We start from the raw sequence: 55,188 nt of genomic DNA, 5'->3' as shown, positions 1-55,188 counted from the left end.
ACCTCGCCGAGCATGTCGCGGGTCTGGGTCATGCCCTCGCTCATCCGCCCGCGCAGCGCGGGGACCTGCCGGATCAGCGTCAGCCTGATCTCCAACTCCCCGCGGGCGTCCTCGGCGTACTGGCGGATCAGATCGACGAGGGCGCGGCGCAGGGAGGCCACCGGCGGCTCGTCGAGGGGCCGGGCGCGCAGCGCCTCCAGGATGAGCGGGTCGTACTCGTCCGTGAGGACGATGTCCTCCTTGGTGGGGAAGTAGCGGAAGACCGTGCTCGGGGAGACGTCCGCGGCCTCCGCGATCTGGTCGACCGGGGTGGCGTCGTACCCCTGTTCCTGGAAGAGCCGGTATGCGGCGCGCCGGATCGCCTGCCGGGTCTGGATCTTCTTGCGCTCACGCAGTCCGAGCTTGGGCGGGGCCGTGGGGGTGGTACGTGCCATGAAACTCATTGTCGGGCATCAGTGCGCTCCTGGGCCATGGCCGGTGCCTCGGTGTCCGGCCCGTCCTGCGTCTCTTGTGCGTTCCGCGCGCCCCGGCCCGGCATGAAGAGCGCCGTCAGGACGGCCGCGGCGAGCGAGACGGCGGCGGTGACCAGCAGGGTGAGGTCCATGCCGTGGACGAAGGCGCGGTCGGCGGAGGACGCGAGCTCGGGGCTGTGCAGGCGCTCGGCCAGCAGCCGGGCGGCGATGACCGAGTCGCCGGCGACATCCGCCGCGCCCGGCGGCAGTCCGGTGGTGTCCAGCCGGTCGTCGTACGCGTCCGCGAGCAGGCTGCCGAGCAGGGCGATCCCGAGGGCGCCGCCGACCTGCCGCAGCGTCATGAGGAGCCCCGAGCCGGTGCCCTCGCGGTCCTTGGGCAGCGAGCCGAGGGCCGCGTCCATGGCCGGGACGATGCCGAAGCCGAAGCCCAGGCCGGTGAGTGACAGCCAGAGCGCGGTCATGCCGTAGCCGTCGTCCACTTGGGTGCGCGAGCCGAGGAACGCGGCCGCGGCGATCACCAGCAGCCCGCCGGCGATGATGGGCCGGGCCCCGAAGCGCGCGGCGAGCGGGGCGGCCGTGCGGGCGGAGACCAGCAGCCCGCCCATCATGGGCAGCAGCCGCAGCCCGGTGCCGAAGGCGTCGTAGCCGACTACGGCCTGGAGGTACTGCGGCAGGACGAACAGCAGGCCCAGCAGGCAGAAGCTCACCAGTGTGGCGGTGACGGCGCTCCACAGGAAGGCGGGGCGGCGCAGCAGCGGCAGGTCGAGCATGGGGCGTACGGCTTGCCGCTCGCGCAGTACGAGGCCGGTCAGCAGCGCCGCAGACGCGGCGAACATGGTGCAGATGAGCGGGTCGGACCAGCCCCGGTGCGGGGCCTCGATGAAGCCGTAGACGAGTGTGGAGAGCCCGCCGGCGCTCAGCGCGGTGCTGACGACGTCGACCTTGGGGGCGGCCGGGTCGCGGGACTCGGGGAGCAGGAACAGGCAGACGACCATGGCGATCGCGGCCATGGGGATGTTGATCAGGAAGACCGAGCCCCACCAGAAGTGGTCCAGGAGCCAGCCGCCGACCAGCGGTCCCAGCGGCATGCCGAGCGCCGCGGCCGCGCTGAGGGCCCCGATGGCCTTGGCGCGCTCCTCGGGGCCGAAGAAGGTGGGTACGACGGCCAGGGACAGCGGCGAGACCAGCGCGGCGCCCAGGCCCATGATCACGCGGGCGGCGATGACGAGGGCCGCTGAGTCCACGAGGGTGCCGACGACCGAGCCGACCAGGAAGATCCCCAACCCCGCCACCAGCATCGTGCGGCGGCCAAACCGGTCGCCGAGGAGACCGGCCGGGAGCATTCCGGCGGCGAAGACGAGGGTGTACGAGTCGGCGATCCACTGCTGTTCGCCGGTGTCGGCGCCGAGCGCCGTGGCCATCTGTGGCAGGGCGATGTTGAGGATCGTCGTATCGAAGCCGAGTACGAGCAGGGCCGCGACGAGGGCCCCGAGCGCCCACCAGCGACGCGGATTCAGCGCGTCCGGAGCATCCGGAGCATTCGGGATGCCCGGGGCGTTTGGGGCATGGGAGACAGCAGACAAGGCACACCTCCGAGAGTTACCGTCAAGTGACAGTAACTCTCAAAAGATGTGGGCTGTCAATCGATAGTGGATGGAGGGGGTCAGGCGTGCTGATAGGCCACCAGGGAAATGCCCACGTAGTGGACGACGAAGGCGGCCAGCGTGAAGGAGTGGAACACCTCGTGGAAGCCGAACCAGTGCGGTGAGGGGTTGGGGCGCTTGGTGCCGTAGACCACCGCGCCCACGCTGTAGAGCAGTCCGCCGACGACGATCAGCGTCATCACGGCGATACCGCCGGTGCGCAGGAAGTCGGGCAGGAAGAAGACCGCGGCCCAGCCCAGGGCGATATAGCAGGGGGTGTAGAGCCAGCGCGGGGCGCCGACCCAGAAGACCCGGAAGGCGATCCCGGCGAGCGCCCCCGCCCACACCAGCCACAGCAGCAACTCCTGCTTGCCGTCGGGCAGAAGCAGCAGGGTGAAGGGCGTATAGGTGCCCGCGATGATCAGGAAGATATTGGCGTGGTCCAGCCGGCGCAGCACGGCCGCGGCGCGCGGCCCCCAGTTGCCCCGGTGGTAGAGGGCGCTCACGCCGAACAGCGCGCAGGCGGTGAGGGTGTAGATGCCGCAGGCCAGCCGTCCGCGCGGGCTGTCCGCGAGGGCGGTGAGGACCACGCCGGCGACGAGCGCGGCGGGGAACATGCCCGCGTGCAGCCACCCACGCAGCCGTGGCTTGACCGGGACCGGCGGAGCTGCCGGGGGCCCTGTCGTGGTGTCAACCGGAGCGTCAGCGGCGGGATCGGGCACGGCGGCAGTCATGGCGGACATGCTACCTACGCCACCGTAGGTTACCCCCCTGTTTCGAGTGGTGATGGTCACCCTGCGCCCACTGGACAGATTGCCCGAGCCGTCGGATGATCAAATGAGCGCGGTCGGCACCGGATGAGCTGAGCATCCGGGTCGCAGCCCCCAAGGGGTAGCTGTCTCCATAACTCCCAAAACTCCCGAACGTCAAAAAACGCATAGGGCGGGTATGAGTGCACATATCCGGCCAAACCCTCAATCAGTGACGCCGGACCGGAGCGGTCCCGGCGGAATGGAGCGATCGTGGCGCCCAGCAATGTGGCTTCCTCAACCACCGCAGCCCCCACCAGCCACCAGGAGCTGATCTCCTGGGTCGGCGAGATCGCCGAGCTCACCCAGCCCGACCGGGTGGTGTGGTGCGACGGCTCGGAGGCGGAGTACGAGCGACTGTGCGCGGAGCTCGTGGAGAAGGGAACGTTCCAGCGGCTCGATCCGATCAAGCGGCCGAACTCGTACTACGCCGCCTCCGACCCCACGGACGTGGCGCGCGTCGAGGACCGCACCTTCATATGCTCCGAGCGCGAGCAGGACGCGGGCCCGACCAACCACTGGAAACACCCGGACGAGATGCGGGAGATCTTCGCCGGGGAGCAGGGCGTCTTCCGGGGTTCGATGCGCGGCCGGACCATGTACGTGGTGCCCTTCTGCATGGGCCCGCTCGGCTCGCCGCTGTCCGCGATCGGCGTGGAGATCACCGACTCCGCGTACGTCGCCGTCTCCATGCGCACCATGACCCGCATGGGCCAGGACGTCCTCGACGTCCTCGGTGACCAGGGCTTCTTCGTCAAGGCCGTGCACACCCTCGGCGCCCCGCTGGAGCCCGGCCAGGCCGACGTCCCGTGGCCGTGCAACAGCACCAAGTACATCTCCCACTTCCCCGAGGCCCGGGAGATCTGGTCGTACGGCTCCGGCTACGGCGGCAACGCGCTGCTCGGCAAGAAGTGCTACGCGCTGCGTATCGCCTCCGTCATGGCCCGCGACGAGGGCTGGCTCGCCGAGCACATGCTGATCCTCAAGCTCACCCCGCCGCGCGGCGAGGCCAAGTACGTCGCGGCGGCCTTCCCCAGCGCCTGCGGCAAGACCAACCTCGCCATGCTGGAGCCGACCATCCACGGCTGGACGGTCGAGACCATCGGCGACGACATCGCCTGGATGCGGTTCGGCGAGGACGGCCGGCTGTACGCGATCAACCCCGAGGCGGGCTTCTTCGGCGTCGCGCCCGGCACCGGTGAGCACACCAACGCCAACGCCATGAAGACCCTGTGGGGCAACTCGGTCTTCACCAACGTCGCGCTCACCGACGACGGCGATGTGTGGTGGGAGGGCATGACCGAGGACGCGCCCGCGCACCTCACCGACTGGAAGGGCAACGACTGGACGCCCGAGTCCGGCACCCCCGCCGCCCACCCCAACGCCCGCTTCACCGTGCCCGCCGGGCAGTGCCCGATCATCGCGCCCGAGTGGGAGGACCCCAAGGGCGTGCCGATCTCGGCGATCCTGTTCGGCGGCCGGCGCGCCAGCGCGGTGCCGCTGGTCACCGAGTCCTTCGACTGGCAGCACGGCGTCTTCCTCGGCGCCAACGTGGCCAGCGAGAAGACCGCCGCGGCCGAGGGCAAGGTCGGCGAGCTGCGCCGCGACCCGTTCGCCATGCTGCCGTTCTGCGGCTACAACATGGGCGACTACATGGCCCACTGGGTGAAGGTCGGCAAGACCGCCGACCAGGCCAAGCTGCCGAAGATCTACTACGTGAACTGGTTCCGCAAGGACGCCGAGGGCCGGTTCGTATGGCCGGGCTTCGGTGAGAACAGCCGTGTGCTCAAGTGGATCGTCGACCGCCTCGACGGCAAGGCCGAGGGCGTGGAGACCGCGATCGGCGTGCTGCCGACCCGTGAGGCGCTGGACACCGAGGGCCTGGACATCCCCGACGCCGACCTCGACCTGCTGCTGACCGTCGACAAGGACGTATGGCGCGAGGAGGCGGCGCTGGTCCCCGACCACCTGCGCACCTTCGGCGACCACACGCCGCAGGAGATGTGGGACGAGCACCGCGCGCTCGTCGAGCGTCTGGGCTGAGCGACAGCTCCGCCGCGTCGTTCAAGGCGGGGCCCCGCACCCAGGTGCGGGGCCCCGCCTCGTTGTTCGCGTGTCAGCCGCCGTTGGAGACCAGCTTCTTGACGCCGCGCTGGTCCGCGGCCGTGAACTTGCCGCCGTTGGTGTTCAGATAGCCGCCGTTCGGCGAGGCCATGACCGGCCGGTTCTCGTTCGGGCTGAACTTGGACGGGTCCGGGTGATCCAGACCCATCATGTGGCCCAGCTCATGGGTGACCGCGTTGAGGGTCATCGCATGGGCCTTGGCCTTGTTCGAGCCGAACCAGGTGTTTTCCTTGCCCGTACTGGTCCAGTACTCGGTGTCCATCTCGACATATCCGCCCCAGGCGGAATGGTTCCGGGTGTTGTAGCAGGGAAGGGCGTGCGACATTCCCGCCTTCCCCATCGGCCGGTACTTCAGCAGAAACATGATGTGGTTCTGCGGCCCGGCGCAGTACTTCTTGTTGTTGTAATTCGTCCCGCCCTCGATCTTGGTGGACAGCACGAACTTGATTCCCGCGTTCTTCACCTCCGGCATGGCGTTGAGCTGCTGGACCGGAACCTTCAGATACGCAGTGAGCCAGCTCTGCGACTTCTGCGTCACGAAGGAGAGGGTGTACGTGCTGTTGTGCTGCAGATTTGTGATGTAGTACGGCGAGCCGGACTCCAGCTTCCAGCCCACGCCCTCGTTCGCGGCGCTCGCCGTCGAGGCCGTGGCGAATACCGTCCCGATGGCGGCGGCCAGGGCGATTCCGCCGATTCTTTTCTTCATATGGTGCTCCCCGTTGTACCGAGGCCCGCCGTGCACGCCGGGCCGATCGGATCCTAATGGCCGTCCGTTCGCCCGCCGGCACCCCCTCCGGCAGCTTTAGTTGTTGCGCCCCCGGTCCTCCAGGTACTGCGTATGCGTCTGCTGCCGGCGGGCCTCCGCCTCCCGCAGGGCCGAGGCCATCGCGTTCGCCTCGTCGAACAGCAGCGTCAACTGGCGCTCCAGATGGCGCTCGGGCGGGTCCGTGCCCGGGGTGAGCCGGGTCCACCAGCGGGTGCGGGCGTACGTGTCGACGGCTTCGGGGACGTCGTGGCGGATGATCCGCGACAGCGCGTACGTCCCCTCCGGGTCGAGCATCAGCGCCTCGCCCGCCAGCTCCGGGTCGAGCAGCGCCGCCAGCAGCCCGTCCAGCTCGGTGAGCCGGCCGGAGGCCGCGGGCGGCAGTTCGACCTCGCCGAGATAGTCCCGCAGCCGCGTGAAGTCCTCCCGCAGGGCGTCCAGTTCCCGGGCGGGGTCGGCGAAGTACGGCGCCGCGGGCCGCTCGGGCGGGGCGATCAGCGCGCCCGCGCCGTACAGGCCGACCACCACCACCGGCCAGTAGGCGCCCGCGAGGCCGGTGAAGGTGAGGGCCAGGCCCGCGATCCCCGCGGCGCTGCCGGTGATGTTCTTACGGGACTCCAGATAGCGCAGGACCTTATTGGCCCCACTGGCCCCACTGGCCTTATTGGTAGCCACGGATCTCCTCGAAGGCCTGGTCCAGCGAGCTCTTGGTCGCGTCGAAGAGCCGGCCACCGGTGAGGGAGGCGATGTTCTCCAGCTCGCCGCGGTCGGAGTCGCCGAAGAGGATCGGGAAGACGGGGGTCGTCCGCTGTGCCCCGGGCAGGCGCCGGTAGAAGGACTCGAAGTCGTCGGCGGAGTCCCCGGCCGTGTTCTCCCCGTCCGTCATCAGCACGATCGAGGTGAAGCGGTCGTCCCCGAGGGCCGAGGCGCGCTCGGCGAGACGGCGGTACGCCTCCCGCAGACTGCTGAAGATCGCGGTCTCCCCGTCGGCGGTCAGCGCCTTGGCGTCCGCGCGGATCGCGGCGAGCGCCTTGCCCGGGTCGTCCTCGGGCACCGTATGCGTACGGACCGCCTTCACCTCGGAGCCGAAGGGCATCAGCGTCACCTCCTCCCGGTCCCGGAACCGCTCCCCGGTGGCCGCGCCGTCCGCGCCGGCCAGCTGGGTCAGCGCCGCCTTGAGCCGGTCGAGCCGGTCGCCCTCCATCGAGCCGGAGGTGTCCAGTACGTACACCGTCCGCGAGGGCCGCCGCAGCTCGTTCTCGTATGCGGCGAGCAGCCCGTCGGCCACCGACCGGGTGCCAGGGAAGGGCAGTTCGCGCCGCTTGGCGGCGGACAGCGGGGCCGCGGGCCGTACGGAGGTGACGACGGGCCGCCGGAAGGTCCGCTCGGTCAGCGTCCGCTGGGCCTCGGCGGACCGCAGATACTCGGTGAGCGCGCGGACCGAGTCCCGCGCGTCCTGGGGCGCGGAGGCGAGCGCGGTGAGCGGGTAGTCGGCGGTCACCACGCCGTCCTGAGGGCGGATCACCGTCAGGCCGGTGTGGTGGTCGCGGTTCAGGGACAGCAGGACGGACTCGTAGTTGATCAGGGCGTCCACATCGCCGCGCCGGGTGTACGCCTGGGCCAGCCACCCGGACGAACCGGACGTCAGCTTCTGCCCCGCGAAGAACTCCTTGAGCTTCGGCGTGACCTTCCGTACGTCCGCGTCGCGCAGCGCCGACTGGGCGCCGGACAGCCCCGAGGCGATCGAGATGAGCGCCGAGAAGCCGGAGTTGGAACGCACCGGGTCGGTCATCCCGTACGTCAGCTTCCCGTCGGCCACCGCCTGGTGGATCCGGGCCCAGGTGACCTGGTCCGGATGCCGGCCCAGCCGCCGCACCACGTCCGCCTTGACGCCGAGGGCGACCGGCGACGTCATCACCGGCGTCTCCGAGGTGACCTTCTTGGCGGTCTCCGGGCGCAGCCGCAGATAGTCGTTGGACGACAGCCAGATCGCCTCGTACGCCCCGTCCGCCTTCCCGGAAGCCACCTGCTCGACCGCGTCCAGGGTGCCGGACCAGGTGGCCTCGACGGTGACGCCGGTCGCCTCGCGCGCCGCGTCCAGCACCGGCTTCATATCCGTCAGCTCGCTGCTGGCCAGGATCCGCAGGGTGCCGGGGGCGCGCTTGCCGCCCTCCTTCTTGTCCTCATCTTCCGAATCTTCCGAAGTGCAGGCGCTCACCGGCAGGACGGCGGCCAGGCCGAGGGCCATGAAGGCACGCCGGGGCACGCCCCGAGACGGGTCCTGAGGTCCGCTCACTGCAGGCTCCCCTCGGCCGCGCTCGCCGAGCGGGTGCGCTCCAGATACGCGCTCGCCTGCTGCAACTCGTCCGTCAGGGCCTCCACCGTCGTCGCCATCGACTCGGTCGCCCGCGCCTTGTAGGTGTCGATCGCGTCCAGCGTCCGGTAGATCTGCTGGAACGCGCCGCGCAGCGTCTCCACGCCCACCGCCGGGTCGGCCGCGATCCGCTGGATCTCGCCGCTCTGGGTGGCCAGCATCTCCGCATTGCCCCGGATCAGGTCCTCGGTCGTTCCGCGCAGGGCGTTGACCTGCTCGGTCACCTTGCGCTGGCTCTCCAGCGCGGAGGACAGCATCACTGCGATGCGCAGCGCCGAGACGGTGGTGGTCGCGGCCCGGTCGACGCCTTTGATCAGCTCCTCGTTGTTACGGCGTACGACATCCATCGCCAGATACCCCTGTGCGCACACCGCGAGCTGCGTCAGCAGGTCCTGGTGCTTCTGCCGTACGGGGAAGAGGACATCGGCGCGCAGCGCGTCCGCCTGGGTCGGGTCGGTGGCCTCGACGGCCGTGATCTGCCGCTCGACCGCCGTGTCCAGGGCGTCGGCCAGCACCGCGTACTCCTGGAGCTTGCCCATGCTCTCCCAGAGCCGGACGCGCTCGGTGTGCAGGGCGGCGTTGTCGCGGCGCAACTCGTCCTGGCCGCCGCGCAGCGAGCCCACGATCTTGTTGAGGGTGCCCTGGGCGGAGGCGTACTTGGCGACGTGGTCGCGCAGCTTGTTGCCGCCCGGCAGCTTGGACAGCAGCTTGCGCGCGCCCTTGAGCTGGGTGTCGCGCGGGTCCAGGTCCTCGACGGTGCGGCGCAGTTCGACCAGCGAGGACGACACCCGGGTCTGCGCGTCGCCGTCGCCCTGCGCGAGGGAGCGCACGGTGCGGTCCAGCATCCGGTTGGACTGCTGGGCGGCGCCGCGCATCTCACCCGCGCCGAGCGCGGTGATCTCGCCGATCCGGGTGGCGAACTCGGGGGAGCGGGCGTCCAGGCCGGCCAGCGTGGACACGTACTCGGAGGCGCGGCGCTCCATCTCCTCCCGTACGGAGTCCTCGACCGGCACCAGACCGGCCGCCTTCTCCTTGGGCACCGGGGCGACGGGCTCGGGCGGGGTGAGGACCAGGTCGTCGGTGTTGTCAGTGGCCATGATGGTCTCCCTAGGTCCTAGCTCGTCGCTCGTCGCGCGAGGTCCCGCAGCACCTCGGCCTTGGGCACGGGCGCCTGCCGGACTCCGGTCAGCCGCTGGTTGAGATACGCGGTGTGGGGCGCGGTGGCGGCGATGAACTCGGACGCCGCGCCCTGCGGCCGGAAGCCGTGCCGCACGGCCAGTTCGCGCAGCTTCTTGTCGCCGCTCAGCAGCTCCCCGAGCTTGCGGCCCTCGGGGGTCAGCGGCACCAGGGTGTGGTCGCTGTTGACCGTGACGTCCGGGTAGAGGACGACCATGTCGCCGACGTCCTGCTTCTGCATCAGCAGCGAGGCGACCTGCGATTCGTAGACCAGGACCAGCGGATTGGCCGCGCCGCTGATGAAGTCCCGGAACGGGGCGTCGGAGCTGGACTGCTGGGCGCCCTGGACGCTGATGAGCTTCTTCAGCAGCGGGGCGGTCCGGGCGACGTCCGCGCCACCCGCGACGATACGGCCGCCGTTGGCCACGTACGAGGCGGCGGCCAGATACAGCGCGCCCGAGTTGGACTGGGCGGGGTCGGTGCTGGTGATGGACACCACACCGTTCAGCTCGCTGTACTTCCGCGAGCCCTTGAGCTGCTGCCAGGTGCGGTCCTCCTTGGCGGCCTTGAGGTACGCGGCCATCTTCAGCGTGCCGGTGTTCTTGCCGGTCAGCGTCGCGAGCCCGTTGTCGGCCAGCACCCCGGCCGCGTTGCGGTGCGCGACGACGACCAGCGGCGAGTAGAACGGCCGCAGCGGCGTACCGTTCACCCCGGCCTTCCGGGCCAGTTCGGCGGCGGGCGACTCGCTGCTCGGGAAGGCGAAGTCGTACCCCCTGAGCGGAAGGTTCTCCATCGCCCAGGAGCCGGACGTCTCCGTCTTGACGGTGACCCCCTTGTCCGCGAGGGCCTTCACCACATCGGGGTCGGCGAAGAACTCGGCCTTCTCCGACCCGATCACTCCGCGCACGGTCGTCGTTGCCGTGCCCTTGTCCTTATCGCGTCCCGCGACGACGGCGACAATCACGCCGCCGATCAACAGAACCGCCAGGACGATTCCGAATATGCGTCTCACGGCGGCAGCGTGCTCGCGGAAACCCACATTCCGGGCTTGATCAGATGACGGGAAGGTGAACTGCTGATCGCAGTCCGAAACGGGAATCGGCCATTCTGGAAGGGGAGTTGATGCCGTTCGGCGCCCTTGCGCGGCGGCTGTGGCAGGGCCGCTGTCGGACCGGTATGTCACCCTGTGCACCATGACCGGCCACCTGACCGACACCCCGCCCCACGAGCCGACGGACGACCCGAGCGACGACCTGATCGGCACCCAGACCCCGGCGCGCCGCCTCACCGACCCGGACGAGGCGATCGCCGCGCTGGAGCGCGCCGTGCCCGGCCTGGCGGCTCACCGCAGGCCGGAGCCCGTCGCGCTCGACTGGGCGGTGCTGGAGGAGGGCCTGGGCACCACGCTGCCCGCCGACTACAAGCGCCTCGCCGAGTGGTACCCCAACTTCGTCCTCGGCGACTTCCTCCTCGCCGGCCTCCCCGCGCCGGGACAGGAGCGGTACCAGCTCGCCGGCATCCGCGAGACGCTGACCGAGGACCTCCAGGACTGGTGGGAACACGACATGACAGCCGGCCTCCGCCTCCATCCGGCACCGGGCGGGCTGCTCCCGTGGGCGGAGTCGAACCAGGGCGACATGTTCCTGTGGAGCACGACCGGGGACGGCCCGCAGGACTGGCTGGTCACCGTCGCCTCCCACAACGGCGGCTGGTGGCACTACGCGGGCGGTGCCGTCCAGTTCCTGGCGGAGCTGTGCGACGGCACGCTCGAACCCTGGGAGCTGCCCCCGATCGACCGCGACGTCATCGCGTTGTGACCGCTACGCCGTCGAGCGGCTTACGGAAGCACACCCGGGCCTGCCCCAGCCCGTCGTAGTCGCTGTGCACGGGCACCCCGTCGACCTCGCGGTCGCCCGCCTCGCACTCGAACCCCATGGCCCGGTGAAACGCGATGGACCCGGTGTTCCCCGGCGAGGTGATCGCGCGCACCTCCGTCCGGCCCGCCTCGGCGGCCTGCCGGAAGAAGGCCTCGTAGAGCCCGCGCGCCACGCCCTGCCCGCGCAGCCGGGGGTCCACCCCCACGAAGTGGATATACGCCTCGTGGCCGTTGTCCCCGGAGTAGAAGCCGACCAGGAACGCCTCGACCGTCCCCGCCTCGTCCTCCCGTACCAGGCTGGTGCCGGAGAAGAACTGCAGAAACAGCTTCGGCAGCAACAGCGACAGCTCGCGGGCCTGCTGGGGCGTGCGGGAGTCACCCCACCACGTCTGTACGCACTCCACCAGCACGGGATGGTCGGACACGCGGGCCTGGCGCAGATCTGGCATTCATGTCTCCTTCGGGTGTTCCGTCCCACTGCCACTCGGCGCGCCGCGGACGGCCGGGAAGCGGGATACGTCCGGTGCACCACAACAGGGTGTCAAACGGGCTGTTGCCCGCCGGGGCACCGGGGAAGAGACGGGCGAGCGCGGCACCGACCGGGCCGTCGGGCGGCGCCCAGGGAAGCCCGAGGGCACGGGTGATGTCGTAGGTGTGGACGAGCAGCTCGATGATGCCCATGGCGGCGAACCCGGCGGCGTCTGAGTGTCCCCAAGGGTGCCAGGCGCGCACCTGGCCGGCCGTGTCCCGGACGGTGGAGGTGAGAAGGGACGCGGCGATCCGGATCCCCTCCAGACAGGCGGGGACCGGGGCCGCGGGATCGAGCGAGGCGAAGAGCGTGATGTAGCGGTCCTGGGGCCGGGCGATGAGCAGACCGGCGTAGCCGGTCAGGCCGAGGGCGAGGTGGTCGAGGGTCGCCCGGCAGGTCCAGTCGAGGCCGTGGGCCGGGCGTGACCAGTCCTGGTCGGCGGTGGTGAGAAGAGCAGTCAGGCAGTCGTCGGCGGCGGCCGACAGCAGCTCCGGCCAGGGCGCGGCGGTGGCGAGGGGCATCGGTTCCGGGGCGGGATCAGGGATGGCCGTGGACGTCGTGGTCACTGGGCGGCCGCCGGCTTCCTCAGGACCTCGATCACACCCGCGAAGCTGTCCGAGCCGTGGCCCGCGGCCCTGGCCCGCTCCATGGTGGACTTCAGCAGCTCGGGCAGGGCGTTGTCGACGCCCCGGGACGCCGCCGCGTGGAGCAGATGCTCGATGGCCGCGATCTGTACGTCGATGGTCGCGTCGTCGCCCGGGTAGCGGCCGGCGTCCACCTGCGGTGCGTAGGTGGTGAGGAAACCGGCCACGGCGGTCAGCCAGCGGAGCGCGACCGGGGTGAAGGCCGTGGCCGGCGTCTTCTCGGCGCCGACCAGCGCGGTGCCGTGCAGCCAGCCGGCCATGGTGGACCACATCAGGCCGAGCAGGGCCGCGTCGTAGAGGGAGGCCAGGCCGGGGTCGTCGGACAGGTGCAGGGGGTCGCCCAGGGCCGTCAGGGTCGGCCGGTGGGCTTCGAAGACGGCCTGCGGGCCGCTGTAGAGGAACATCATCTCGGGGCTGCCGACCCCGGGCGGGGTGGTCATGATCGCGCCGTCGAGGTAGTCGGCGCCATGGGACCGGGCCCATACGGCCATCTCCTGGGCCTGCTCCGGTGCGCCGGAGGTGAGGTTGACCAGGACCTTGCCCGCGAGGGTGTCGGCGACGGGGCCGAGGACGGTGTGCAGCGCCTCGTAGTCCAGGACGCAGGCGACGATGAGCGGGCTCGCCGCGACCGCCTCCCCGGGCGTCGCGGCCGGTCGGGCGCCCCGGTCGGCCAGCGGCCGGGCCTTGTCCGCCGAGCGGTTCCACACGGTGGTCGGGTGGCCGCGGTCCAGCAGCGCGGCGGCCAGCGCCGAGCCCATCGAGCCCAGTCCGATGACCGTGACGGCCTGGTGGTCAGCGTTCAACTCACAACTCCTCGTACGTCCGCACACAGCGGTTGATCACTCACCTCCCACGCTCGCAGCGCCCGGCGGCCGCGGACAGTGACACCGATGACGGCCATCACCAAATTCCTGCCATACGCTGCGAGGCATGAGTGCTGGTTCCGTGGCCGTGGTCGTGACCGAGGAGATCGGGCTCCCCTCCTGGGACCTCTACGAGCTGAGCATCCCCTGCACCGTCTTCGGGAAGGCGCAGTCCGACCTGGCCGACCCCTGGTACGAGCTGATGCTGTGCGGCACGGGAGCGGGTGAGCGGCCCGAGGACGCCGCGGGCACCGGGCTCGTGCTGCGGACCGGCTACGGGCTCGACGACCTCGTCGGCGCCGACACGGTCATCGTGCCCTCGGTGCCCGACCCCTGCGTCGAGGAGGGCGAACCCCTGCCGCGGGAACTGATCCGGGCCCTGCGCCGGGCCTACGACGCGGGCGCCCGTATGGTCTCCCTGTGCACCGGCGCCTTCGCGCTCGCCGAGGCCGGGCTGCTCGACGGGCGGCGCGCCACGGCTCACTGGCTGCACACCGCCCAACTCGCCGAGCGCTACCCGAAGGTGCGGGTCGACGACTCGGTGCTGTACGTGGACGACGGCGACGTGCTCACCAGCGCGGGCCTGACCGCCGGGCTCGACCTCTGCCTCCATCTCGTACGCCGCGACCTCGGCGCCCATGTCGCGAACCAGCTGGCCCGCCGCATGGTGGTGCCCGCCCACCGGCCCGGCGGCCAGGCCCAGTTCATCGACCTGTCCGTGCCCACGACCGACGACGACGCCCTGGCCCCCGTACTCGACTGGGCCCGGTCCCACCTCGACCGGCCGCTGACGGTGCGGGACTTGGCGCTGCGGGCCGCGATGAGCCCCCGTACCTTCTACCGTCGGCTCCAGGCGGCCACGGGGACGACGCCCTTGCAGTGGCTGCTCACCCAGCGCCTCGGGCGGGCCCAGTCCCTGCTGGAGTCGACCGACCTCCCCGTCGAGAAGATCGGCGAACTCAGCGGCCTGGGCACGGCCAACAACCTCCGCCACCACTTCCTCCGGCACATCGGAGTGTCGCCGAGCGAGTACCGGCGGGCCTGGCGTCAGACGGTGTGCTGATACGCCGAGTAGGTCAGATAACCCGCGTCGCCGCCCTGGTAGTACGTGGCCTCGTCGGCCGGGGCGATCGGGAGCCCGGTGCGCAGCCGCTCGACCAGGTCGGGGTTGGCGATGAAGGCGCGCCCGAAGCTGATGAGGTCGGCCCCCAGCCCGAGCCAGTGGTCGGCCTCGGTCCGCCCGGTCTGCTTCGGGCCCATCGGAAGCACCGGGTTCATGATCAGGGTGTTCGGCCACGCACGGCGCAGGCCCAGCAACACCTCCTCGTCGACGGTGGCTTCGAGATGCACGTAGGCCACCTGAAGGCGGGCCAGCTCGGTCAGCAGCGCGGTGTAGAGCTCGGGTACGTCGGCTTCCGTCACGCCCCAGAACGTCCCGCCCGGGGAGAGCCGGATACCGGTCCTGGCCCCGCCGACGGCCTCGACGGTCGCCGACGCCGCCTCGACGGCGAACCGGATCCGGCCCGCGATCGAGCCTCCGTAGCGGTCCGTGCGCAGATTGGCGTTCGAGGAGAGGAACTGCGAGATCAGATAGCCATTGGCGCCGTGCAGCTCGACACCGTCGAAGCCGGCGTCGATGGCGCGGCGTGCGGCCTGCGCGTACGACTGGGCGTGCTCGGGCACCTCGGCGGCCTCCAGGGCGCGCGGTGTCGGCGCGGGCTGGGGCCCGGTCGGGGTGAACACCTCGCCGACGGCGGCGACGGCCGAGGGCCCGACCGGGCGCATACCGGTGGTGTCCGGATGTGAGACCCGCCCGCCGTGCATCAACTGGGCGAAGATCCGGCCGCCGTTGGCGTGCACGGCGGCGGTCACCGGGCGCCACGCGGCGACCTGCTCATCGGTGTGCAGCCCCGGCGTGCCCGGATTGGACTGACCGATCAGACTCGGCTGCACGCCTTCGGTCACGATCAGCCCGGCGGTGGCCCGCTGCGCGTAGTACGTCGCCATCGACGGCGTCGCCAGACCGCCGCCGGCGGCCCGGATCCGCGACATCGGGGCCATCACCACCCGGTTGGGCAGCGTCAGGTCGCCGAGCCGGTAGCTGTCGAAAAGGGTCGTCGTCGTCACGTCGGCTTTCCTCCGCGATCCGCGGCGCCCGCTTCTCGGGCGCTCGGCGGCTACGCTAAAACCTCACATGGATGTCAGAGGCAAGGCTCTGTGTCGCGGGTCACAGTCAGCGGGTCACGGTCAGGAGGACGACATGCGCATCGGGGAGCTCGCTGCACGAGCCGGGGTCAGCGTCAGATCCCTGCGCTATTACGAGGAGCAGGGGCTGCTCAGCAGCATCCGCAGCGCCAGCGGGCAGCGGCATTACACGGACGACGATGTCGAGCGGGTCACGTTCATCCAGCGGCTGTATGCCGCGGGTCTGTCCAGCCGCACCATCGTCGAACTGCTGCCGTGCGTCGACGCGCCCAGCGAGGAGAATTCCGACGCCGCGCTGGAGCGGATGGCACAGGAGCACGACCGGCTCTCCCGCCACATCGACGAGCTCATCCACACCCGGGACGCACTCGAAGGGCTGATGGCCACGAACCGCGCGCATCGCGAGACCTTGCGGGCAACGGCTGCCTGCTGACCGCGGCCCGCTGATCGCGGTCTGCTGATCGCCCCGACCGCGCCCTAACCCGTGTGCGCGGCGAACGCCGCATACGCGGGCTCGTCGAAGAGGACGAACGTGACCTCCTCGACCGCGGTCTCCGCGGCCCGCACCGTCTCGACGGCGATACGGGCGGCGTCCTCCATGGGCCACCGGTAGACGCCGGTCGAGATGGCCGGGAACGCGACCGTACGGGCACCGAGTTCGTCAGCGACCCGCAGCGACTCGCGGTAGCAGGAGGCGAGGAGGCCCGACCGGTCCTCGGTGGCGGACCATACGGGCCCCACGGTGTGGATCACCCACTCGGGGTGCAGCCGCCCCGCGGTCGTCGCCACGGCCCGCCCGGTCGGCAGCCCCTTGCCGTAGTGGGACGCCCGCAGCGCCCGGCACGCCTCCAGGATCTCGGGGCCGCCCCGGCGGTGGATGGCGCCGTCGACGCCTCCGCCGCCGAGGAGGGAGGAGTTCGCGGCGTTGACGATGGCGTCGACGTGCTGGTCGGTGATGTCGCCGCGGACGAAGGTGATGGTGGTGCTCATGGGGTCATCTTCCGTGGTCTACGGCTGCCGGGGCGAGCTGACGCGCTCCGTCGGGCCGCCGAAGGGCAGGAACGTCGTCCGGGTGGCGAGCAGCCAGACGCCGTTCTCCTTGCGGAACGTGCTGCCGCCGGTGTAGTTGCCCCACGTTCGCGGGCAGGCGGGGCGGCAGCATGCCGCCGGTGTAGCCGTCGACGCGGTACGTCGCGAAATACGACGTGGCGGCGGCCGTCGTCGGGGAGTCCACGGTGACCAGGATGTTCGTACACATCCGCCGGGACAGCCGGTCCGCCGGCCGCGACCCGAAGTACTCCCGCAGCGCCCCCCGTCCCTCGATCCGGCGGGCGCCCTGCGGCCACTCATCCGGCGGGCGGGCCCGGTTCCACCGCCTGGGAGACCGCGGCGAGCAGGGTTTCGACCTCCGCGCCCCAGCGGGAGCTGATGACCAGGTCGCGGGACGGGTCGACCCACAGCAGGTGGCCGCCGCCGTTGCCGCGGGCGCAGCGGCCGGTCGCCGGGGCGGTTGGCCATACGGTGTGGTGGTCATTGAGCCACCAGGACAGGCCGTAGTTGGGCTTGTGCCGGCACGGGGTCCACATCTCCTCGATCCAGCGGGCGGAGAGGACCTGCCGCCGGCCCCATCGGCCGCCGCGCAGACACAGGTGCCCAAGGCGGGCCAGGTCGAGCGCGTTGATCCACAGGCCCCCGCCCCAGTGGGCGCCGCCGGAGACCACCGGCACGCGGGTGCCGTCGACGTCCGTGAGGGAATTGGCGTAGCCGTGCCAGGACCAGGACGACGAGGCGCCGATGGGGTTCATGACGCGGTCCCGCAGGACGTCCGGCAGGGTCCGCCCGAACAGGGCGGTGAGCGCCAGGGCGGCGAGGTTCACGCGGACGTCGTTGTACGCCCAGCCCTCACCGGGCGGCCCGCCGGGCGACTCGGTGCCCTCCCGCGTGCTCTGCGCGTCGACCGATGTCGGCTTGGACCACAGCTCGCCCTCCCACTGGCTCGTCTGGTCCAGCAGATGGCGCCAGGTGATGCCCCGCCCATGGTCGTCGGCGAACTGCGGAAGCCTGACGCGGACCGCGACCGGCTCGTCGAGGATGAGCAGCCCGTCGTCGTGGGCGATTCCGGCCACCAGCGCCAGCACGCTCTTCGTCGCGCTGTACGCCATCTCGGCGCGCGTCGGATCCCCCCAGGACGCGAGGACCGCGCCGCGCCGGACGATGACCCCGCTCGCGCCCTGGCCGTCCAGCAGCGGGCCGATGACCTCCCGGTGGGAGTCGTCGGCCACCTGGGCGGCGAGATACGACGCCATGTCCTCGATGCCGGGCACGGGGCGCTCGCCCTGCTGCCGGGCCGCCCGCGCCACGGCCTCCGCGTCCACGCCCTCCCAGGGATCCCCGGCGCCGACCGCCTCGTCCAGGCCCGCAAGTACCTTGTCCATTCCCACCCTTTCCACGGCCGCCGTGCGCGGTCGGCCACTCATGAATTCCTCTACCTGCGGTTTCCCGGTTCCGGAGCCGTTGATCCCAAGAGTTCCGCGAGCATGGGGCGCAGGTGGGTGGCGAGTGCTGGATCGGAGCGTTCCAGTTCGTCCGTCGCGGCGGTGAGAGCCGCGGTCAGGGCGCGGCCCAGCTCCGGTTCTGTGAGCGAGCGGACGAGCGTCGTCTCCAGCGGTGCCGTGACTTCTTCGGGCAGCAGATGGGCGCCCTTCGCGTGCGCGGCGGGATGGCCCAGCCGCAGACAGGCCAGCGTGATGACGTGGTCGCGTATGGCGCTGATCCAGTGCTCGGCTTGCCACCAGCGCCTTCTGTGCAGGCAGACGCGGGCGTGCAGGGCGTGATGCCAGACGAGTCCGATAAGGGTGTTGCGGTCGGGGTCCTGGAAGGGGTCAAGCGATTGTGTCCGGCCGAAGACCGTCTGCCACTGCGGTCCCCTTGGGCCGAACTCGGCCTCCGGTGCGAAGGTCAGATCGAGCTCGAGCCAATCCGGCAGCAGGAAGACGCGGATGACCCGTGAGCCGGCCGGCAGATCCCAGTGGTGTCGCGCGCCGAGCTCGTCGTAGAGCCACCGCGTCCATCGGTCCAGCGTCGCGGGCAACTCGCCGCGGACGGCGAGGACGAGGTCGGTGTCCGACCAGCGGTCATCGGACCCGGTCGCGTATGAGCCGGTGAAGGCGGCGCCGACGATGGCGTCGTCGGCTTCCGCCTTCGCGAGCAACTGGTCCCGCACACGGCTCCGTTCTTCGGCGCTGAACACAACACGACTCCCTTTCTGGCCCTCGGGCCGGCCTGGTTCAGGTGCGGGCGATCAGGGCGTACCGCTCATCGCTCACCGGTCCGCCCCACAGCTCGCCGTCGCCGCTGAGGTCGTCGATGCGCAGCTCGGTCACGAGGGGGCGGACGGCGGCCGTCAGGTCTTGGGCGGTGATCCCTCGGTGCCAGGGCAGGGTTTCGGCGCCGGCCACGTACGGGACGCCGCTCTGCCCGGCCTCGCGCCACCGTCCTTCGACCAGGATGAGGGTGCCGCCGGGGCGCAGCCGGGCGGTCCACTGGCGCAGGGCCGCGTGCGGGTCGGGCAGGGTCCACAGCAGGTGTCGGCAGAGCAGCGCGTCGAAGCGGTCTTCGCCGGTGGGGGGTTGGGCGGCGTCCCCGACGAGGAAGGTGCCGGTGAAGCCGGCGGCGGTGAGCTTGGCCCGGGCCTGGTCGACCATACGGGGCGAAAGGTCCACGCCGGTGACGTGGTGTCCGGCCGCCGCCAGCAGGTGCGCGAGCGAGCCGGTGCCGCAGCCCACATCCAGCACGCGGGCCGGGGCGGGTGGCATCCAGCGGTCCAGGAGGCTGGCCCATGCCCGGCGGGTGTGCTCGGCCCGCAGGCCGTGATCGGGTTCGTCGTCGAAGTCGGGCGCGGCGGCGTCCCAGTAGGCGGTGATGGCAGCGGTATCCGTCATGGCGCGATCGTTTCAGCCGCCGCTGACAACGCCCGGAAACGCGGGGCCGTACGCCGTCACGGCACCGCGGGGCGCCCAGGCGCCGGACCGCCCGACGGGCGCTTCGGCGTCCGCCGAAACGTCCGGATCCTAGGCTCCGGGCCATGACCACCGCGCCGCTTCGCCCCGCGACAGAATCCCCCCGCCACATAGAGATCGAGCCGAGCATCCTGTACTTCGGGACGCCCGTCGTGCTTCTGTCGACGGAGAACCAGGACGGCTCGTTCAACCTCGCCCCGATCTCCTCCGCATGGGCGCTTGGGCACACGGTGGTGCTCGGACTGGGGCGGGAAGGCCAGACGGCGCGGAACCTTCTCAGCCGGCCCGATGTCGTGATCAATCTGCCCGCCCCGGGCCAGTGGCGGGCGGTGGAGCGGCTGGCGCCGCTGACCGGGCGGAGTCCGGTGCCGTCGACCAAGGCGAGGGGGTGCCGGTTCGAGCCGGACAAGTTCGGGGCGGCCGGGCTGCGTGAGGAACCGTCCCAGGTGGTCCGGCCGCCGCGCGTCGCCGAGTGCCCCATCCAGTTGGAGGCCCGCGCCGAGCGGGTGCGGCCGGATGTCGCCGGAGGGTTCGTCATCGTCGAGGCCGTGGTGCGGAAGGTCCACGCCGACCCCCGCATCGTCGTACCCGGTACGGACCACGTCGATCCCGCGGCCTGGAGCCCGCTCGTCTACAACTTCCGGCACTACTTCGGACTCGGCCCCGAACTGGGCCACTCCTACCGCACCGAAACGCCCCGCACATCCGAGGGCTGAGCCTGTGCACGCATCCGGGTGATCCACCCCCGGGCCCACCCCCGGGCCCGGGACCGGTCCCGGGTCGGGTGCGGGACGGTCGGGAGGTGCCGGGGGTCCGCCTCGGCCGTAGGGCGCATGTGGCGCATGCGGCGCATCGTGGGAAAGGTGAGATCTGATGGCGGATCAGGTCCTGGAGCGCATGCCGGGCAGGGTCAAGTTCGTCGTGGCGGGCGTATGGGCTCAGGCCGTGGCCAACTTCTTCGCAGGGTCTTCGCTGCTGTCCGAAGTGGACAGCCGACTCGCCCACGGCCAGGAGGCCTCGGAACCCGGTCTGGTGCGGGGCCTGGCGTACTTGTCCATCGTCATGGCGGTTCTGCTGGCCGTCGCCAGCCTCTTCGTGCAGAAGCGGTTCGGATGGGTGTGGACCGTGTTCGTCGTCGTCGAGACGCTGGCCGTGGTGGGCGCGCTGGTCGGGATCGTGGCCGTGTGGCTGGGGCTTCAGGGCGTGAGCGCGGGCTCCATGGCCATCAGCCTGGTCCTCCCCCTCGCGATCGGCGGGGCGCTGATCACCGGCCGGGGGCAGGACTGGTTCAGCCGCTGATGCCGAGGGCCGCCGCGTGGGTCTCCAGGTGCTCGGCGGCCAGGGCGGTGGCGGATGCGTCGTCGCGGGAGGTGGCGACGACCAGGGCGCGGCCGGCCAGGGTGTGGGCGCGCTGGCGGAGGGCGGTGATGTGGGCCGGGGTGGTGGTGGTCGTGGTGGGGGCGGCGCGGAAGGGGGAGCGGCCGTCGCGCAGCCGGGTGATCTGGTCGGTCAGGCGCTGGGCGGCGGTGTCGAGGGCGGGGGCGGGGGTGAGGGCGCGCAGCTCGTCGGTCACGGTCAGCAGCGCGGTGAGGTGGCCCGCCAGCTGGTTGTCCAGCTCCTCCTCGCGGGAGCGGTGGGGGAAGTCGAGCCTGGGCTCGGCCATGGTGTGGACCGACTTGGTGCGGATCGGCTCGTACATGGATGGCCTCCAAGGGTTCTCAGGAGGCCATCCTAACTTAGACTCTGTCTAAAGTTGAGCTCCCGCTAAGGGTAGGATCCGCCGCGTGATCGAACTGCGGGTGCTGACCTCGGACGACTGGGCCATCTGGCGGGAGCTGCGGCTCGCCGCGCTCGCGGACGCGCCGTACGCGTTCGGGTCCCGGCTCGCGGACTGGCAGGGCGACGGCGACCGCGAGGAGCGGTGGCGCGCCCGGCTGGAGATCCCCGGTTCGTACCACCTCGTGGCCGTGCTCGACGGGCGGCAGGTCGGGATGGTCAGCGGGGTGCCCGGTCCGCACGACGGCATCGTCGAGATCATCTCCATGTGGGTCGGCGCGGCCGCGCGCGGGCGCGGGGTGGCCGAACGGCTGGTGGGGGCCGTGGAGGAGTGGGCCCTGGGGGTGGGGGCCGAGGTGCTGCGGCTCGACGTCGCGCCCGGCAATGGACGCGCGATCGCCTTTTACCAGCGGATCGGGCTGGCGGACACCAAAGAGGAAGGCGACCCGCTGCCCGGCGGGGAGCGGAGGATCGTCATGGAGAAGGCGCTCCGGGCTCGCTGAGCCCCGTGCGGCAGTGCCGCGCGTCAGTGCTGGCTGTAGCCGTCCAGGAACTTTCCGATCCGCGTCACCGCGTCCGCCAGGTCCTTCTTCGCCGGGAGCGTCACGATCCGGAAGTGGTCCGGCTCCGGCCAGTTGAAGCCCGTGCCGTGAACGATCATGATCTTCTCGGAGCGCAGCAGGTCCAGGACCATCTGCCGGTCGTCCTTGATCTTGTAGACCGTGGGGTCGAGCCGCGGGAACGCGTACAGCGCGCCCTTCGGCTTGACGCAGCTCACGCCCGGGATCTGGGTCAGCAGCTCGTACGCCGTATCGCGCTGCTCCAGCAGCCGGCCGCCCGGCAGCACCAGGTCCTTGATGGACTGGCGGCCGCCGAGGGCCGCGGCCACCGCGTGCTGGGCGGGCATATTGGCGCACAGCCGCATATTGGCGAGGATGGTCAGGCCCTCGAGGTAGCTGGCGGCGTGGGCCTTGGGGCCGCAGACCGCGAGCCAGCCGCTGCGGTAGCCCGCGACGCGGTACGCCTTGGAGAGCCCGTTGAAGGTCAGGGTCAGCAGGTCGGGGGCGACGGCCGCGGTGGGGGTGTGGGTGGCGCCGTCGTAGAGGATCTTGTCGTAGATCTCATCGGAGCAGACGACCAGGTTGTGGCGGCGGGCGAGCTCGGTGAGGCTCCGCAGCATCTCCTCGTCGTAGACCGCGCCCGTCGGGTTGTTCGGGTTGATGATGACCAGGGCCTTGGTGCGGTCGGTGACCTTGCGCTCGATATCGGCGACGTCGGGCATCCAGTCCGACTGCTCATCGCAGCGGTAGTGCACGGCGGTGCCCCCGGCGAGTGAGACCGCGGCGGTCCACAGCGGGTAGTCGGGGGAGGGGACCAGGACCTCGTCGCCGTCGTCGAGCAGGCCCTGCATGGCCATCTGGATCAGCTCGGAGACGCCGTTGCCGAGGTATACGTCCTCGACGTCCAGGTCGATGCCCTTGGTCTGGTAGTGCTGCATCACCGCGCGCCGGGCGGACAGCAGCCCCTTGGCGTCGCCGTACCCATGCGCCCCGCCGAGGTTGCGGAGCATGTCCTCCAGGATCTCCGGCGGGCATTCGAAGCCGAAGGTCGCGGGGTTGCCGGTGTTGAGCTTGAGGATGCGGTGACCGGCAGCCTCCAGCCGCATCGCCTCCTCGAGTACCGGACCCCGGATCTCGTAGCAGACGTTGGAGAGCTTCGTGGACTGGATCACCTGCATGTCGGCCACCTTACGGCGGTGTAACCGGGACCGCTCGGTGTTCTTCGCCACGTCGGCGGCGTAAGGCGGCGCAAGGCGGTGCAACGGGGCGTCTTCAGGCGTCTCCGGGCGGATGGGACGGCGGCGCGCACCGGGTAACGAGTCGGTTTCCCGGGTTGATTTCCGCGCGCGAAGGGTTGGCCCGGACGGGTCGGCTGGCTATCGTTCACGCACTTCAAAGAATCGTTCCGCTGAACGAATAGCGGAGAAGGGTGGCCGGCCCATGTCCGACACCTCACCCCGACACGCCCCGGGGGCGGCCGGTATCCCGCCCACTCCGGGGGCGGCCGGGATACCGCGCCGGTCGCTGCTCGCCGGCGCGGCGGCGAGCGGCGCCGCGCTCGGCGCGTCCTGGCTGCTCAGCGGCTGTTCGGGCGCGGCCTCCGCGTCGCCGACCGACGCCCTCCCCACCGCCGGGCCCACCGGCCGCCCCGACCGCGGCGGCACCCTGCGCATCGCCCGGCCGCCCGCCTCCGACGCCGAGACCCTGGACCCGGCCAGCTCCCTGTCCGCGTACGAATACCTGGGTGCCCTCTACAACCGGCTGGTGCGGATCGGCCCCGACGGCGCCCTGGTCCCCGACCTCGCCGAGTCCTGGGAGCCCGACGACAAGGTCCGCACCTGGACGTTCCGGCTGCGCCGCGGCGTCACCTTCCACGACGGCCGCGCCTTCACCTCCGCCGACGCCGCCTACACCCTGCGCCACATCCTCGACCCCAAGACCGCCTCCCCGCAGGCCGGCGTGCTGGCCCCGCTGGTCGACCCGAAGAAGCTGCGCACCCCCGACGCACACACCCTCGTCGTCCCGCTGAAGTCCCCGAACGCCGAGTTCCCGAGCCTGCTCACCAACTACAACTGCTACGTCATCCCCGACGGCAGCGCCGCCTCCATCGGCCGCACCGGCATCGGCACCGGCCCCTTCAAACTGGTCTCCTTCACCGCCGCCGGACCCGGCCGGATCACCGCGTACCCGGACCACTGGGCAGGCCGACCCGTCCTGGACGCCATCGACTTCTACTCCGTCGCCGATATGCAGGCCCGCTCCAACGCCCTGCTCGCCGGCCAGGTCGACCTGCTCTCGCAGACCAACCTGGACTTCGCCACCGCCCGCGTCGTCGCCAACTCGTCCCGCGCCACCGTCGCCCGGGCGAAGAACGCCCAGTGGTACGTGCTGCCGATGCTCACCACCGAGAAGCCCTTCACCGACATACGGGTGCGGCAGGCGATGAAGCTCGCCTACGACCCCGAGCACGTCCTGAAGGTCGCCCTCCAGGGCGCGGGCACCGTCGGCTGGGACAACCCCGTGCCGCCCACCGACCCCGGCCACCTCGCCACCCACCCCGCCCACGACCCCGAAAAGGCCCGCCACCTGCTCAAACAGGCCGGGCAGGAACGGCTCGCGGTCGACCTCTACACCTCCTCCTACGACCCGATCTTCACGCCCATGGCCCTCGCCTACCAGGAGTCCGCCAAGCGGGCCGGCATCCGGATCCGGGTCAGAACGGCCGCCGCCGACTCGTACTACACCCAGATCTGGATGAAGAAGCCGCTCATGGCCACCTACTGGTACACCGGCCGCCCCGTCGACCAGCTCCTCAACCAGGTCTTCCGGAGCGGCTCCTCGTACAACGAGACCGCCTGGTCCGACAAGGACTTCGACGCGCTGCTCGACCGGGCCCGCCGAGAGACCGACGAGGGGCGGCGCCGCGAGCTCTACCAGCAGGCGCAGAGCGCGGTCGTGGAGCGGGGCGGGGCGATCACCCCGATGTTCGCCGACCGGCTCGTCGGCATCTCCCGCAAGGTGCGCGGCTACGCGGAGCACGGCTTCGAGTTCGACTACCTCGGCATCGGGCTGAAGGGGGCGTGAGAGACGTGCTCTCCTTCGTCGTACGACGGGTCGTGGCCGCGCTCGGCACGCTCCTGCTCTCCTCCGTCCTGGTCTTCCTCGCCGTCCAGTCCCTGCCCGGCGACGTCGCCACCCAGGTGCTCGGCAAGGACGCCACCCCCACCGCCGTCGCCGCGCTGCGCGACAAGCTCCACCTCGACCAGCCCGCCTGGGAGCGCTACCTGGAGTGGGTCAAGGGCGCGTTCCACGGCGACTTCGGCACCTCGCTCGTCAACGCCAAGCCGGTGGGCGGCGAAGTCGGCCAGTACCTCGGCAACTCCGCTCTCATCGCCGTCGTCACCGTCCTCTTCGCGGTCACCGGCTCGCTCGTGCTCGGCATCATCGCGGGGCTCTACCGCGACCGCTGGCCCGACCACCTCATCTCCACCGTCAGCCTGATCGGGATGAGCGTCCCCGAGTTCGTCGTGGCCACCGTGCTGGTGCTGCTCTTCTCCATCGCCGTCCCCGTCCTGCCCGCCGTGGTGCTCTACGGGCCCGACGCGAGCGTCGGACAACTGCTCCCCGCCGTATGGCTGCCCGCCGCCTCGCTCGCGATCGTGATGGCCGCGTACATCGTGCGGATGGCCCGCACCTCGGTCATCGACGTCATGGCCGGCGAATACGTCACCACCGCCCGGCTCAAGGGGCTGTCCACCTGGCGCGTGGTCACCCGCCACGCCCTGCCCGGCGCGCTGCTGCCCACCCTGCACGTCATCGCGCTCAATGTGGCGTGGCTGGTCGGCGGTGTGGCCGTCGTCGAGAACGTCTTCAACTACCCGGGCATCGGCAAGCTGATGCTCTCCTCCGTACAGAACCGCGACCTGCCCGTCATCCAGGCCATCGCCCTGATCAGCGCGGTCGTCTACGTCTGCTGCAACCTGGCCGCCGACCTCGGCGCCATGGCCCTCAACCCCAAGCTCAGGACCCGAGGAGGGCGGACCCGATGAGCACCCTGAAGACCCCCGACGCTTTTGTCCCGGCTGAACCGCCCGCCGTACGGACCGGCTTCGCCGCCCGCACCTGGCGCACCGTACGCTCCTCCCGCGCCGCCACCATCGGGCTCGCGATCGTCGCCGTCCACGTCCTGATCGCGCTGCTCGCCCCCGTGCTGACCTCGTACGAGCCGACGGTCGGCGACGCCACGCACGCCCTCCTCGGCCCCGGCGCCGACCACTGGGCGGGCACCGACCAGTACGGGCGCGACGTACTGGCCCGGGTGCTGTACGGCGGGCGGTACGCGCTCGGCGTCTCCGTCGCCGCGACCGTGCTGACCATCGCCCTCGGCACCGTCCTCGGCTGCGCGGCCGCGCTGCGCGGCGGCTGGCTGGACGATGTGCTGATGCGGGTGCTGGACGCCGTGCTGTCCATCCCCTCGATCCTCGCCCTGCTGGTCGTCGTCACCGCGCTCGGCACCGGGCCCGCGGTCATCGTGCTCGCCATCGCCGTCGTCTACGTCCCGCAGGTCGTACGGGTCGTCCGCGGCGCCGCGCTGGCCGTCGCCCCCGCCGACTACGTCACCGCCGCCCGCGCCCGCGGCGAGCGGACCTGGTCGATCCTGTGGCGCGAGGTGCTGCCCAACATCACCGATGTGGTGTGCGTGGAGTTCGCGATGCGCGCCTCGTGGGTGGTGCTGCTGATCAGCTCCCTGTCCTTCCTCGGCTTCGGCGCCAACCCGCCCACCCCCGACTGGGGGCTGATGGTCGCCGAGAACCGCACCGCCATCACCGTCGTACCGATGGCGAGCCTGGCGCCCATCATCGCCCTGGCCACGCTCGTGATCGGGCTCAACCTCGCCGCCGACGGGCTCTCCAAGGCCTGGGGCGTGGACCGGATCCGGGAGGGCTCCTGATGACCGCCATCGTCTCCGTGGAGGGGCTGAGCGTCGCCTACCGCTCCGGGGGCCGGGACGTCCCCGTCGTCCACGAGGTCGGCTTCGAGCTGTGCCCCGGACAGACCCTCGCCCTCGTCGGTGAGTCCGGCAGCGGCAAGTCGACCGTCGCCGCGACCCTGCTCGGACATCTGCGGCACGGCTCGCGCATCACCGCGGGTGCGGTGCGGGTCGACGGGCGCGATGTCTTCGCCCTCCCGGCGAAGGAGCTGCGACGGCTGCGCGGCGGTACGGTCGCCATGGTCGCGCAGAACGCCGGGCACGCCCTGACTCCCTCGATGCGGGTCGGCCGGCAGATCGCGGAGGGCCTGCGCGGCGACGCCGCCGCCGACCGCACCGCCGTCACCGCCGCCGTCACCGACCTCCTCGACCAGGTCCGCCTCCCGCGCCCCGCCGAACTCGCCCGCCGCTACCCGCACGAACTCTCCGGCGGGCAGCAGCAGCGCGTCGCCATCGCCATGGCCATCGCCGCCCGCCCCAAGGTCCTCGTCCTCGACGAACCCACCACCGGCCTCGACGTCATCACCCAGCGCGGCGTCCTCGACCTGCTCGCCGCGCTGCGCGACGAACTCGGCCTCGCCGCCGTCCTGGTCAGCCACGACCTCGGCGTCGTCAACCACATGGCCGACGAGGTCGCGGTGTTGCGCGCGGGCCGGGTCGTGGAGGCCGCCCCCACCCGCCGCCTCTTCGTCGCGCCCGCCGACCCGTACACCCGGCGGCTGCTGTCCAGCGTCCCGCGCCTGTCCGACGCCGGTCTCGCCCTCGTCGCCGAGGACGGCACCCGCGAGATCCGGCCCAAGGCCCAGATCCCCGCCGACGCCCCGGAGGCGGTCGCCGTCCGCGACATCACCATCGACTACGGCGCGAGCCGCGCGGTCGATGGAGTGTCGTTCCGGGTACGGCGCGGGGAAGTGCTGGCGCTGGTCGGCGAGTCCGGCAGCGGCAAGTCCACGCTGGCCTGGTCGCTGGCGGGGCTGCGGGCGCCGTCGGGCGGTGAGATGACCGCGACGGGGGCGGGCGGGGGCGCCGGCTCCGACTCCGACGGGGACCTGACCGGGCCCGACGGCGACCTGACCGGGTCCCTTGGCGACCTGGCCCGCCCGGCGCGGCGGCGGCCGCTGTCCCTGCGGCGCAAGATCCAACTGGTCTTCCAGAACGCCGACACGTCCCTGAACCCCCGGCGTTCGGTGGGCGACGCGGTACGGCGCCCACTGCGCTTCTTCGGCACGGCACCCTCCCGCACGGCCGCAGCCACTCGCGCCCAACAACTCATCGCCGACGTACGGCTCGACCCGGCCCTCGCCGACCGCCTGCCCGCGCAGCTCTCGGGCGGTCAGCGGCAGCGGATCGGAATCGCCCGGGCGCTGGCCGGCGAGCCCGACGTGCTGATCGCCGACGAGATCACCACCGCGCTCGACGTCTCCGTCCAGGCCGAAGTGCTGCGCCTGCTCGACGACCTGCGGCGCGAACGCGAGCTCGCGTGCCTGTTCATCAGCCACGACCTGGCCGTGGTGCGGGGGATCGCCGACCGGGTGGTGGTGCTGCGGCACGGGGTGGTGGTCGAAGAGGGTTCCACGGACGCGGTCTTCGCGGCCCCGGGCCACCCCTACACCCGCCGCCTCATGGCCGCGGCCCTGGACCCCGACGGGGAAGCCGAAGAGGTGCCCGAGGCGGCTGCGGACTGGCAGGACGCCGCTGAGCCGGACGACATCTGGACCGACCTCGGCGCCGATCACCGCATCCGCCGCTGGCGCCCGGCGGACGGCTGACGCCGAGGTGGTTCTTCCCCACCCCACCCCACCCCGCCCCTTCCCGAACCCGGGGGCAAGCCCCCGAACCCCCGGGCCACGGGCCCCGGACCCCCGGGCCACGGGCCCCGGACCCCCGGGCCACGGGCCCCGGACCCCCGGGCCACGGGCCCCGGACCCCCGGGCCACGGGCCCCGGCCCCGGGGCACGGCCCCGGCCTCGGGCCCCGGGCCCGGCCCCGGGCCCAGGCCTTGGGCTTCGGGCCACGGGCCCTGGCCTCGGGCCCTGGCTTCGGGCCTCGGCCTCGGGCCACGGCCACGGCCCGTGCCCCGAGCCACGGGTCCCGGGCCCCGGCCTCGGGCCACGGCCCCGGCCTCGGGCCACGGCCACGGCCCCGGCCCCGGGCCCTGGCTTCGGGCCCCGGCCTCGGGCCACGGCCACGGCCACGGCCACGGCCCGTGCCCCGAGCCACGGGTCCCGGGCCCCGGCCTCGGGCCACGGCCCCGGCCTCGGGGCACAGCCTCCGGCCCGGGGCCGGAGGCCCTCGGGCAGCCACGGGCCTCCCGTGACCCTGGGGGTCCGGGGGCTTGCCCCCGGTTCGGGAAGGGGCGGGTAGGGGACCGGCCCGCCGCAGGCGCCCCACCCGCACCCGCACCCGCACCCGCAAACGCACCGCACACCGTAGGAGAGTCGTGAAGTACCGCGAGCAGTTCGACCGCGAGGTCCAGGCGGAGGACGTCTGGATCCCCACCCGGGACGGCACCCGGCTGCACGCGCGGATCTGGCGCCCCGTCGACGCCACCGCAAACCCCGTCCCCGCGCTGCTGGAGTACCTGCCGTACCGCAAGAGCGACTGGACCGCCCCGCGCGACGCGCAGCGCCACCCCTGGTACGCCGGGCACGGCTACGCCTCCGTCCGGGTCGATCTGCGCGGCAGCGGGGACTCCGAGGGCGTGATGCTCGACGAGTACACCGAGACCGAGCTCGCCGACGGGGTCGACGTCGTGGAGTGGCTGGCCGCCCAGCCGTGGTGCACGGGCAAGGTCGGCATGTTCGGCATCTCGTGGGGCGGGTTCAACTCGCTCCAGATCGCCGCCCTGCGCCCGGAGCCGCTGAAGGCGATCGTCACCGTCTGCTCGACCGACGACCGTTACGACAACGACGTCCACTACACCGGCGGCGCCGTGCTCGGCATCGACATGCTCGCCTGGGCCGGCACCATGCTCGCGTTCACGGCCCGGCCGCCGGACCCGGCCGCCGTGGGCGAGGACCGGTGGCTGCCCATGTGGCGGGAGCGGTTGGCGGCGCTGGAGCCGTATCTGCACACCTGGCTGGCGCACCAGGAGCGAGACGGCTACTGGCGGCACGGCAGCGTCTGCGAGGACTACGGCGCCATCGACGCGGCGGTCCTCGCGGTCGGCGGCTGGGCCGACCCGTACCGGGACACCGTGCTGCGGCTGGTCGAGCACCTTGACGCGCCCGTACGGGGGCTGATCGGGCCGTGGTCGCACCAGTACCCCGACCGGGGCCTGCCGCCGGGCCCCGCGATCGGCTTCCTCCAGGAGACGCTGCGCTGGTGGGACCACTGGCTCAAGGGCGTGGACACCGGGGTCATGGCGGAGCCGGCCCTGCGCTCCTGGATCAACGACCCGGTGCCGCCCGCGACCCACTACCCGGCCATGCCCGGCCGCTGGGTCGCCGACGACGCCTGGCCCACCCCGGCCGTGACCTGGGACGAGCGGCCGCTGGGCGGTGACGGGACGGAGCCGGTGATCGTGCGCTCCCCGCTGCACACCGGAATCGACGCGGGCCGCTTCTTCCCCTTCGGCAACGCCACCGACCTGCCGCCCGACCAGCGCGAGGAGGACGGCCGTTCGGTCTGCTTCGACTCCGCGCCGCTGACCGGACGCGTGGAGATCCTGGGCCGCCCGCGCGTCCGGCTGCGCCTGGACAGCGCCACTCCGCGCGCGCATGTCATCGCGCGCGTCTGCGACGTCGCCCCCGACGGCTCCTCGACGCTGGTCACCCGGGGCGTGCTCAACCTGCTGTCCCGGCAGGGCCGGGACAAGGCGGTGGAGTGGGTGCCGGGGACGTACGAGGACGTGGAGTTCGAGCTGAGCGCCATCGGGTACGCCTTTCCGCCCGGCCACCGCATCCGCGTCGCCGTCTCCGACCAGTACTGGCCGTGGGTCTGGCCGCACGGCGAGCGCGACGAGCACGGAGCGCTGACCGTGCGCCCCGCGGACAGCGCCCTGCTGCTGCCCGTACGCGACCCGGGCGCCGACACCGGCCGTCCGCCGGTCACCTTCGAGGAGCCGGAGCAGGCCCCGCCGCTCCCGGTGACCACCGAGCCGCCCGCCAGGCCCCGGCCCGAGCGGGTGGTGCGGCACGACGTGGCGACCGGGGAGTGGACCCTGGAGGTGGACCCCAACTACGGGGGCTCGCGCACCTACCCCGACGGTCTGCGCTACGAGGAGAGCGCCCTGGAGACGTACCGGATCCACGGCGGCGACCCGCGTTCGGCCGTGGCAAGCTCCCAGTGGACCATCCGGCTGCGGCGGGGCGACTGGGATGCGGCGATCGTGACCAGTACCGAACTCCGCGCGACGGCCACGGAATTCATCATGGACAGCAGCCTCGAAGCACGGGCGAACGGAGAGACAGTGGCCAAGCGCACCTGGCACCACACCACCCCCAGGACCTCGGCATGACGTCGTCCGCGGCCGACCGCACGGGCCGCCCCAAGGCCCCCCGGCGGGCCGTCGCCGCCTCCGAGCGCACCCGGCAGCCCACCGAGGTGCGCCGCCGCCTGATCGTGGAGGCCGCCGTACCGCTCATCGTGGAGCGCGGTTCCGCGGCGGTGGGCGTACGCGATGTGGCGGCCGCGGCGGGGGTCTCCGTCGGCACGGTCACCTACCACTTCGAGAGCGTCCAGGAAGTCCTCTCCGAGGCGATGGTGCTGCACATCGAGCGCTACTACGCGGCGCTCAGCGAGGCCGCCGCCCGCGCCACCAGCGGCGCCGAGGGGCTCCGGCTGCTCATCGACGCGCTGTTCACCGACGACACCGACCGGCACTGGCGGATGTGGTTCGACTACTGGCACGCGGGCGACCGCGACCAGGCGTTCGCCCGCGGCCAGGCCGAGCGCTACGAGAGCTGGCACGGCGAGATCCGCTCCCTCGTCGAACGGGGCGCCGACGAGGGTGACTTCCGCTGCGCCGACCCCGCCGACTTCGCCGTCCGCTTCGCCGCCCTCGCCGACGGCCTGGCCCTGCAGCGGCTGCGCCAGGCCCCGCCGCTGAGCACGGAGGCCGCGCGACGCCACCTCTACCGGCTGGTGGAGGTAGAACTACAAGCAGGCGTGGCGGGGACGGCGGGCTGACCGGGGCTCAGCCCGCTGCCGTACGCCGCACGGACCGCCCCGCCAGGACGTCCGTACGCCGCCCGTCCTCGATGACGAAGCGGCCGTCGATGAGTACGTGCGGGATCCCGGTCGGCAGGGTGCGTGGGGACTCGAAGGTGGAGCCCGCGGCGACGGTGTCCGGGTCGAAGAGGACGAGGTCGGCGCGGTAGCCCTCGCGGACCAGGCCCCGGTCGGGGAGGCGGAGGCGGGCCGCGGGGCGCGCGGTGAGGTGGGCCACGCACTCCTCCAGGGACAGCACGCCCAACTCGCGCACATAGCGGCCCAGATACTGCGGGAAGGTCCCGTACGCGCGCGGGTGCGGCTTGGCGCCTTGCAGGATGCCGTCGCTGCCGCCCGTGTGCACGGGGTGCTTCATGATCGCCCGCACGTTCTCCTCGTGCCCGGCGTGCTGCAGGATCGTCGAGCCGAGCCGGTCCTCCAGCAGCAGCCGGCGCGCGGTGTCCCATGGCGCCTCGCCGCGCTCGTGCGCCGACTGGTCGACCGTCTTGCCGACGTACGCCTCCAGGGCCGGGTGGCTGACCCCCGAGATCTCGATGGTGTCCCAGTCGACGGGCACACCGTGACACCCGTCGGCCCCCTCCACCTCCATGACATGCCGGATCCGCTCGGCGGTCGCCTCGTCCCGGACCCGGTCCAGGATGGCCTGCGGCCCGCCCTCGGCGGCCCAGCTCGGCAGCAGCGCGGCGAGCGTGGTGCAGCCCGGGAGGTAGGGATAGGTGTCCAGGCTGATGTCGGCGCCCTCGGCGAGCGCCCGGTCCAGCAGCGCGAGCAGTTCGGGGGCGCGGCCCTTGTTCAGGCCGAAGTTCATGGTCGCGTGCGCGAGATGCAGCGCGCAGCCCGCCTCGCGGGTGAGCGCCACCATCTCCTCGTACGCCTCCAGGGCGCCCGCGCCGTACGAGCGGTGGTGCGGGCAGTAGTAGCCGTCGTACGCGGCGACGACGCGGCACAGCTCGGTGAGCTCGGCGTCGGACGCGTACATCCCGGGCGTGTACGTGAGCCCGGACGACAACCCGACCGCCCCCTGCTCAAGACCCTCCGCGACCAGCCGCTTCATCCGCTCCAGCTCGTCCGCGGTGGCGTCCCGGTCCGCCCAGCCGACCGCGAGCATGCGGACGGTGCCCTGGGGGATGAGGTACGCGGCGTTGACCGCGATGCCCTGGCCGTCGAAGCCGTGGTCGAGGCGGTCCAGGTACTCGCCGACGGTGCGCCAGCTGAAGTCGATGTCCGAGCCGTCGCCGTTCCAGCCGGTGATGGCCGTACGGACCTCGGCGAGGCTGCGGTCGTCGACGGGCGCGTACGACAGGCCGTCCTGGCCGATCACCTCCAAGGTCACGCCCTGCGCGGCCTTGGCGGAGTGGTCCGGGTCGCGCAGCAGCGCGAGGTCGCTGTGCGCGTGCATATCGATGAACCCGGGCGCGAGCGCGAGTCCGTCGGCCTCCACCACCCGCTGACCTGTCGGGCGCGGCCCGGCGCCCTCCGCCACGATGCGGGCGATCCGCCCGCCGTCGACGGCGACATCCGCCCGGTAGCGGGCGCCGCCGGTGCCGTCGATGACCTGCGCGTCGCGAATGACCATGTCCATATGCGCTGCCTCTCCCTGTGCGTGTCCGGATGGCTGGGCGGGCTAGAAGAAGGTGCGGATGTAGTCCGTGACCGTGCCGTCCGCCTCGGCCACCGGGATCAGCTGCCACTTGTCGAAGCTGGTGCAGGGGTGGGAGAGGCCGAGGCCCACCCAGTCGCCGACCTCCAGAGAGGTGCCCTCCTCGACCGTGAGCCAGGTGTGCTGGTCGGACAGGCCAGTGACGGTGAGGCCGGTGGCGGGGCGTTCGGTGCCGTCTGCGGAGCGGATCACCTGCGGTTGGGGCAGGTCGAGGTCGTAGGCCGCGTCGCGTTTGCCCGCGTTGAGGAAGGCCTGGCCGGGTTCGGGGCGGGAGACGACCTGGGCCCAGAGGCGGAAGGCGGGGTGCAGGGCGCCTTCGTCGGGGATGCGGTTGAAGGGGGTGATGTGGCGGTAGTGGCCGTCGTCGTGGGAGACGTACGCGCCGGAGCGGAGCAGCTTCAGGACGGGGCCGGACAGCTCGGGCAGTTCCGCGAAGACGTCGGCGACGGCGTCGAACCACGCGCTGCCGCCCGCGCTGACCACGATCTCGTCCGCGTCCGCGAACCGGCCCTCGCCGTCGAAGGCGACGGCCAGCGCGGTGAGCCGGCGCAGCCACGCCCGTACCCGTTCGCCGTCCGGCTTCGGCACCTCGCCCTCGTAGCCGGCGACGCCGACGAGGCGGAGGGTGTCGGTGGCGGCGACCGCGTCGGCGACGGCCGTGCAGTCGGCCTCCGTGCGGGCGCCGGTGCGGGCGCCGGGGCCCGCACCGAGTTCGACGACGACGTCGAGGGGGCGGCGGGCGCCGGCTTCGCGCAGGGCCGCGTCCATGAGCTCGACGCCGCGCGGGGAGTCGACGTACGCGATGAAGCGGAAGTCGGGGTCGGCATCCAGCTCGTGGGCGAGCCAGCCGAGCGCGGCGGCGTCCACGATCTCGTTGGCGAGGAAGATTCGCTGGATGCCGAAGGCGCGGTACATGCGCACATGGGTGGGGACGGCGGCGGTGATGCCCCAGGCGCCGTGGGCGAGTTGGCGTTCGAAGAGCTGGGGGGCGAGGGAGGTTTTGCCGTGCGGGGCGAAGGCCAGTCCGTGCGCGGCGGAGTAGCGCTCCATAGCGGCGAGGTTGTGCTCCAGGGCCTCGGCGGACAGCGCCAGGACGGGGGTGGTGAAGCCGCCGGTGAACAGGGAGCGGCGCTCGGCGGCCAGCTCGCCGACCGTACGGCCTTCGGCGCTGGGGGGCAGGCCCTTGAAGCGGTGGTCGACGCGCTCGCGGGCGAGGCGCCCGACGGGGGAGTCGGGCGTGTCGGCGGCGTGGTCGGCGGCCATGGAGCCTCCCATAAATCCTTGGTTGCAATATGTGCAACGGTCATTGCGTATGGCGCTTAACGGTGTCTAACATCCCGCCGAGCACCCGGTCAACGGTGCGCGCGCCACACCCGAGCCAGCAAGGAGCCAGCCCCTCGTGTCTGCAGACCTCCACGCCGACATCGCTGACGTCGCCGACGTCGTGTGCCTCGGCGAGTCGATGGTCACCTTCGTGCCGTCCTCGCCGGGCCGGCTCGCCGACGTGCCGGCGTTTTCGCGGGGGATCGGCGGCGCGGAGTCCAACGTCGCGTGCTCGCTCGCGCGCGTCGGGCACACCGCCCGGTGGATCAGCCGCGTCGGGGCGGACGGATTCGGGGACCACCTCGTCGCGGAGATCGCCGCCGCGGGCGTGGACGTCTCGTATGTGCGGCGCGACCCGGACCGGCCCACCGGCATCTACTTCCGTACGGCGGGGGAGCGGGCACTCACCGAGGAGGACGAAGGGAAGCTCTCCGAGGTGGTGTACTACCGGGCCGGGTCCGCCGCCTCGGCCATGTCCCCGCGTCTGGTGCCCCGCGAGCGGGCGTGGTCGGGCCGCGTTCTGCATCTCACCGGGATCACCGCGGCCCTCTCGGACGACTGCCACACCCTGATGCGGGAGCTCACCACCCGCGCGCCTGGCCGCCCCCTCCTCTCCTTCGACGTCAACTACCGCACGGCGCTCTGGCGCGGCCAGGACAGCGGGCGGCTGCTGGACCTCGCCCGCGGCTGCGACCTCGTCTTCGTCGGCGAGGACGAGGCCGTGGCCGCCTGGGGGCTGCGCGGCGCGGACGCGGTCCGGGGGGCCCTGCCCGAGCCGGCGGTGCTGGTGGTGAAGCAGGGGAGCGCGGGCGCCACGGCGTACGCACGGCAGCCGAACGGCGGCGACGTGGTCACCTTCGAACCGGCCCTGGACGTCGATGTGGTCGCGTCCGTCGGGGCCGGTGACGCCTTCGCCGCCGGGTTTCTGTCGGGCACCCTGCGCGGGCTGTCCGTCGCGGCGCGGCTGCGGCACGGCCATCTGATGGCGGCCGCCGCCCTCACCGTCCCCGGCGACCTCGGCACCCCGCCGTCGCGCGAGCGCGCCGACGGCCTGGTCGCTCTCGACGCCGGCGCGTGGGGCACACTGCGATTCGGCCCCGGCTGGACGGACACCGGGACGCCCGGGACCGTACGCGCGGAGGTGCCCCACCCATGAGTCAGACCGTCGACCGAGCGCTGAGCATCCTGCCGCTGCTGGCAGAGGGCCCGGCCAACCTGGAGCAGGTGGCCAAGCGGCTCGGCGTGCACAAGACGACCGCACTGCGGCTGCTGCGCACCCTGCATGAGCACGGCATGGTCTACCGGCAGCAGGACCAGCGCTACCGGCTCGGCGCCCGTCTCTTCGCGCTCGCCCAGCAGGCCGTGGAGAACCTGGACGTGCGTGAGATCGCCCACCCGTATCTGGCCGAGCTCAACGAGCAGTGCGGGCACACCGTCCACCTCGCCGTGTACGAGGAGAACGAGGTGGTCTACATCGACAAGGTGGAGAGCCGCTATCCGGTCCGGATGTACTCGCGGATCGGCAAGCCCGTCGCCATCACCGTCGCCGCGGTCGCCAAGCTGCTGCTGGCCGATCTGCCCGAGGCGGAGCGGCGCGCGGTCGCCGAGAGGCTTCAGTACCCCGCGTACACCGCGCGCTCCACCCCGAACGCCGCCGCGTTCCTCAAGGAGCTGGCGACCGTACGGGAGCAGGGCTGGGCCACCGACCTCGGCGGCCACGAGGAGTCGATCAACTGCGTCGGGGCACCCATCAGGGGTGCGGACGGGCGGGTGGTCGCCGCGTGTTCGGTCTCTGCGCCGAATGTCGTGGTCTCCGCCGATGAACTCATCGAGCTGCTGCCGCTGGTGCGCCGTACCGCGGAGGCGATCAGCCGCGAGTACTCCGGAAGCGCCCCGCCCGACGAACCGGACTCCGACGAACCGGACTCCGACGAACCGGACCTTGGCGAACCGGACCCTGACCAGCCGGAACCCCGACGGCAAGTAGACGACAAGTAACCGACAGCAATCCAAGGAACCCCATGAGCGAGAAGCTTCAGAAGATCGCGATCACCCCGGACACCCACACCGCGCCCCCCGCCAAGTTCTCGCACGGCGTCAAGAAGGGCAATATCCTCCAGGTCGCCGGGCAGGTCGGCTTCGGCCCCGCGGTCCCGGGCCAGGCGCCGGCCCCGGTCGGGCCGACGCTGCGCGAGCAGACCCTGCAGACCCTGCGCAATGTGCAGTCCGTCCTGGAGGCGGGCGGGGCGAGCTGGGAGGACGTGGTGATGGTGCGGGTCTACCTCACCGACACCGCCCACTTCGCCGAACTCAACGAGATCTACAACGACTTCTTCGCGGATCTGAAGGAGGCCCCGGCGGCCCGTACGACCGTTTATGTCGGCCTTCCCGCCGGGCTGCTCATCGAGATCGACGCGCTCGCCGTCCTCGGCTGACGCCCGCGCCCGGGTCGGCGGGCGGGGTCTGCCCCGCCCGCCGTACCCCGCCGCACTCCCTCCCCCCATTACCCCGCCGCACTCCCTCCCCCCCCCCACCGCCCTCGTCGGAATCCAGCGTTCTGAACCTCCGTACCCGCACCCCCAGTTCCCCCGCGCGCGGCCCCCCGCCGCGTGGCGGTCCCCCCTACCCGAAAACCGGAGCCCCCTATGCCGCTCACCGCCGCCCCAGTTCCCGAGGCCCCACCTCACACCGGTGGTCTCCTCATGATCATCGACGGCACCGCCGGTCTGCTGACCGTCGCCGCCCTGGGCATCGCCCTGCTGCTCTTCCTGATCATCAAGGCCCGGCTGCAGCCCTTCGTGGCGCTGCTGGGCGTGTCCATCGCGGTGGGCCTGGCCGCCGGTCTGTCGGTCACCGAACTCTTCGGCACGGTCCAGAAGTCCGACGCCGTCTCGCTCATCGAGTCCGGTATGGGCGGCATCCTCGGCCACATAGCGATCATCATCGGCCTGGGCACCATGCTCGGCGCGATCCTCGAAGTCTCCGGCGGTGCCGAGGCGTTGAGCGCCCGGCTGCTCGGCCTGTTCGGCGAGAAGCGCGCGCCGCTCGCGATGGGCCTGACCGGACTGATCTTCGGCATACCCGTTTTCTTCGACGTCGGCATCTTCGTCCTCGCGCCGATCGTCTACGCGGCCGCCAAGCGCAGCGGCAAGTCGATCGTGCTGTACGCGATGCCGATGCTGGCCGGCCTGTCCATGACCCACGCCTTTCTGCCCCCGCACCCCGGCCCGGTGGCCGCGGCCGGGCTGCTCCACGTCGACCTGGGCTGGGTCATCCTGATGGGCATCCTCGTCGGAGTCCCGTCCGTGCTCGCCGCCTGGGCGTACGCCGCGTGGATCGGCAACCGCCTGTTCGTCCCCGTACCGCAGGACATGCTGGAGGCGGCCGAGGAGTCCAAGGAGGCCGTCGCCGCCGAGCAGCGCGCCGCGGGGGCCACGCCCGCGGAGCGGCCGGTGCCGGTCTCCACCGTCCTCGCGATCATCGGCACCCCGCTGGTCCTCATCCTCTGCGCGACCTTCTCCTCCATCGCGCTGGACCCCAGCACCGGCCGCTCGGTGATCGAGTTCTTCGGCCACCCCTTCGTGGCGCTGACCATCGCCCTGCTGCTGGCCTACTACCTGCTGGGCATCCGGCGCGGCTGGTCCCGTAAGTCCCTGGAGACCGTCTCCACCGCCTCCCTCAAGCCGATCGGCAACATCCTGCTGGTCGTCGGCGCGGGCGGGGTCTTCGGCGCGGTGCTCAAGGGCAGCGGCGTGGCCCAGGCGCTGGCCGACGCCTTCGACAGCGCGGGCCTGCCGGTCATCCTGCTGGCCTGGCTGATCTCGGTGGTGCTGCGCGTCGCGCAGGGCTCGGCGACGGTCGCGATCGTCACCACGGCGGGGATCGTCTCCCCGATGCTGACCGAGGGCGACTACTCGCAGGCGCATCTGGCGCTGGTCATCATGGCCATCTCGGCGGGCTCGATCTTCGCCTCGCACGTCAACGACGGCGGGTTCTGGATGGTCGCGAAGTACTTCGGCATCTCCGAGCGGGACACGCTCAAGTCGTGGACCGTGCTGGAGTCGGTGCTGTCGGTGGCGGGGTTCGTGGTGGCGGGGCTGCTGAGCCTCGTCATCTAGGGCAACGCCAATTCCTTTTGGGGGCGTGGACTGCTTCCTTGCCTCAGCGCCCCTCTCTGCCACAGCGGAGAGGGGCGCTTCAGGGCCGGGAAATCAGCTGTCTATGGTGCGGCGGCAGTCCAGCTCTGATCGTCGCTTTCATCGCATTCGCTCGTCTGCAGTTGATAGCCGTTCTCCAAAGGGGAGCCGGTGTCTTTCAGGCAGAGACGAGTCTTCATGTTGTGCAGAGTTGAATTGCCGCCGGAGATATCCCACCGCTGATAATCGCCTTCATTGCATGAATACGTGTACACCTCGCCGGATTCGTTGCTGTCCAGGCAGAGATCGGTCGCCACGTCACGCAGTTCGAACTCTTCCCCGGATATATTCCACTTCCCGTCCTCGCTCCCATTCTCGGAGCAGTCGCTCAAGTGTGGGCCACCGGAGCCGCTGCCGCTCAGGCAGCGATCAGTCGCCACATTGCGCAGAACGGAACTGTCGCCGGAGATGTTCCACTTCTGGCCATCGCTGCTGTCGCATTCGATCGTGCGCAACGTGCCGCCGTCGTCGCCGTCCAGGCAGCGACCGGTCGCCGCATTGCGCAGTACAGACTTGTTGGAGATGTTCCACTTCTGCTGATCGGTGCGATCGCATGTGGACATGCTCAGCTCACCGGCATCGTCACTGCCCATGCACATATCGCTTGCCGCATCACGCAGACTGAACGCCTTCCCGGACGCAGTCCATTTCTGGTAACCGCCACCATTGCAATCGAATGCGTAAGCTTCTTCGTCGCCGTTACTGTCCAGGCAGCGTCCGGTCGCCGCGTTGGTGAATGTTTTTACGGTCGAGTCTAATGCTTTTGGGGGTGACGCGGCCTTCGCCGGGGGGTTCGCGGGGGAGGTCTTTTCCTGTGAGGACTCCTCCGACGGGGTTTTCTGCGGTGTGCTGCTCCGCGAGGAGCGCGAGGGGGAGGCGCCGTCGTTCTTGTCGTCGCCTCGGTTCGGGAGCCAGATGAGGGCGGCGGCGACGGCGACCGCGACGACGGCGAGCGCCGCAAGGCCCGTTACCAGTCGGCGCTTCCGGGGATTCCCCGGTCGCCCCCCGGATTGCGGGTCGTAGACGGTTCTCGGGGGTATGGACGGCGAGGCGGGCGTCGCGGAAGGCGTCGAGGAAGGCGTCTGGGCCGACTGGGCCGACGGCTGAGGTTGCATGGGCAATGTGGGGGGCGGCGCGGGCGCGGGAAGGAAGGCCGGGGGCAGCCACCCGGCGGTCGGAAGCACCTCGGTCAGGCCGAGCTTAGCTCCGGCCTGTCGGCAGAGGGCCACCACCTCGGCGGGCGTGGGCCGAGCCGCGGGGTCCTTCGCCAGGCAGCGGCTGATGACGGGCCGTATCTCCGCCGGGCAGGCGGTGAGATCGGGCACCTCGCGATCGATGCGGTACAGCACGGCCGGGCCCGGCCCGTCCCCGAAGGGGTGGACGCCGGTCGCGGCGACATACCCGGTCAGGCCGAGCGCGAAGACATCGATGGCCGGGGTCACCGCGGTACCCCTGAGCTGCTCCGGAGCCATGTACAGGGGGGTGCCGATGCGCATGTCGGTGCCGGTCAGCGGAGTGGCCTCGGCGGCCCGCGCGATCCCGAAGTCGATGACGGCGGGGCCGTCCGGAGCCAGGATGACATTCCCCGGCTTGAGATCCCGGTGGGTGACCTGCACCGCGTGGATGGCCTCCAGCGCGTGGGCCACGCCCGCGATCAGCCGCAGGGCCGCGTCCGGCGGCAGCGGTCCGTGCGTGGTCACCGCCGCCGCGAGCGACAGGCCCGGGGCGTACTCGGTGGCCAGCCAGGGCATGGACCCTTCGGTGTTGCTGTCCACCACCGGCAGGATGTAGCGGCCCCGCACCTGCCGGCTGGCGCGCACCTCCTGCTCGAACCGCTGCCGGAACTTCGGGTCCTCGGCGAACTCGTCGTGCACCACCTTCAGCGCGATCGGCTGCCCGCCCCGCGTGGCGGAGAGGTACACCGTCCCCATACCGCCCGCTCCCAGCCGCCCTTGGAGCGCGTAACCCGCAATGTCACGCGGATCTCCCGGTTTCAGCGGCCGAATTCCCGCCACGCGATCCCTCCCTCTCCACACCTCTGGCATACGCGTGACGACGCACGACCAGTCAACTGCCGTAGACCCGCGCAAAAATACCCCGGTGATCCGGTCGTCGGCACAGCAGCAGGTCGCTGTGGGTGTGGAAGCCGACGGTGGCCTCGATTTGCTGCTTGCCGCCGCGATGTGACAGATGGTCAGCAGCAGTCGCAGCCGGGACGGCAGGCACAGGCGTCCGGCTCGGCGCCGGTGTCCTGCTCGGGACAGGCGTCCTGCTCGGCGTCGGCGGACGGGACGGCCGCGGCGGCCGGGGCCGCGCAGCAGCCCTTGCCTCGCCAGGCGTCGCGGCCTTCCTTGGCGGCGACGGCGGCGATGACGAGGGCGGCGATCGGGTCGGCCCAGGACCAGCCGAGGGTGGCGTTGAGCACCAGGCCGACCAGGAGTGCGGCGGACAGGTACGTGCACAGGAGCGTCTGCTTGGAGTCGGCGACCGCCGATGCGGACCCGAGTTCGCGGCCGGCGCGGCGCTGGGCGGCGGACAGAAACGGCATGACCGCGAGGGAGAGCGCGGCGAGCACGATGCCGGGGATGGAGCGTTCGGCCTCACTGGTGCCGGTCAGGGCTCGTGCGGCGTCGACGGTGACGTAGGCGGCGAGTGCGAAGAAGGAGACGGCGATGATCCGCAGGGTCGTCTTCTCGCGGGTCTCCCGTACGTGGTGCTCGGCGGCGGAGAACTGCCAGGCGACCGCGGCGGCGGACGACACCTCGATGATCGAGTCCAGACCGAAGCCGATCAGCGCGGTCGATGAGGCGAGGGTGCCGGCGGTGAGGGCGACGACCGCCTCGATGACGTTGTAGGTGATGGTCGCGGCCACGAGCAGCCGTATCCGGCGGGTGAGCGCGTCGCGGCGGGCGGGGGACGGCCCGAGGGATATCGCGGTCATCAGCAGCACCCCTTGGTCTCGGCGTCGACGCATGTGCGGTCGGTGGCGACGGCCACCACGGCGGTGCGCAGGTCGTCCAGCGCGTGGCCGAGGCGTTCGTCGGCGAGTTCGTAGCGGGCGCGGCGGCCGTCGGGCACGGTGACGACCAGGCCACAGTCGCGCAGGCACGCCAGGTGGTTCGACAGCCGGGTGCGCGAGATGCCGAGCGCGTCGGCGAGATCGGCGGGGTAGGCGGGGGCGTCGCGCAGGGCGAGCAGGACGCGGCAGCGGATCGGGTCGGCGAGCGCGCGGCCGAACCGCGCCAGCACCTCGATGTCGGAGGCAACAGTCAGCACGCGTATGAGAGTACACGTTATCCTGAATTCAGGAAATCATGGACTGTTGTGGCGACGGTGGCGATGGCCAGGGCGGCGATCGGGTCGGGCCAGGGCCGGCCGAGGGTGGCGTTGAGCACCAGGCCAGGGCGCGGTAGTTGTGCGTCACGTGTCATACGGGAGTTATGCGGACGCCGCCCTGGAGGCTCTGCCCGGCACCGCCGTGTGCATGATGATCGACGAGACTGAGGGTGCCCCGGACACCGTCGTCACCATTCCCCTGGCCCACCCGGTGCGCGGCGCCGCCGTCGCCGTCGAGCTCACCGCGCTGACGGACAAGCGCCTGAGGGTCGGCGAGTTCCTCGGTACCGTCGACGCGGAGACGATGGACCGGATCTCCGCCGCCCTGCGCGTCACCTTGGACCTCACCCAAGGGCGCCTGAGCTTAGTAGGGCACCGTGTCGCACCAGGTCTCCGCCCAGGCTGAGGCGCCGTGTGCGTTGGCCGCGCGCACCGTGACGCAGATCTCGTCACCGGAGAACGGGCCCTTGATCGTGTAGCTGGTGCTCCCGGTGGAGTAGACCGTGTTGACGTTCTTCTCCGTGTAGTTGCTGCCCTTGTTGGTGTAGTGGATGTCGTACCTGGTCGCTCGGGAGATTGCCGACCAGCTCACCTTGAGCGGCATGTCGCACGCGCCAACACAGGAGTTGGTGTAATCAAGCCGGTAGCTCTTCATGGCGGGCGGTGGCGAGCCGGAGGACGTGCCGCTGGAGCCGGATGAACCTCCGCCTCCCGCCGATGAGTTTCCGCCGTCCGAGCCGGGAGAAGAGCCGGACCCCCCGTTGTCGGTACCACTGTCGCCACTGGATGAACTGCTGCCGCCGTCACCATCCGACGACCCGGAGCTACGGCTGCTCTTCTGGGCGTTCGGCTTGTCCGTCCCTTCCGCCTCGTCCTTCCCCTTCTTACCGTCATCGTCGCTGCCCTTCTTCTTTCCACCCTTGGAAGGTGAACTGTCGGGCGCGCTCGGCGAGGTACTGCCACCAGCGGCGGCGCTCGCGCCACTGCTTGGTGACTGGGCATGCGTTCCGCCCCCGCCGCCACCCCCAAAGGGCTGAAGCAGGGCGACCGTGCCGCCGCCCGCGGTGATGACGACGACGATGGGCAGCGCGATGAGCCTGCGGCGCCGACGAGGCTCCCGCTCCCGCTTCGTGGCTCCGACGCCCGGGGCGGCCGGAACGGCCGGGTCGACTTTGGGAGGCCCGTCCTTCGGCCGCAGCCCGACGGTCGCCAGGTCTGTGGCCTCCTCCCGCAGCGGTGCCGCCTCGGCGTCGAGCAGCCGTGCGGACTGCCGCGCGAGGTGCGCGACGACACCGGCAGGCAGCCAGGCGCCGCGCGTGGCGGGGGGACGCACCCGCTCGGGGTCCTCCAACAAGGCGTCTACGTCCGGCCGTTGAGTGACGTCCTTCGCCAGACAGCGGGCGATGAGCGCCCGCAGCGAGGCGTCCTCGACCCCCGTCAGATCGGGCTCGCCCTCCACGATCTCGAACATCACCGCGTGCTGATTAGCCGCCTTCTTCCCGAACGGCAGTTGCCCGGTCGCCGCATACGTCAGCACGCACCCGAGGGTGAACACATCGCTCTTGACCCCCGCGCGCTGCCCGCGCACCTGCTCCGGCGACATGAACCCGGGAGACCCGACGACCATCCCCGTACTGGTCAACAAGGACTCGACGGATGTCTCCAGAGCACGCGCGATCCCGAAGTCGATGACCTTCGTGCCGTCCATGGTGAGCATCACGTTGGACGGCTTCAGATCGCGGTGCACGATCCCGGCGCCGTGAATGTCCTTGAGCGCCTTCAGCAGCCCGTCGGCGAGGGCGAGTAGGGACGCGGTCGGCAACGGGCCGTGCCGTCGCACGACTTGCTCAAGCGAGAGCCCGGGAACGTACCCCGTGGCGACCCACGGCGGTTCGTCGTCCGGACCCGCGTCGAGCACCGGCGCCGTGTACTGCTCCCCGACCCTCCGTGCCGCCTCGATCTCCCGCCGGAACCGCGCCCTGAACTGCTCGTCGGAAACGTGCTCTTCGTGTACCACCTTCACGGCCACGGTCCGACCGCTGTCCGACCGCGCGAGGAACACCCGCCCCATGCCGCCGGCACCAAGCCGCCCGAGCAACAGATACGGTCCTATGCGCGCCGGGTCGCTCGCCGCGAGCGGCTTGATGCCCCCATCGACATGGCCGTCCGGCTCATCGGGCCCGTCCCCGTTCGTACCGCTCATGATGGTTTGGCTCCCCCCGCCATCTTCGCCTGGTCAACGGCGCGACCCGGATGAGGATAGACGGTGTGGGGCGGGTCAGGTGGTCGGGAACTCCCCGCGCTTGACGGCGGAGACGAACGCGGACCACGCGGGCGGCTCGAACACGAGGGCCGGGCCGTGCGGGTTTTTGCTGTCGCGGACGGGTATGTCGGCGCGGCCTCGTGCGACCTCAAGGCATTCGGCCTGATTGCCGCCGCTGTAGCTGGACTTGTACCACCCGGTGAAGGTGGGCGCGTCGGAGGCGGTGTGCTCACTGCTGACCATGCGCGTGTTCCTCTGCTGTCGCCCTGACGAGGGCAAGTGACTCCTGCTGCGACAATGCGTTGCTCAGCGCCAGAGCGTAGGCGGTCTGGCTGGCCTTCACCAGTGACGGATCATCGATCAAGTTGCCAGTGAGGAAGCTTTCGACGTACGCCGCCGGGGCGGAGTCATCGAAGCTCATGAGCGTGAGCAAACCCTGCTGGAGCGCGTGAGCACCGGCACTGTAGGGCAGTACGTGTAGCCGTAGGCGTCCCGCTTCGGCCATGTCCGCGATCTTGTGGAGCTGTTCCGCCATGACCTGGGGGCCACCCACGCGTCGTCGCAGGACGCTCTCGTCGAGGAGCGTCCACATGACAGGATTCGACGGGCTGTCCAGAATCTGGGCACGCTTTGTTCGGATGACAACCTCCCTGTCAAGTTCCTCGGCCGTGTGGTTGGGCCGGTAGGCGCTGAACACGGCGCGTGCGTAGGTGGGTGTCTGGAGCATGCCGGGAACCAGCGTAAGTGCGAACTGCTGGATCAGAGTGGCCTCTCTTTCCAGCTCAGCGACGGTAGCGAAGAAGTGCTCGTACGGGCCGCCGTCCAGATCGTCCAGCCACCGCGCGAAGAACCCGTCCGTCCCCAGCGCCTGATCGATCCGTACCGCGTCGTCCGGCCTCGGCAACCGGCGCCCCGCCTCCCAGTGGCTGATCAGCGTGGGGGAGCACACCACGATCTCGCTCAGCGCCTCCTGCGTCATACCGGCCGCGATGCGGCGGAGCTTCAGCTCCTCCCCGTACTTCTCCCTGGGCGTGCGTGGCCTTCGATCCATTTTCATCAGCTGACTCCCCGAGTTGAAAGGTGCGTGGTCAGGCTCGCCCTCCTTCCAGCGTAGCCAGAACAGCCACCACTCTGTGAGGAAAGCGCTACACAGCGTGAAGGAACCTCAATGGAGCTGATGAACGTGAGTACCGTGCTGCGCCTGCTGCCGTGGTCGGACCCCGATGGCAAGCCGTGTTATCTGGCGTCGGACGGCGGGGACAGTCCGCTGAGTCGACGTGCGGATGCGATCGAGGCCGTGCAGATGTCCATGGGTGCGGAACTCCTCCGGCACGCCAGGGCGTTGCTGGACGCCCCCAAGGCAGACGCGCGAGAACTCCGCTACCTCGCGGACCGGCTGTGTGAGGCGCTGCGTGATGTGCTGCGGATCGCCGAGAGCAGGGGCGCCCGCCTGCCCTCGTGCGAAGACACCAGCGCGACGTAAGGACCACGTGTGACCGCTAAGGACGGGCGCTGCGCCTCCTGCGACGGGGCGCCGTCCCGGCGGGTTTCCCCGCCGGGACGGCGCCCCGGTCGTGTCCTACGGCCGGGGCCTAGGAGCAGTACTGCGCTTCCTTGCCGATGGACCGGTACATGCAGTCCGCGTTCTCCAGGAGCTGGAGGACCGCGTCGCGGTTACGGGAGGTCTCACGCTCGATCACCTCGTCGGGCGGGTAGAAGCCGCCCGCGCCGCTGGAGCTCGGGTACATCTCGAAGGTGTACGCGAAGACCTTCTGGGCCCCCCAGAGATAGTCGTCGATAGCGCCGTCCGTGATGTACAGCTCGCTCGACTGCTCGGGGGTGTAGCCGTTGCTCGCGGCCATCTTCTTGCCGACCGTGGCGAAGGCGTCGTAGTCGTCCCGCGTCATCCCGGTGGTGGTTTCGTCGTACGTCCAGCCGAAGGGCCACAGCACCAGCTCGCTGTAGGTGTGGAAGTCGATGGCGGCCTTGATCTGCTGCTTGCCGCCGACGACGCGGCTGCGCGCGAAGTCCGCGACGACCTTCACCTCGGGGGCCGACTCGGCCTTGGGGCCGCGGTAGGTCTCGGAGCCGGTGGAGCCGGAGGAGCCGCCGCAGCAGCCCCATTTGAAGTCCCAGTTGCGGTTGAGGTCGGTGCCGACGTTGGAGGAGCCGGAGTTGGGCTGGCGGTTCTTGCGCCAGCTGCGGTAGGAGCCGGTGGCGATGTCGTACTCGCCGCCGTCCGGGTTCACGTCCGGGACGATCCAGATCTCGCGGCTGTTGACCAGGCCGGTGACCCGGGAGTCGGTGCCGTAGCCCTGGGTGAACTCGCGCACCAGGTAGAGGGCCATCTCGACGGTGAGGTGTTCGCGGGCGTGCTGGTGGGCGGTGAACAGCACCTCGGGTTCGGACTCGTCCGTGGCCACGTTGTCGCTGATCTTCAGCGCGATGATGTCGCGGCCCTCGTACGATTTGCCGATGACCCGCTTGCTGAGGATGTTGGGGTACTTGGCGACCGCGGCGTTGATCTCGGTGTTGGCCTCGGCGTAGTTGTGGTACTTCGCGTCCGCGGAGGGGAAGTCGAAGGGCTTGGCGGCCCGGCCCTCGGTGCGGGCCTGCGGGGCGGCCAGGGGGGTGAGGTCGTAGCCGCGCGAGCGCAGCTCGCGGGCCTGGGCCGCGTCGGCGGTGACCACGACGGAGCGGGCGTCCACCTCGTCGATGGACACGCCGGTGGTCGCGATGGAGGAGCGCTCGGCCGGGGTGGCGGGGCCCGAGATCTCGTACTGCCGCACGCTCTCGTCGGCCGAGGTGGCGGCCGAGGTGTCGGCCGCCGCGGCGGCCGCCCTGGGCGCGGAGCCCGAGCCGTCGGCCTGGGCCGCGACGGGCGCCGCGAGGGCGAGGGTCAGCAAGGCGGTGAGGGCGGTGGCCCTTCTGCCGCGAATGCGAAGTCGCATGAATTCTCCTGGGGGGTGGTCTGAGGCGAGCGACTGCTGCGCCAGTGTTCGGCCATGCGCATGACATGGTCAAGGGCGGGAAATGGTCGAAGCCGAGGGAACATTCGTGCGGCTCCGGATCGAACCGCCGCGACATGACCGGTCGCGGCGCGGTCCGAAGCCTCGTCATGGGAGGGGAACCACATGCGTAGACCTCTGATCGGCGCGCTGTCCGCGCTGCTGCTCGGCGGCGCGGGCCTCGCGACCGCGGGCGTCACGCCGGCCGCGGCCGCCCCGGACACCTCGAACGCGCCCCGGGTCAAGGCGGTCGACTTCGCCGGGACCGTGGCGCTGAGCAACTGCTCGGGCTCGGTGGTACGGATGCCGAACTCGGCCGACAGCGACCCCGCGTTCGTGATGTCGAACGGCCACTGCCTGGAGTCCGGTATGCCGTCCGCCGGACAGGTGATCGTCGACAAGGCGTCCACCCGGAGCTTCACCCTGCTCAACAGCTCCGGCAGCGGCGTCGCCACGCTCCGCGCCACCAAGATCGCGTACGCGACGATGACCGACACCGATGTGTCGCTGTACCAACTGAGCTCGACGTACGCCCAGATCCAGCAGTCGTACGGCATCAAGGCGCTGCAGCTGTCGGACAGCCACCCGGTCCAGGGCACTGGCATCAATGTGGTCTCCGGCTACTGGAAGAAGATCTACTCCTGCAATATCGACGGGTTTGTCTACCGTCTTAAAGAGGATGAATGGACCTGGAAGGATTCGGTCCGCTACACCTCCGCCTGTAACACGATCGGGGGAACCTCGGGCTCGCCGGTTGTCGACTCCGCCTCCGGCAAGGTCGTCGCCATCAACAACACGGGCAACGAGGACGGCGGACGGTGCACCCTCAACAACCCGTGCGAGGTCGACGCCAACGGGACCGTGACGGTGCGGCAGGGCATCAACTACGCCCAGGAGACGTACGGCATCACCAAGTGCGTCGCCGCGGGCAACAAGATCAATCTGAGCCTGGCGGGGTGTGAGCTGCCCAAGCCGTAGGCCCTGTGCGCCTGGACCTCCGGTCCACCGGGATTTCCCCCGGCCGGACCGGGGGCCGGGCGCAGCATGAACCCGGGGGACAGCATCAGTGTGCCCCTGGTGCGCTCCGCGCGAGGCTGTGGTCCTCACCGTTGATCACCAAGGAAGAGACGGGGACCTCATGCGCAACTCGCCACGCCGCGCCCGATCGAGCCGTACCCGAACGGGCGTCAGGACCCACACCCGGGCGGCGGCCCTGTGCGCCGTGCTGCTGCTGGCCGGGTCCGCTGCCCCGGCCGTGGCCACCGCCCCCGGCGGGGCGACGGCCACGATCGCGGAAACGAAGGTCGGCCGGGGCACGCTGGTCTCCGCCGACCTCCTCTACTCGCTGGAGAAGCCCGAGGACGTCACCACCTGGCTTACCTCCGCCAAATTCGACACCGGCACGGTCCGGTACGGCGTCGACGCCTACCGGCTGGTGTACCGCACGGTCGACCCGTACGGTAGGCCCACCACCGCCAGCGGCCTGCTCGTCCTGCCGCGCGGGGGCGAGGGCCGGCTGCGCCCGGTGTCCTTCGCGCATGGCACCGGCAGCCACAAGGACGACTCACCGTCGAAGCAGACGGGCGGCTTCCTGCCCGCGCCGCCGGTCACCTACGCCTCCGCCGGGTACGCGGGTATCGCCCCCGACTACCTCGGCATGGGCGTCGGCCCCGGACCGCACCCCTGGATGGACGTCCCCTCCGAGACCACCGCGTCCCTGGACATGCTGCGCGCCGCCCGCGCCTTCGCGCCCCGCACCGGCCGCACCCTGGACCGGGAGGTGGCGGTCACCGGCTTCTCCCAGGGCGCCTCGGCCGCCCTGGGCCTGGCCAGGGCCCTGCAGTCCGGCGAGGACCGCTGGTTCCGGCTGGGCGCGCTGGCCCCGGTCAGCGGGGCGTACGACTTCGGCGGCGCGGAGCTGCCCGCGCTGCTCGCGGGTGAGCTCGAGCCGAAGTCGAGCGTGCTGTACGCGGCCTACACCCTGGTCGCCTTCAACCGGCTGCATCATCTGTACGACAGCCCGGCCGAGGTGTTCCAGGCGCCGTACGCCGACACCGTCGAGGCACTGTTCGACGGCGCGCACACCGGTCGGCAGCTCATGGAGGGCACCCCGGACACCCTCGACAAGCTGCTCACTGCCCACGGCCGCGACCTCCTCGCCCACCCGACCGGCCCCATGGCCGACGCCCTGCGCACCACCGACGACGTCTGCGACTGGGCGCCCCGCGTGCCGACGCGCCTCTACATGGCCGTCGATGACGAGCAGGCGGCCGTCACCAACACCGCGCACTGCCGCACCGCGTTCGCCCGCCACGGCGTGGCCGCGCCGGTCGTCGACCTGGGCGCCGTCGACTACAACGGCTCCCGTCACCTGGGGTCCAACGTCCGGGGCACCGCGGTCATCGTGCGCTGGCTCGACGGCCTGGGGTAGCCGACACCAGTCAGCCGGGCGTCACCACCGGGCCTGGTAGTGGCCTGTGGCGGCGCGCCACAGCGCGGAGAACGCGGCTTTCGGCCGGTGGTTGAAATCATGGGCCGGAAGGTCGCCGAGCAGGTTCAGCACGGCGCTGAGGTGCCCACAGTCCGCGGCCTGCTCGATGAGCTCCACGGTCGGCATCTGGCGTTTGGCGCGCGGCGTTTTGAGCAGCTTGGCGTGCGCTTCGGCGAGGGCCGCGATGTCCTCCTCGGCCGGCGTCGGCGGCAGGGACCGCCGCGGGGCGCCGTCGGCGATCGCCTGGGCGCGCTCGTAGGCCTCGTCCGGTATGTACCACGAGTCGGAGAGCCACGAGCGGAGCAGATCGGGTCGGCCGAGCTCGACCAGTGCCTTGATCATGCTCGACGGCCGGTCCCCGGGCGGGACGCACGCTTCCAGGAACTCCTCCGCGATGTCGAGCCGGTCGGTGCTCAGCAGACAGAGCAGCCATGGCTCGGAGCGGAAGCTGTTGAGCCGGTCCTCGGAGGATGTCCATAGCGACCGGGCCTCGTCCACGCGCCCGCACTCGGTGAGCGCCCAGACGACCGCGAGGCGGTTCTCCCACGGGTTGGTCTCCGGCTCGATGGCTTCCCGGGCGCGGGCGAACCACGCGTCGGCGGCGGCCGTATCGCCCAGGGCTTGGTAGGCGCCGGCCACCGCGGAGGCGACGTTCGCGACGTTGTACTTTCCGAGGGCCGCCTCCGCCCTCGGCTCGGCGAAGGCGAAGACGGCCCGCGCCTGTTCGGCCCGTCCCGCGCGGGCCAGGATCATGGCCACCTGAGCCGAGGCCACGACGCGCTCGTCCGTACCGGGTATGGCGTCGAGCAGTTGCGCGGCGCCCTCGGGCTCCCCGCGCCGCGCCCGGAGCCGGGCCGCGTCGCTGAGGTATTCGTTCACGGCGAAGTTCCAGTTGCTCCCCAGCTCGGAAACGGCATCCTTCACCGCCGTGAACAGGTCGTCCATCGTCGCGGTGTTGGGCGGTGGCCACGCCCCGTCCCCCTGGGCCTCGGCGGGTTCCGTCCTCTCCACGTACTCCCGGACGAAGTAGCCGAGACCGTCCTCCCCGAGCCGTTCGGCGGCGGTCCGCACGTCCGGTACGACATCGAGCCCGCCCCACCGCACCGGCCATCCGAAACGCCGGTCGACCGACCAGGTCAGAACCGCGTCCAGGTCTTCCCTGCGGTCCGGCGGCGCGATGACGACACCCTCCTCGAACGCCGCACACCAGGTGTGGTCGTCCAGGGCGAAGTTGACGTTGCGCTGCTCGAGTACGTAGTCGTCCTCCAGGAGCCGGGGGCCCGGTGGTTCGCGGAGGAAGGTGAAGTCGTCCGACTCCCCTCCGGTGACGGGCCGGCGGAAGGTCACACGGGTCGGATCCACGGAGACCCGCACTCCGCCCCCGCCGCCCTTCCCCACGGCCGACTCGGGTTCGTCCTCCTCAGCCGCCCAGCCGACCTGCCTGGTGGCCAGGTCGATGACCAGATCCCGCTTGCGCCGGGCGTCATACGCGTACAACCGGGTGCCGTCCCGCGACCAGCCGACCCCGTCGTCCAGCCACAGCTCGTCTTCCTCGTGCCCGAATTCCTCGGAAAGCGTCTCGGGCAGCTCGGGCAGCAGATAGGGGTGCGAGGGGGGTGCGTAGCCGGGCAGCCAGAACAGATGGCCCGCCTCCAGGGGAACGACACAGCCCTTGATGGAAGAGGAGGACGCGGTCGAGACGAACGCGCGCCGCCCGTCGGGCGCCAGCGCCCACGTCGGCGGCCGGCTGGCCCCGTCCGTCACCGACGCGCCGGCCAGCGGACAGGTGTTGGTGGTGCGGGTGTCGAACGGGTCGAACACCCCTACCTGGTTGGTGTTGTAGGCGAGCCCGACACGGGTGCTGTCGGCCGACCACTGGATGGCGTCGTCGTAGTCGGGCCAGCCGACTCCGCCCTCGATGCGCTGGAGTGTGTTGACGCAGCGGCCACTGGCGACCTCCCAGATTTGCAGCGCACCACCGCGGTGGTAGTCGTCGCCGACCCAGCTGCCGGTGGCCAGATAGCGTCCGCACGGGCTGAGATCAAACGATGTGATCTCTGTGCTGTGGCCGTACGGATGCTGCAGCCGCGTGTCGCCGAGCCCACGAATCCTGTCGGTCGCGAAGCGGTGCGCCTCGGTGACCCCATGCGTGCGCTCGAGCTTCAGCAGCCGGGCCCGGAGCGGCGGCAGGTCCCGCTCGGCAGCGAAGGCGGACCAGTCCGCTTCCTGAAGGACTGTGAGCAGTGCGGCCGGGTCGGCGGCCGACGTCAGCGACGCGTGATCCGCGAAGGTCCCGGTCCCTGCCCCGTCGGTGGCGGACTCACAGCCCGCCGAGGGCTTGGCCGCCCCCTTGAGCACGGCCCGCAACGCCTTCGCGTCGTAGATCGGAATGCCGCGTGTGCTCGCCGCTCCGATTTTGCGGCCCGGGACGTCATACGCGGCGAAGACGAGATCAGTTCTGTCGGACACCGAACCCGACACCCGCGCGCCCAGTGCCTCCAGTCCGGCCTTCGCCGTAGTGTGCGGCAGCTTGTGGAACCGCCCCATCAGGACAATAGATTTTCCCCGTAGATCCATGGTCTTGACCGTAAGGCCACCCACCGACGCCACGGTCCATCCCAACTCCCCGTTCGAGGGGGAGCTTTCGGTCCCCCTCGAACGGGCGGGCCCTACGACAGACCGTGGACGTGCGGTCCGACCGCCTTCGACCAGGCGCTGCCGTTCGCCGCGTCCCAGTTGGTCGACCAGGTCATCGCGCCGCGCAGCCCCGGATACGTCTTCGAGGGCTTGAACGAGCCGCAGCCAGAACCCTTGGTGAGGCAGTCCAGGGCGGCGTTGACGATCCCCGGCTCCACATACCCGGAGCCCGCGCCGCGCGTGGAGGCCGGGACGCCGATCCCGACCTGCGACGGGTCGAGGCCGTTCTCCAGCTGGATACAGGCGAGGGCGGTGAGGAAGTCGACCGAGCCCTGTGAGTAGACCTTGCCGTCGCAGCCCAGCATGGAACCGCTGTTGTAGTACTGCATATTGACCACCGTCAGGAAGTCCTTGGTGGCCAGCGCGGTTTTGAAGTACTCGTTCTGCGGCGACTGCATATCGATGGTCTGCGGCGCCATCGTCACCACGACATCGCTCTTCTTGTCGTGGATCGCCTTGAGCGCCTTGGTCATATAGGTGGCGTTGAGCCCGTTCTCCAGGTCGATGTCGACGCCGTCGAAGCCGTACTCGTCCATGAGCTTGGTGACGGAGTCGGCGAAGGCGTTGGCGGACGCGTCGTCGCTGATCGAGACGGTGCCGTTCTGGCCGCCGATGGAGATGATGACGGACTTGCCCGCGGCCTGCTTGGCCTTGATGTCGGCCTTGAACTGGTCGACCGTATAGCCGCCGAGCCCGGCCGAGTCGAGGTTGAAGGTGACGGCCCCGGGTGTGGTGGTCGCGTCGGCGAAGGCGACGGCGATGATGTCGTAGTCGTCCTGGACGTCGGCGAGCTTCTGGACGGTCGCGCCGTTGTTGAAGTTCTGCCAGTACCCGGTGACCGCGTGCTTGGGGACGGCCGCGGCGCCGACCGGCTCCTCGGCCGCGCCCGCGGTGTTGGCGGCCATCAGCCCACCGGCGGCGAGGGCCGCCACGGCTATGCCGCCGAGCAGCTTCCGGGGGAACGTACGTGAATGTGCGCGTGCCACAAGTGCCTCCGAGCGTGGGGGATGTGGGGGGAGTGGTGCGCTTACGCGTTCAGGGGCCCCTGAGGCATGTGATCCACCGTGGTCCAGACCAATGCGCGTGTCAAGTCCCTGACAGGAAGCTCGTGGTTGACCTGAAGCGAGGTTGAAGTTTTAGCGTCGACGTCGGATTGATCACCATCTGGCGACAGGAGAGTGTGCCCGTGTTCCTCGTGACGGGAGCCACCGGAAACATAGGAAGTGCCCTGCTGAAGGAGTTGCGGGCGAGCGGTGCCGGGCCGCTGCGTGGTCTCACCCGGGACGCCGAGCGGGCCGGATTCCCGGCCGGAGTCGAAGCCGTCGAGGGCGACTTCGCGCGGGTCGACACGCTGAAGCCCGCGCTGGACGGGGTGCGTGCGCTGTTCCTCCCGTCGCGCATGGGCCCCGACGCCGACATCCTCGGCCTCGCCCGGCAGGCCGGTGTGGAGCATGTGGTCCTCGTGTCGTCCATCACCGTCCAGACCCATCCCCACCTGGGCCCCGCCGAGGAGAACCTTGCAGTCGAGCGGCTGCTGAAGGACAGCGGCATGGCCTGGACGATCCTGCGGCCCACACAGTTCGCCTCGAACGCGCTGTGGTGGGCGGACGCCATCCGCACGCGCGAGCCGGTCCGCCTGCCGTACGCGGACGTCGGGCTCCCCGCCGTCCACCCCGCGGATATCGCGGCGGTGGCCCGGGTGGCGCTCACCGAGCCGGAGCACCGCGGCCGGACGTACGCGCTGACCGGGCCGGAGAGGGTCACGGCGCGGCAGCAGGTCGAGGCCATCGCGGCGGCCCTGGGGCGGGAGGTGCCGGTCGCCGAGATCAGCCGGGAGGAGGCCCAACGTGACATGGCGGCCTTCCTGGGGGAGGAGGCCGCGAGTGCGGTGCTGGACCTGATGGGCGGGGACGTCAACGATGAACTGCTCGCGGTGCGCGACACGGTGGAGCGGGTCACCGGGCGGCCGGCCAGGCCGTTCCGGCAGTGGGCCGCGGAGAACGCCGACGCGTTCCGCTGACGGTGCGGCGCCGTTCGGGGGAGGGCTCTCGGTCCTCCCCCCGAACGCGGCGGCCGGCAGTGGGGATCAATCGGCCATTACTCGGCGTCGTACTCGTCGATGCTGGTGGCGATGCCGTCCTTGATGACGACCGTGGCCATGATGCCGTTCTCGTTCTTCAGTACGGTGTCGAGCTGGTCGGGGGTGCAGGCTGTGTTG

53 protein-coding genes and 1 pseudogene (1 of these 54 cut by a window edge) are annotated in these 55,188 nt (G+C 71.2%); 23 read left to right on the top strand and 31 right to left on the bottom strand.

What is annotated here, in order from left to right; genetic code table 11:
* From ACH4U7_RS28400 to ACH4U7_RS28390, 3 genes are all read right to left on the bottom strand, one after another.
* Window positions 1–434: the 5' portion of a TetR/AcrR family transcriptional regulator gene (locus ACH4U7_RS28400; protein WP_398530634.1), read on the bottom strand. It extends 178 nt beyond the left edge of the window; 434 of the gene's 612 nt are visible here — the first part of the coding sequence; the start codon lies at window positions 432–434; the stop codon falls past the left edge of the window.
* A gap of 5 nt (window positions 435–439) precedes the next feature.
* On the bottom strand, window positions 440–2,020 hold the full coding sequence (locus ACH4U7_RS28395) for an MFS transporter (protein ID WP_398530674.1): 1,581 nt from the start codon (window positions 2,018–2,020) through the stop codon (window positions 440–442).
* A gap of 116 nt (window positions 2,021–2,136) precedes the next feature.
* Window positions 2,137–2,850 (bottom strand): hemolysin III family protein, encoded by a 714-nt coding sequence (locus tag ACH4U7_RS28390; protein WP_398530633.1) that lies wholly within the window; start codon window positions 2,848–2,850, stop codon window positions 2,137–2,139.
* Between the two features lie 288 nt (window positions 2,851–3,138).
* Here ACH4U7_RS28390 and ACH4U7_RS28385 point away from each other — a divergent pair, with 288 nt between their 5' ends.
* Complete coding sequence (locus tag ACH4U7_RS28385) at window positions 3,139–4,968, top strand: phosphoenolpyruvate carboxykinase (GTP) (RefSeq protein WP_398530632.1); 1,830 nt, start codon at window positions 3,139–3,141, stop codon at window positions 4,966–4,968.
* A gap of 73 nt (window positions 4,969–5,041) precedes the next feature.
* Here ACH4U7_RS28385 and ACH4U7_RS28380 read toward each other — a convergent pair whose 3' ends face one another.
* From ACH4U7_RS28380 to ACH4U7_RS28360, 5 genes are all read right to left on the bottom strand, one after another.
* Entirely contained in the window at window positions 5,042–5,755 is a 714-nt protein-coding gene (locus tag ACH4U7_RS28380) for a hypothetical protein (protein WP_398530631.1), read from the bottom strand.
* 96 nt (window positions 5,756–5,851) lie between these two features.
* Window positions 5,852–6,487 carry a hypothetical protein gene (locus ACH4U7_RS28375; protein ID WP_398530630.1) on the bottom strand — a complete coding sequence of 212 codons (636 nt, stop codon included), beginning with the start codon at window positions 6,485–6,487 and terminating at the stop codon, window positions 5,852–5,854.
* Complete coding sequence (locus ACH4U7_RS28370) at window positions 6,474–8,060, bottom strand: substrate-binding domain-containing protein (RefSeq protein WP_398530673.1); 1,587 nt, start codon at window positions 8,058–8,060, stop codon at window positions 6,474–6,476. Before ACH4U7_RS28370 ends, ACH4U7_RS28375 begins: the two co-directional genes overlap by 14 nt.
* Before the next feature lie 44 nt (window positions 8,061–8,104).
* The gene (locus ACH4U7_RS28365) at window positions 8,105–9,283 is read right to left on the bottom strand and encodes a toxic anion resistance protein (protein ID WP_398530629.1); all 1,179 of its coding nucleotides are present in this window, start codon (window positions 9,281–9,283) and stop codon (window positions 8,105–8,107) included.
* A gap of 17 nt (window positions 9,284–9,300) precedes the next feature.
* The gene (locus tag ACH4U7_RS28360) at window positions 9,301–10,401 is read right to left on the bottom strand and encodes a hypothetical protein (RefSeq protein WP_398530628.1); all 1,101 of its coding nucleotides are present in this window, start codon (window positions 10,399–10,401) and stop codon (window positions 9,301–9,303) included.
* A 154-nt stretch (window positions 10,402–10,555) separates the two neighbouring features.
* On the opposite strand from ACH4U7_RS28360, the gene ACH4U7_RS28355 reads away from it, so the two are divergent.
* Entirely contained in the window at window positions 10,556–11,179 is a 624-nt protein-coding gene (locus ACH4U7_RS28355) for an SMI1/KNR4 family protein (protein WP_398530627.1), read from the top strand.
* Here ACH4U7_RS28355 and ACH4U7_RS28350 read toward each other — a convergent pair.
* From ACH4U7_RS28350 to ACH4U7_RS28340, 3 genes are read right to left on the bottom strand one after another with little or no spacing between them, the layout of a single operon-like run.
* Window positions 11,166–11,687 (bottom strand): GNAT family N-acetyltransferase, encoded by a 522-nt coding sequence (locus ACH4U7_RS28350; protein WP_398530626.1) that lies wholly within the window; start codon window positions 11,685–11,687, stop codon window positions 11,166–11,168. The genes ACH4U7_RS28355 and ACH4U7_RS28350 overlap by 14 nt on opposite strands.
* The gene (locus ACH4U7_RS28345; RefSeq protein ID WP_398530625.1) at window positions 11,614–12,288 is read right to left on the bottom strand and encodes a maleylpyruvate isomerase N-terminal domain-containing protein; all 675 of its coding nucleotides are present in this window, start codon (window positions 12,286–12,288) and stop codon (window positions 11,614–11,616) included. Before ACH4U7_RS28345 ends, ACH4U7_RS28350 begins: the two co-directional genes overlap by 74 nt.
* Before the next feature lie 41 nt (window positions 12,289–12,329).
* A complete protein-coding gene (locus ACH4U7_RS28340; RefSeq protein WP_398530624.1) occupies window positions 12,330–13,214 on the bottom strand; it encodes an NAD(P)-dependent oxidoreductase in 885 nt (294 codons plus the stop codon).
* A 127-nt stretch (window positions 13,215–13,341) separates the two neighbouring features.
* On the opposite strand from ACH4U7_RS28340, the gene ACH4U7_RS28335 reads away from it, so the two are divergent.
* A complete protein-coding gene (locus tag ACH4U7_RS28335; RefSeq protein ID WP_398530623.1) occupies window positions 13,342–14,337 on the top strand; it encodes a GlxA family transcriptional regulator in 996 nt (331 codons plus the stop codon).
* On the opposite strand, the gene ACH4U7_RS28330 is transcribed toward ACH4U7_RS28335, so the two are convergent.
* A complete protein-coding gene (locus tag ACH4U7_RS28330; protein ID WP_398530622.1) occupies window positions 14,322–15,401 on the bottom strand; it encodes an alkene reductase in 1,080 nt (359 codons plus the stop codon). The genes ACH4U7_RS28335 and ACH4U7_RS28330 overlap by 16 nt on opposite strands.
* 133 nt (window positions 15,402–15,534) lie before the next feature.
* Between ACH4U7_RS28330 and ACH4U7_RS28325 the strand changes: the two genes are divergently transcribed.
* Window positions 15,535–15,912, top strand: coding sequence for a MerR family transcriptional regulator (locus ACH4U7_RS28325; RefSeq protein ID WP_398530621.1), 378 nt, complete (start codon window positions 15,535–15,537; stop codon window positions 15,910–15,912).
* Window positions 15,913–15,956: 44 nt separating this feature from the next.
* On the opposite strand, the gene ACH4U7_RS28320 is transcribed toward ACH4U7_RS28325, so the two are convergent.
* From ACH4U7_RS28320 to ACH4U7_RS28300, 5 genes and pseudogenes are all read right to left on the bottom strand, one after another.
* Window positions 15,957–16,469 (bottom strand): O-acetyl-ADP-ribose deacetylase, encoded by a 513-nt coding sequence (locus ACH4U7_RS28320; protein ID WP_398530620.1) that lies wholly within the window; start codon window positions 16,467–16,469, stop codon window positions 15,957–15,959.
* 18 nt (window positions 16,470–16,487) lie between these two features.
* Window positions 16,488–16,827, bottom strand: a pseudogene (locus ACH4U7_RS28315) (nuclear transport factor 2 family protein); the annotation flags it as partial.
* Entirely contained in the window at window positions 16,826–17,914 is a 1,089-nt protein-coding gene (locus ACH4U7_RS28310) for a serine hydrolase domain-containing protein (protein ID WP_398530619.1), read from the bottom strand. The gene ACH4U7_RS28310 and the pseudogene ACH4U7_RS28315, both read right to left, overlap by 2 nt.
* Window positions 17,915–17,964: 50 nt before the next feature.
* The gene (locus ACH4U7_RS28305; protein WP_398530618.1) at window positions 17,965–18,729 is read right to left on the bottom strand and encodes a hypothetical protein; all 765 of its coding nucleotides are present in this window, start codon (window positions 18,727–18,729) and stop codon (window positions 17,965–17,967) included.
* A gap of 37 nt (window positions 18,730–18,766) precedes the next feature.
* Window positions 18,767–19,420: a class I SAM-dependent methyltransferase gene (locus ACH4U7_RS28300; RefSeq protein ID WP_398530617.1), complete on the bottom strand. Its 654-nt coding sequence runs from the start codon at window positions 19,418–19,420 to the stop codon at window positions 18,767–18,769.
* Window positions 19,421–19,563: 143 nt separating this feature from the next.
* Between ACH4U7_RS28300 and ACH4U7_RS28295 the strand changes: the two genes are divergently transcribed.
* Complete coding sequence (locus ACH4U7_RS28295; protein WP_398530616.1) at window positions 19,564–20,214, top strand: flavin reductase family protein; 651 nt, start codon at window positions 19,564–19,566, stop codon at window positions 20,212–20,214.
* 157 nt (window positions 20,215–20,371) lie between these two features.
* The gene (locus tag ACH4U7_RS28290; protein ID WP_398530615.1) at window positions 20,372–20,797 is read left to right on the top strand and encodes a hypothetical protein; all 426 of its coding nucleotides are present in this window, start codon (window positions 20,372–20,374) and stop codon (window positions 20,795–20,797) included.
* On the opposite strand, the gene ACH4U7_RS28285 is transcribed toward ACH4U7_RS28290, so the two are convergent.
* Window positions 20,787–21,197: a hypothetical protein gene (locus tag ACH4U7_RS28285; RefSeq protein ID WP_398530614.1), complete on the bottom strand. Its 411-nt coding sequence runs from the start codon at window positions 21,195–21,197 to the stop codon at window positions 20,787–20,789. The two genes, ACH4U7_RS28290 and ACH4U7_RS28285, sit on opposite strands and share 11 nt — an antisense overlap.
* Before the next feature lie 85 nt (window positions 21,198–21,282).
* Here ACH4U7_RS28285 and ACH4U7_RS28280 point away from each other — a divergent pair, with 85 nt between their 5' ends.
* On the top strand, window positions 21,283–21,777 hold the full coding sequence (locus ACH4U7_RS28280) for a GNAT family N-acetyltransferase (protein WP_398530613.1): 495 nt from the start codon (window positions 21,283–21,285) through the stop codon (window positions 21,775–21,777).
* Window positions 21,778–21,800: 23 nt separating this feature from the next.
* On the opposite strand, the gene ACH4U7_RS28275 is transcribed toward ACH4U7_RS28280, so the two are convergent.
* Window positions 21,801–23,012 (bottom strand): pyridoxal phosphate-dependent aminotransferase, encoded by a 1,212-nt coding sequence (locus ACH4U7_RS28275; RefSeq protein WP_398530672.1) that lies wholly within the window; start codon window positions 23,010–23,012, stop codon window positions 21,801–21,803.
* 262 nt (window positions 23,013–23,274) lie between these two features.
* Between ACH4U7_RS28275 and ACH4U7_RS28270 the strand changes: the two genes are divergently transcribed.
* The 6 genes from ACH4U7_RS28270 to ACH4U7_RS28245 all read left to right on the top strand — a co-directional run bounded on the left by ACH4U7_RS28270 (window position 23,275) and on the right by ACH4U7_RS28245 (window position 31,954).
* Window positions 23,275–24,918, top strand: a complete 1,644-nt coding sequence (locus ACH4U7_RS28270; RefSeq protein WP_398530612.1) for an ABC transporter substrate-binding protein — start codon at window positions 23,275–23,277, stop codon at window positions 24,916–24,918.
* A 5-nt stretch (window positions 24,919–24,923) separates the two neighbouring features.
* The gene (locus ACH4U7_RS28265; RefSeq protein ID WP_398530671.1) at window positions 24,924–25,883 is read left to right on the top strand and encodes an ABC transporter permease; all 960 of its coding nucleotides are present in this window, start codon (window positions 24,924–24,926) and stop codon (window positions 25,881–25,883) included.
* Entirely contained in the window at window positions 25,880–26,785 is a 906-nt protein-coding gene (locus ACH4U7_RS28260; protein ID WP_398530611.1) for an ABC transporter permease, read from the top strand. Before ACH4U7_RS28265 ends, ACH4U7_RS28260 begins: the two co-directional genes overlap by 4 nt.
* Window positions 26,785–28,593 (top strand): dipeptide ABC transporter ATP-binding protein, encoded by a 1,809-nt coding sequence (locus tag ACH4U7_RS28255; RefSeq protein ID WP_398530610.1) that lies wholly within the window; start codon window positions 26,785–26,787, stop codon window positions 28,591–28,593. Before ACH4U7_RS28260 ends, ACH4U7_RS28255 begins: the two co-directional genes overlap by 1 nt.
* Before the next feature lie 671 nt (window positions 28,594–29,264).
* Window positions 29,265–31,283, top strand: a complete 2,019-nt coding sequence (locus ACH4U7_RS28250) for a CocE/NonD family hydrolase (RefSeq protein ID WP_398530609.1) — start codon at window positions 29,265–29,267, stop codon at window positions 31,281–31,283.
* Window positions 31,280–31,954, top strand: a complete 675-nt coding sequence (locus ACH4U7_RS28245) for a TetR/AcrR family transcriptional regulator (RefSeq protein ID WP_398530608.1) — start codon at window positions 31,280–31,282, stop codon at window positions 31,952–31,954. Before ACH4U7_RS28250 ends, ACH4U7_RS28245 begins: the two co-directional genes overlap by 4 nt.
* 7 nt (window positions 31,955–31,961) lie before the next feature.
* Here ACH4U7_RS28245 and ACH4U7_RS28240 read toward each other — a convergent pair whose 3' ends face one another.
* Together ACH4U7_RS28240 and ACH4U7_RS28235 are read right to left on the bottom strand one after the other, a co-directional pair.
* Window positions 31,962–33,578, bottom strand: coding sequence for an amidohydrolase family protein (locus ACH4U7_RS28240; RefSeq protein WP_398530607.1), 1,617 nt, complete (start codon window positions 33,576–33,578; stop codon window positions 31,962–31,964).
* Between the two features lie 42 nt (window positions 33,579–33,620).
* Entirely contained in the window at window positions 33,621–34,919 is a 1,299-nt protein-coding gene (locus tag ACH4U7_RS28235; protein ID WP_398530606.1) for an amino acid deaminase, read from the bottom strand.
* A gap of 136 nt (window positions 34,920–35,055) precedes the next feature.
* On the opposite strand from ACH4U7_RS28235, the gene ACH4U7_RS28230 reads away from it, so the two are divergent.
* The 4 genes from ACH4U7_RS28230 to ACH4U7_RS28215 all read left to right on the top strand — a co-directional run bounded on the left by ACH4U7_RS28230 (window position 35,056) and on the right by ACH4U7_RS28215 (window position 39,097).
* Window positions 35,056–36,135, top strand: a complete 1,080-nt coding sequence (locus ACH4U7_RS28230; RefSeq protein WP_398530605.1) for a sugar kinase — start codon at window positions 35,056–35,058, stop codon at window positions 36,133–36,135.
* Entirely contained in the window at window positions 36,132–36,977 is an 846-nt protein-coding gene (locus ACH4U7_RS28225; protein ID WP_398530604.1) for an IclR family transcriptional regulator, read from the top strand. Before ACH4U7_RS28230 ends, ACH4U7_RS28225 begins: the two co-directional genes overlap by 4 nt.
* A gap of 23 nt (window positions 36,978–37,000) precedes the next feature.
* A complete protein-coding gene (locus tag ACH4U7_RS28220; RefSeq protein ID WP_385626627.1) occupies window positions 37,001–37,414 on the top strand; it encodes a RidA family protein in 414 nt (137 codons plus the stop codon).
* 210 nt (window positions 37,415–37,624) lie between these two features.
* Window positions 37,625–39,097: a GntP family permease gene (locus ACH4U7_RS28215; RefSeq protein ID WP_398530603.1), complete on the top strand. Its 1,473-nt coding sequence runs from the start codon at window positions 37,625–37,627 to the stop codon at window positions 39,095–39,097.
* Between the two features lie 101 nt (window positions 39,098–39,198).
* On the opposite strand, the gene ACH4U7_RS28210 is transcribed toward ACH4U7_RS28215, so the two are convergent.
* A complete protein-coding gene (locus ACH4U7_RS28210; RefSeq protein WP_398530602.1) occupies window positions 39,199–41,220 on the bottom strand; it encodes a ricin-type beta-trefoil lectin domain protein in 2,022 nt (673 codons plus the stop codon).
* A gap of 4 nt (window positions 41,221–41,224) precedes the next feature.
* Here ACH4U7_RS28210 and ACH4U7_RS28205 point away from each other — a divergent pair, with 4 nt between their 5' ends.
* Complete coding sequence (locus tag ACH4U7_RS28205) at window positions 41,225–41,362, top strand: hypothetical protein (protein ID WP_398530601.1); 138 nt, start codon at window positions 41,225–41,227, stop codon at window positions 41,360–41,362.
* A 7-nt stretch (window positions 41,363–41,369) separates the two neighbouring features.
* Here the strand turns inward: ACH4U7_RS28205 and ACH4U7_RS28200 are convergent, their stop codons facing one another.
* From ACH4U7_RS28200 to ACH4U7_RS28190, 3 genes are read right to left on the bottom strand one after another with little or no spacing between them, the layout of a single operon-like run.
* Entirely contained in the window at window positions 41,370–42,116 is a 747-nt protein-coding gene (locus ACH4U7_RS28200) for a cation transporter (protein WP_398530600.1), read from the bottom strand.
* Window positions 42,116–42,451 (bottom strand): ArsR/SmtB family transcription factor, encoded by a 336-nt coding sequence (locus tag ACH4U7_RS28195; RefSeq protein ID WP_398530599.1) that lies wholly within the window; start codon window positions 42,449–42,451, stop codon window positions 42,116–42,118. Before ACH4U7_RS28195 ends, ACH4U7_RS28200 begins: the two co-directional genes overlap by 1 nt.
* Before the next feature lie 17 nt (window positions 42,452–42,468).
* Complete coding sequence (locus tag ACH4U7_RS28190; protein ID WP_398530598.1) at window positions 42,469–42,606, bottom strand: hypothetical protein; 138 nt, start codon at window positions 42,604–42,606, stop codon at window positions 42,469–42,471.
* A 53-nt stretch (window positions 42,607–42,659) separates the two neighbouring features.
* Here ACH4U7_RS28190 and ACH4U7_RS28185 point away from each other — a divergent pair, with 53 nt between their 5' ends.
* Window positions 42,660–42,917, top strand: a complete 258-nt coding sequence (locus ACH4U7_RS28185; protein WP_398530597.1) for a hypothetical protein — start codon at window positions 42,660–42,662, stop codon at window positions 42,915–42,917.
* Here ACH4U7_RS28185 and ACH4U7_RS28180 read toward each other — a convergent pair.
* The 3 genes from ACH4U7_RS28180 to ACH4U7_RS28170 form a co-directional block, all read right to left on the bottom strand.
* Window positions 42,876–44,714, bottom strand: a complete 1,839-nt coding sequence (locus tag ACH4U7_RS28180; protein WP_398530596.1) for a protein kinase — start codon at window positions 44,712–44,714, stop codon at window positions 42,876–42,878. The two genes, ACH4U7_RS28185 and ACH4U7_RS28180, sit on opposite strands and share 42 nt — an antisense overlap.
* Window positions 44,715–44,789: 75 nt before the next feature.
* Window positions 44,790–45,017, bottom strand: coding sequence for a DUF397 domain-containing protein (locus ACH4U7_RS28175; RefSeq protein ID WP_398530595.1), 228 nt, complete (start codon window positions 45,015–45,017; stop codon window positions 44,790–44,792).
* Window positions 45,004–45,831 carry a helix-turn-helix domain-containing protein gene (locus tag ACH4U7_RS28170; RefSeq protein WP_398530594.1) on the bottom strand — a complete coding sequence of 276 codons (828 nt, stop codon included), beginning with the start codon at window positions 45,829–45,831 and terminating at the stop codon, window positions 45,004–45,006. Before ACH4U7_RS28170 ends, ACH4U7_RS28175 begins: the two co-directional genes overlap by 14 nt.
* Window positions 45,832–45,942: 111 nt before the next feature.
* Here ACH4U7_RS28170 and ACH4U7_RS28165 point away from each other — a divergent pair, with 111 nt between their 5' ends.
* Window positions 45,943–46,257, top strand: coding sequence for a hypothetical protein (locus ACH4U7_RS28165; protein WP_398530593.1), 315 nt, complete (start codon window positions 45,943–45,945; stop codon window positions 46,255–46,257).
* 109 nt (window positions 46,258–46,366) lie between these two features.
* On the opposite strand, the gene ACH4U7_RS28160 is transcribed toward ACH4U7_RS28165, so the two are convergent.
* Window positions 46,367–47,725 carry a M14 family metallopeptidase gene (locus tag ACH4U7_RS28160; RefSeq protein ID WP_398530592.1) on the bottom strand — a complete coding sequence of 453 codons (1,359 nt, stop codon included), beginning with the start codon at window positions 47,723–47,725 and terminating at the stop codon, window positions 46,367–46,369.
* 183 nt (window positions 47,726–47,908) lie between these two features.
* On the opposite strand from ACH4U7_RS28160, the gene ACH4U7_RS28155 reads away from it, so the two are divergent.
* Window positions 47,909–48,760, top strand: coding sequence for a serine protease (locus tag ACH4U7_RS28155; protein ID WP_398530591.1), 852 nt, complete (start codon window positions 47,909–47,911; stop codon window positions 48,758–48,760).
* Between the two features lie 160 nt (window positions 48,761–48,920).
* A complete protein-coding gene (locus ACH4U7_RS28150; RefSeq protein ID WP_398530590.1) occupies window positions 48,921–50,213 on the top strand; it encodes an alpha/beta hydrolase family protein in 1,293 nt (430 codons plus the stop codon).
* Between the two features lie 21 nt (window positions 50,214–50,234).
* Here ACH4U7_RS28150 and ACH4U7_RS28145 read toward each other — a convergent pair whose 3' ends face one another.
* Window positions 50,235–52,850, bottom strand: coding sequence for a hypothetical protein (locus ACH4U7_RS28145; protein ID WP_398530589.1), 2,616 nt, complete (start codon window positions 52,848–52,850; stop codon window positions 50,235–50,237).
* Between the two features lie 92 nt (window positions 52,851–52,942).
* Complete coding sequence (locus tag ACH4U7_RS28140; RefSeq protein ID WP_398530588.1) at window positions 52,943–53,956, bottom strand: chitinase; 1,014 nt, start codon at window positions 53,954–53,956, stop codon at window positions 52,943–52,945.
* A gap of 200 nt (window positions 53,957–54,156) precedes the next feature.
* Here ACH4U7_RS28140 and ACH4U7_RS28135 point away from each other — a divergent pair, with 200 nt between their 5' ends.
* Window positions 54,157–54,990, top strand: a complete 834-nt coding sequence (locus tag ACH4U7_RS28135) for an NAD(P)H-binding protein (protein ID WP_398530587.1) — start codon at window positions 54,157–54,159, stop codon at window positions 54,988–54,990.
* Window positions 54,991–55,188 lie beyond the last annotated feature (198 nt).

Source organism: Streptomyces sp. NPDC020845 (genome assembly GCF_044334165.1).
In the GTDB taxonomy this organism is placed as follows: Bacteria; Actinomycetota; Actinomycetes; order Streptomycetales; family Streptomycetaceae; genus Streptomyces.
This window is presented reverse-complemented; position numbering and strand designations above follow the sequence as displayed.

Coding starts and splice junctions, on each gene's coding strand:
- ACH4U7_RS28200 (WP_398530600.1), bottom strand. CDS start 42,116: ATGACCGCGATATCCCTCGGGCCGTCCCCCGCCCGCCGCGACGCGCTC.
- ACH4U7_RS28235 (WP_398530606.1), bottom strand. CDS start 34,919: ATGGCCGCCGACCACGCCGCCGACACGCCCGACTCCCCCGTCGGGCGC.
- ACH4U7_RS28310 (WP_398530619.1), bottom strand. CDS start 17,914: ATGGACAAGGTACTTGCGGGCCTGGACGAGGCGGTCGGCGCCGGGGAT.
- ACH4U7_RS28300 (WP_398530617.1), bottom strand. CDS start 19,420: ATGACGGATACCGCTGCCATCACCGCCTACTGGGACGCCGCCGCGCCC.
- ACH4U7_RS28325 (WP_398530621.1), top strand. CDS start 15,535: ATGCGCATCGGGGAGCTCGCTGCACGAGCCGGGGTCAGCGTCAGATCC.
- ACH4U7_RS28185 (WP_398530597.1), top strand. CDS start 42,660: ATGATGATCGACGAGACTGAGGGTGCCCCGGACACCGTCGTCACCATT.
- ACH4U7_RS28225 (WP_398530604.1), top strand. CDS start 36,132: ATGAGTCAGACCGTCGACCGAGCGCTGAGCATCCTGCCGCTGCTGGCA.
- ACH4U7_RS28165 (WP_398530593.1), top strand. CDS start 45,943: ATGGAGCTGATGAACGTGAGTACCGTGCTGCGCCTGCTGCCGTGGTCG.
- ACH4U7_RS28355 (WP_398530627.1), top strand. CDS start 10,556: ATGACCGGCCACCTGACCGACACCCCGCCCCACGAGCCGACGGACGAC.
- ACH4U7_RS28390 (WP_398530633.1), bottom strand. CDS start 2,850: ATGACTGCCGCCGTGCCCGATCCCGCCGCTGACGCTCCGGTTGACACC.
- ACH4U7_RS28180 (WP_398530596.1), bottom strand. CDS start 44,714: ATGAGCGGTACGAACGGGGACGGGCCCGATGAGCCGGACGGCCATGTC.
- ACH4U7_RS28150 (WP_398530590.1), top strand. CDS start 48,921: ATGCGCAACTCGCCACGCCGCGCCCGATCGAGCCGTACCCGAACGGGC.
- ACH4U7_RS28245 (WP_398530608.1), top strand. CDS start 31,280: ATGACGTCGTCCGCGGCCGACCGCACGGGCCGCCCCAAGGCCCCCCGG.
- ACH4U7_RS28275 (WP_398530672.1), bottom strand. CDS start 23,012: ATGCAGGTGATCCAGTCCACGAAGCTCTCCAACGTCTGCTACGAGATC.
- ACH4U7_RS28370 (WP_398530673.1), bottom strand. CDS start 8,060: ATGGCCCTCGGCCTGGCCGCCGTCCTGCCGGTGAGCGCCTGCACTTCG.
- ACH4U7_RS28175 (WP_398530595.1), bottom strand. CDS start 45,017: ATGGTCAGCAGTGAGCACACCGCCTCCGACGCGCCCACCTTCACCGGG.
- ACH4U7_RS28270 (WP_398530612.1), top strand. CDS start 23,275: ATGTCCGACACCTCACCCCGACACGCCCCGGGGGCGGCCGGTATCCCG.
- ACH4U7_RS28295 (WP_398530616.1), top strand. CDS start 19,564: ATGACCACCGCGCCGCTTCGCCCCGCGACAGAATCCCCCCGCCACATA.
- ACH4U7_RS28160 (WP_398530592.1), bottom strand. CDS start 47,725: ATGCGACTTCGCATTCGCGGCAGAAGGGCCACCGCCCTCACCGCCTTG.
- ACH4U7_RS28335 (WP_398530623.1), top strand. CDS start 13,342: ATGAGTGCTGGTTCCGTGGCCGTGGTCGTGACCGAGGAGATCGGGCTC.
- ACH4U7_RS28190 (WP_398530598.1), bottom strand. CDS start 42,606: ATGACACGTGACGCACAACTACCGCGCCCTGGCCTGGTGCTCAACGCC.
- ACH4U7_RS28240 (WP_398530607.1), bottom strand. CDS start 33,578: ATGGACATGGTCATTCGCGACGCGCAGGTCATCGACGGCACCGGCGGC.
- ACH4U7_RS28320 (WP_398530620.1), bottom strand. CDS start 16,469: ATGAGCACCACCATCACCTTCGTCCGCGGCGACATCACCGACCAGCAC.
- ACH4U7_RS28365 (WP_398530629.1), bottom strand. CDS start 9,283: ATGGCCACTGACAACACCGACGACCTGGTCCTCACCCCGCCCGAGCCC.
- ACH4U7_RS28155 (WP_398530591.1), top strand. CDS start 47,909: ATGCGTAGACCTCTGATCGGCGCGCTGTCCGCGCTGCTGCTCGGCGGC.
- ACH4U7_RS28255 (WP_398530610.1), top strand. CDS start 26,785: ATGACCGCCATCGTCTCCGTGGAGGGGCTGAGCGTCGCCTACCGCTCC.
- ACH4U7_RS28145 (WP_398530589.1), bottom strand. CDS start 52,850: ATGGATCTACGGGGAAAATCTATTGTCCTGATGGGGCGGTTCCACAAG.
- ACH4U7_RS28210 (WP_398530602.1), bottom strand. CDS start 41,220: ATGCCAGAGGTGTGGAGAGGGAGGGATCGCGTGGCGGGAATTCGGCCG.
- ACH4U7_RS28260 (WP_398530611.1), top strand. CDS start 25,880: ATGAGCACCCTGAAGACCCCCGACGCTTTTGTCCCGGCTGAACCGCCC.
- ACH4U7_RS28215 (WP_398530603.1), top strand. CDS start 37,625: ATGCCGCTCACCGCCGCCCCAGTTCCCGAGGCCCCACCTCACACCGGT.
- ACH4U7_RS28380 (WP_398530631.1), bottom strand. CDS start 5,755: ATGAAGAAAAGAATCGGCGGAATCGCCCTGGCCGCCGCCATCGGGACG.
- ACH4U7_RS28170 (WP_398530594.1), bottom strand. CDS start 45,831: ATGAAAATGGATCGAAGGCCACGCACGCCCAGGGAGAAGTACGGGGAG.
- ACH4U7_RS28290 (WP_398530615.1), top strand. CDS start 20,372: ATGGCGGATCAGGTCCTGGAGCGCATGCCGGGCAGGGTCAAGTTCGTC.
- ACH4U7_RS28350 (WP_398530626.1), bottom strand. CDS start 11,687: ATGCCAGATCTGCGCCAGGCCCGCGTGTCCGACCATCCCGTGCTGGTG.
- ACH4U7_RS28345 (WP_398530625.1), bottom strand. CDS start 12,288: ATGCCCCTCGCCACCGCCGCGCCCTGGCCGGAGCTGCTGTCGGCCGCC.
- ACH4U7_RS28285 (WP_398530614.1), bottom strand. CDS start 21,197: ATGTACGAGCCGATCCGCACCAAGTCGGTCCACACCATGGCCGAGCCC.
- ACH4U7_RS28220 (WP_385626627.1), top strand. CDS start 37,001: ATGAGCGAGAAGCTTCAGAAGATCGCGATCACCCCGGACACCCACACC.